Here is a 53,476-nt window from a genome sequence, read left to right as displayed (position 1 = left end):
TTCGGCGAGTTCGGCATCCATGCGCTGTCGCTCCGCAAGGGCATCATGGGTTGGCCCGACAAATACCCTGTGGTGGCCAAGCACGCCTTCACCTTCCTGTTCAACCAGACCGAATTCGGCATGGGCTGCCCGATCAACGTCACCGACGGGTGTGCAAAGCTGCTGGCAAATTTCGGCAGCGAGGCGCTGAAGGCGAAATATCTCGACGGCCTGACCCAGACCGACATGAGCAGACTGACGCAGGGCGGCCAGTTCATGACCGAGAAGGAGGGCGGCTCCGATGTCGGCACGCTGACCACGCGCGCCGTGCAGGAGGGCGATCACTGGCGGCTCTATGGCGAGAAGTGGTTCTGCTCCAACGCCGATGCCAAGGTGGTGATGCTGCTGGCGCGGCCGGAAGGCGCCGGTCCGGGCACCCGCGGCGTCGGCCTGTTCCTGATGCCGCGTTTCCTCGATGACGGCTCGCAGAACCACTACCGGATCGTGCGGTTGAAGGACAAGCTCGGCACTCGCTCGATGGCCTCGGGCGAGATCAAGCTCGACGGTGCGATCGCTTACGCCGTCGGCAAGCTCGACCGCGGCTTCGTGCAGATGGCCGAGATGGTGAATTCGTCGCGGCTCTCCAACGGCGTGAAGTCGACCGCGCTGATGCGCCGCGCCTGGCACGACGCGATGACCGTGGCGAAGGGCCGCGTGGTGTTCGGCCAGCGCATCATCGACCTGCCGCTGGCGCGGCGGCAGCTGATGAAGATCATGCTGCCGACCGAACAGGCGCTGTCGATGAGCTTTTTGACCGCCGACGCGCTCGACCGCGCCGAGGCCGGCAGCCAGGACGCCGCGGCGCTGCTCCGCATCCTGACGCCGACCTTGAAATTCCGCGCCACCCGCGACGCCCGAAAAGTCTGCGGCGATGCGATGGAGATGCGTGGCGGCATCGGCTACATCGAGGAATTCGTCACGCCGCGGCTGCTGCGCGACGCGCATCTCGGCTCGATCTGGGAGGGGACCGGCAACATCGTCGCGATCGATGCGCTGAAGCGCGCAGTCGGCCGCCATGGCGCCGACAATGCGCTCGCCGCCGATCTGCATGCGCGGCTCGACGACAGCGCGAATGTGCCGCAAGCCTGGCGCAACCGGCTGCGCGACCTCAGCGACCGCGCGGTCGCGTTTGCGCGCGAGGTGGCGAGCCGCGTCGACAATGAGGGCGACGCGCGGCGCGCCACCAGCCTGCTCTACCATGTCGCAAGCGCCGTCGCGCTGGCATGGGAGGGCGGACGCATCCACGAGATGCGCGGCGATGCGCGCCGGCTGTTGCTGTCGCGGATGGTGGTCGATCACCGCGTGCTGCCGGGCGATCCGTTCCGGCTAACGGAAAATACCGTTCAGCGCAGGATGACCGAGCACCTGCTCGGCGATCGCGCGGTCGGCATGGCCGAGGTTGGCGAATTGCTTGACGCAGCGTAGGCTGCCGCGCGAGCGAACTTTTCAAACAATCAAAAACGTCAAGGGAGACCCCGATGAAGGCCGCCGTTCTGCATGAAGTCAATCAGCCGCTGGTGATCGAGGATGTCAGCGTGCCCAATCCGGGGCCGCGCGAGGTCCTGATCCGCACCGCGGTCGCGGGCCTCTGCCATTCCGACCTGCACTTCATGGAAGGCCTGTATCCGCATCCGCTGCCGGCGGTGCTCGGCCACGAATCGGCCGGCGTGGTCGAGAAGGTCGGCTCCGACGTCAATTACGTGAAGCCCGGCGATCACGTCGTCACCTGCCTGTCGGTGTTCTGCGGCACCTGCGACAATTGCACCACCGGCCGCACCGTGCTGTGCACCGACACCACGGTGAAGATGCTGCCCGGCGCCTCCAACCGCCTGTCCTGGGGCAGGAAGGAGAAGCTGAATCAGTTTCTCAATCTGTCGTCGTTCGCCGAGCAGATGCTGGTGCACGAGAACGCCATCGTGAAGATCAAGAAGGAGATGCCGCTCGATCTCGCCGCGCTGATCGGCTGCGGCGTCATCACCGGTTATGGCGCCGTGGTGAACACCGCGAAGGTGACCGCCGGCGAGACCGTGGCTGTGATCGGCTGCGGCGGCGTCGGCATGGCCGCGATCAACGGCGCGCAGATCGCGGGCGCCGGCCGCATCATCGCGATCGACACCAATCCGGCCAAGCTGCAGCTTGCGACCAAATTAGGGGCCACCGATATCGTCGATCCGGCCCGCGGCGACGTGGTCCAGCAGGTGCGCGAGCTCACCGGCGGCGGCGTGCAGCATTCGTTCGAGGTGCTCGGCCGCAAGGACACCGCCGAGCAGGCCTTCGCCATGCTGGCGGCGGGCGGCACCGCGACCATCGTCGGCATGATCCCGTTCGGTCAGAAGATCGAGCTGCACGGCTTCGACTTCCTGCGCGAGCGCCGCATCCAGGGCTCGTCGATGGGCTCCAACCACTTCCGCGTCGACATGCCGCGCCTCGTCGACTTCTACATGCGCGGCAAGCTGCATCTGGAGGACTGGATCTCGGCCAAGCTGAAGCTTTCCGAGATCAACGAGGGCTTTGCCAACATGAAAGCCGGCAAGACGCTGCGCAGCGTGATCATGTTCGACAGTTGACGAACTTGTCGTCGCCCGGCTTGACCGGGCGACCCAGTACGCCGCGGCGGAAGTTGTGTGAAATCAACTGCGGCCGCGGAGTACTGGATGCCCCGCAGGAAGCGGGGCATGACAGCGGAGGGTGACGCTGCGAACGTTGCGCTCACCGCGCGACGTGCGCAGATACCGCGAGCCATTTTCCGTTCTGCCGCGCCCAGCAATCGGTGTAGCGGCCGCGCGCCGGCTCACCGTCCGCGTTGGTGTAGCTGGTCTGGGCGTGGATGATGGCGAAATCGCCGAGGATGCGGATTTTGACGTCTTCGGCCTTCAGCCCCTTGATCTTCACCGGGATCGCCGTCTGCTTCAGGAAGGCAGCGCGGTCGACCAGGCTCTTGTCGGGATTGGTGCAGTAGAAGTCCTGCGCCAGGATCTCATCGAAGCGCTTGACGTCGCAGTTCTGGACGGAGTCAACGTAGTCCTTGTTGAGCTTCGTGAGCTCCTCGAGATCGTTGCTCATTGTCTTCCTCCCGGTTTCCCCTCGTCATTGCGAGGAGCGAAGCGACGACGCAATCCACGCCTCCGCGCAGACGGATATATGGATTGCTTCGCTTCGCTCGCAATGACGATGGCAAGTATCAATCATCAAACATCTTCGGCGGCACGAAGCCGCCGAACTCGCGCTCGATCAGCTCGGCGAGTCTCAGCGGCGTGCGGTCCTCGAGCCATGGACCGACGATCTGCACGCCGACCGGCAATCCGTCGGGCGCAAAGCCGGTCGGGATCGCAGTCGAAGGCAGGCCGGGCAGGGTCGCGATGCCGGGCCAGGCGAGCTGGTCGGTGTAGACGTGCGGCACACCGTCGATCAAGATCCGCCGCTGCTCCTGGTCGGGCGCATGATCGTGCGGATAGGCCGGCGTTGGCATGATCGGGCAGATCACCGCGTCGAACGACTTGAACAGCTCGCGCCATTGCACGCGCAGCCGCGAGCGGGCGACCGTCGCCTGCACCCAGTCGCGGTGGCTGAGCGCGATGCCGCGCAGCCGCTCGGCCTGCAGGCTGTTGTTGCTGGCCGGCAGCGCGGCCGCCGCCGCGCAGGCGCCGGCATAGACCTCCGGCGGGAAGGTCGCGGCGAGAAACGACAGCAGCATCCGCATATAGAGCCGCGAGGACGCCGCGAAATCCGGCAGCAGCGGGCTCGAACGCGATATCTTCGCGCCTGATTTGTCGAGGTGGCTCGCGAGCTTGTCGATGCTGCCGCGAACCGCCTTGTCGGTCGGCAACACCGGATCGGTGTCGATCACGAGGATGCGGAAATCCTTCAGGCTGGCGTGACGCGCCGCCGGCAGGTCGAGGCGATAGGCCTTGCCGGCATCGAGCGGATCGGGTGCCGCCATCACGTCGAGCAGCAGCGACAGGTCGGCCGCGCCGCGCGCCATCGGGCCGGTCACCGCAAGGTCGCGCTCATAGATGATGGGCGGCGCCGGCGGCGCGGTGTGGCCGCGCGACGGCAGCAGCGCGAAGGTCGGCTTGTGCGCATAGATGCCGCAATGAAACGCCGGCACGCGGAGCGAGCCGCCGATGTCGGAGCCGAGCGACAGCGCGCCATAGCCCGCGGCGAGCGCCGCCGACGATCCGCCGGACGAGCCGCCCGGCGTGCGGCCGAGGTCGTAGGGGTTGTTGGTGGTGCCGTAGATCTCGTTGTAGCTCTGCCAGTCGGCAAGCCCGACCGGCACGTTGGTCTTGCCGAGGATGACGCCGCCGGCGTCCTTCACCCGCTGAATCGACAGCGCGTCCTCGGTCGGGACAAAGTCCTTGTGCGGCAGGAAGCCCCAGGTCGTCGGCAATCCCGCGACGTTGAAGGATTCCTTCACCGTCATGGGAATGCCGAGCAGCGGCCTGTGCTCGCCGCGCGCGATCGCGGCATCAGCGGCGCGGGCAGCGGCGAGACCGCGCTCGAAGTCGCGCACGCAGACCGCGTTGACCCTGCCGTCGTGGCGCTCGATGCGGCCGATCGCGTCCTGTGCGAGCTCGACCGCCGAGACCTCTTTGTTGCGCAGCGCTTCCGACAGGTCGACGGCGGTCTTGAAACTGTATAGCGATTTGGCCACGGCGTGCTCCCGGTTTGTTGTTGGCGCAATGATCGGCAGTTTGGCTGCCGCCCGCAAGCGCTGTAGCCGTGACGTCGTCGCCGTGTTTGATCGGAATTGCTATGCCGCGCCGATCAGGATGCCGACCGCGAGCACGATCGCGCCGCCGAGCACGATCTGGAACACCGCCTGCAGGAACGGCGTGTCCATGTAGCGCGCGCGGATGAAGGCGATCGCCCACAATTCGAAGAACACCACGATCCCGGCGATCGCGGTCGCGATCCAGAATGCGTTCGGCCAGGCGTCGGGCACCAGATAGGGAATGGTGTGGCCGAGCCCGCCGAGCGTCGTCATCAAGCCGCAGGTCAGGCCGCGCAGCCAGGGCGAGCCGCGCCCGGTCAGCGAGCCGTCGTCGGACAGCGCCTCGGCAAAGCCCATGCTGATACCGGCGCCGATCGAAGCGGCAAGTCCGACCAGGAATGTTTGCCAGTTATGATGCGTGGCGAAAGCGGCGGCGAACAGCGGCGCCAGGGTCGAGACCGAGCCGTCCATCAATCCGGCAAGGCCCGGCTGCACATATTGCAGCACGAACATCCGCCGACGCGTGCGGTCTTCCTCCGCGCGCACGTCGGGCTTGAGGATCTCGCCGGTCAGCTTCACCGCGAGCTTCTCGTGGCCCTTCTCCTCCTCGGCGAGATCGCCGAGCAGGCGGCGCACGCCGACATCCTCGGCCTTCTCGGCGGCTTTGGCATAGAAGCGCTCGGCCTCCAATTCCATGGTCTCGACTTCCTTGCGGATGGTGTCGAGCGGCAGATTCTTGGTGAGCCAGATCGGGCGCCGGCGCAAAAAGCCTTTGACGTCCTCGCGCCGGATCGGCGGCAGATGCGCCCCGAAGCGCTGCTCGTAGGTTTCCAGCAGCCGGTGGCGATGGCCGCGTTCCTCATCGGCCATCTCCTCGAAAATCTTGGCGGTGTCGGGATAGCGCTCGGCGAGATCCTCCGCGAACGTCATGTAGATGCGGCTGTCCTCCTCCTCGGAGGCGATCGCGACCGCCAGCACCTCGCGCTCGGTCAGATCGGCAAAGTTCTTCACGGCAACGCCTTCTTCACGGAGTTTAGAATTAGAATAGTTCTAAACTATAGAGTTGCATCGGTGCTGGGTCAAATCCGGGTCGGCCCGGATTCGCTGGCGCTGCACCGGCAAGCCGCGCGGGTTGAGCGAAGAAAACGCGTGAGATCAACGGGATGCGATGCGACGGCCGAACGGGCGTCTAACACTGCGCGCCGGCCTCTCGCAGGAATGTGAGCAGTAGCCGGCTCACCTCGTCCGACTGTTCCTGCTGCACCCAATGGCCGGCGCCGTCGACCAGATGGCAGCCGATCATGTTGGTGCAGGCTTTCGTCTGCATCGCCTCGAACACGCCGGGCCGCTGATGGGTGCCCCAATCCTGCTTGCCCGAGATGAAGGCGGATGGTTGGTCGATCGTGCGGCCGCTCCAGGTCTGCAATTCCGGGACGAACGCGCCCGAAGTGCCGCAGCGATACCATTGCAGCCCGCCCTGGAATCCCGTGCGCTGATACTCAGAGCTGTAATAGGCGAGCTCGCTATCCGGCAGCCACGTGTTGGCGGCGATCGCCTCGCGCGACGGCATCTCCTCGGCGACGGTGGCGGCCATGTCCTTGGCGAGATCCATCACATAATAAGTCGGCAGTTTTGCCAGTTCGCCCGCCGACCAGGACTGCAGCGGATACGGCTTGTTGTCTTTCCAGTCCGCGCTCTTGTGGTGGTAATAGGCGCGCAGGAAGTCGTGCACGCCTTGCGGCGCGCGATGCATGTCGTCATTGGCCGGACGCGTCGAATAGTACCATTGGTAATGCTTGCGCGGCCGCGGCGCCGCGGCGAGCTCGCGATGCACGGGGTCTTCGGTCGCGGGCTTCGCCGGCGCGCTCGCGGTGTTGAACGGCAGCGACGGCGGCCCCGAAAACGGCGCGCTCATCATCACGACCGCACGGAACACGTCGGGCCGGATCAGCGCGCACCACGCCGCGACCGACGAACCGAAATCATGCCCGATCACGGCATCGACGTGCTTGTACCCGAACGCCGCAACCAGCCCGAGCGCGTCGCGCACCAGATTGGGCAGGCGGAATGACGCGAGGTCGCCGTCATAATCCGCGCTCCAGCCTGACGTGCGGCCATAGCCGCGCTGGTCCGGTGCGATGACGTGATAGCCGGCATCGGCGAGCCTCGGCATCACCTTGCGCCAGGAAAACGCCAGCTCCGGAAAGCCGTGCAGCAGCAACAGGCAGGGCCGGCCGGATGTTTCAAAGCCCGCTTCCAGCACGTGCATGCGCAGGCCGTTGATCCCGTCGACATAACGCGAGCGGATGGTGGAGGGGAGCGGAACGTCGGGGAGGGCTTCCATTGTGCAGATCACCTGTTGGGCATCGCCGCAGAACCAGCGCATTTCACTGTATGCTGACGGTCATTGTTGAACGATAGCAATATTGCCCAGGGGATGCATACCGCATGCGCCACGCGAAGATTGCAGAGCAGCCCGGCTGGACGTCGCTCCTGGGTCTCATGATCGTGGCCGCAAGCCTGCTGCTGATCTCGGCGGTGCGTGCCGCCGATATCGAGCAGCTGACCGAGAAACTGCCGCACGCCTATATCGGCGAGTTCCTGTGGGACGGCGACAACACGGTGCAGAATATCGTCATCACCTTCGACAAGGTGAAGGCCTTGAACGAGCAGAACGCGGAAGCGCTCGGCTGCGGTTCATACGAGGTCGGCCGTCGCGTGACCAAGATCGGCGTGCAGATGTTCATCCGGCTGTCCGATCTCGAGGTCGAGATCTTCGAACGCTCGCCCGATGGCAACGGGACGTTCGAAACCGACGGCAGCCATCGCGGCAAGCTGTCGGAGGATTTTCAGCAGATCGATGCGCAGTGGACCACCACAGCGACAGGCAAGCACGGCCAGCTGCATCTGCGTGCCGTGGCGTCTGCTGCGTGTGAGCCAGCGGCGGAGTTGTAGGAGTGGGTCAGCAGCGCCGGCGGGCTGGGCTGCGTGCGCTCTTCATCCTCCCTGGAGGGGCCTCCAGGGGAGGGTGAAGCGCGGCTATGCCTTGACTGGAGCCTTCGGCCAATAGCGGTCGCGCAGATGCCGCTTCACCAGTTTTCCGGTCGGCGTACGCGGCAGCTCCTGCTCGAAGTCGATGCTCTTGGGGCATTTGATCGGCGACAGATGCTGGCGGCAGAAGGCGATCAACTCGGCCTCGAGCTCCTTGCCGGCCCTGGTGATGTCGTGCGGCTGCACCACGGCCTTGACCTCTTCGCCCATCTCCTCGTTCGGCACCCCGAACACCGCGACGTCGGAGACCGCGGGATGCGTAATCAGCACATCCTCTGTCTCCTGCGGGTAGATGTTCACGCCGCCGGAGATGATCATGTAGCTTTTGCGATCGGTGAGATAGAGGAAGCCCTCTTCGTCGAGGTAGCCGACATCGCCGAGCGTCGACCAGCCCTTGGCGTTGTAGGCCTTCTTCGTCTTTTCCGGATCGTTGTGATAGGAGAACGCCGGGGCGTCGGCAAAAAAGACCTGACCGATCTGACCGGTCGGCGCCTCCTCGTCGTTCTCGTCGAGGATTTTGACCTTGCCGACCACGGCGCGGCCGACCGTGCCGCGGTGGGTCAGCCATTGCTGCGAGGTCGAGACCGTGACGCCATTGCCTTCGGAGCCGGCGTAATACTCGATCAGGATCGGTCCCCACCATTCGATCATCTTGGCCTTGACGTCGACCGGGCAGGGCGCCGCGGCGTGGATCGCACCCTTCAGCGACGAGACCTTGTAGCGGCTCCGCACTTCGTCGGGCAGCTTCAGCATGCGCACGAACATGGTCGGCACCAGCTGCGACTGCGTCACCTTGTGCTTCTCGACCTGCTTCAGAAATTCCTCGGCGTCGAAATGCTCCATGATGACGGAAGTGCCGCCGAGCACGGTCGCCATCATGTTGAAGCGCAGCGGGGCCGCGTGATAGAGCGGCGCCGGCGACAGATAGATGCTGTCGGCATTCATGCCGCACATGTCGGCGGTGAGAATCCGCAGGAACGGGTTCGGCACGTCGATCCGGTTGCCCTCGAACTCCTTCTTGATGCCCTTGGGCCGGCCGGTGGTGCCGGAGGAGTACAGCATGTCATAGCCCGCGACCTCGTCGGCAACCGGCGTGGTCGGCTGCGCGGCGGCCTCCTTGTCATAGGAGCGGAAGCCCGGGGCGGGCTCGTCCATCATGTAGAACAGCGGCTCGCCCGCCTCGCCCTTGACCAGGCCCTTGACCTTGTCGGCGCATTGCGGGGTGGTGATGAACACCTTCGCGCCGCAATCCTTGATGATGTAGGCGATCTCTTCTTCCGTCAGGTAGCGGCTGATCGCCGTGTAATAGAGACCCGAGCGCTGCGCGGCCCAGCAGATCTCCATGAAGGCGAGGCGGTTTTCCATCAGCAGCGCGATGTGGTCGCCGGCCTTCAGACCGAGCGAGCGGAACAGATGCGCGCCCTGGTTCGAGAGCTCGTCGAGCTCGCGATAGGTGATGGCCTTGCCGCTACCCGCCATCTGGTAGGCGATCTTGTTCGGATGGGTACGCGCGTGGATCGACGGATGGGTCATTGTGTTTCCTCAGGGCATCAAAAGTGTTCGTCCCCGCGAACGCGGGGACCCATAACCACCAATTTTTCTTGTTGGACTGAGTTGTGGCCCCAGCCGCGCCTAACCACGGGCATTTGTGGTTATGGGTCCCTGCTTTCGCAGGGACGACGCCTATTGCGTGGAGGCTGCGTGCCTCGTTTCTCGCGACGTTACAATCGCTCGACAATCGTGACGTTGGCCATGCCGCCGCCTTCGCACATGGTCTGCAGGCCGTAGCGCTTGTTGCGCTGCTTGAGGGCATGCAGCAGCGTCGTCATCAGCTTGGTGCCGCTGCCGCCGAGCGGATGGCCGAGCGCGATCGCGCCACCATTGACGTTGAGCCGGGCCGGATCGGCGCCGGTGGTCTTCAGCCACGCGGTCGGCACCGAAGCGAAGGCCTCGTTGACCTCGAAGAGGTCAATGTCGTCGATCTTCATGCCGGCCTTCTGCAGCGCGCGCTGGGTTGCCGGCAGCGGCGCTTCCAGCATGATCACGGGATCGCCGCCCATCATCGTGAGGTGATGGATGCGCGCCATCGGCTTGACGCCGAGCGCCTTCAGGCCCTTCTCGTTGACGACCATGACGCCGGAGGCGCCGTCGCAGATCTGGCTGGCGCTCGCCGCGGTGAGCTTGCCGTTCTCGGCGATCAGCTTGACGCCCTTGATGCCGTCGAGGCTGGCGTCGAAGCGGATGCCTTCGTCGATGTGATGGGTGTCGGTCGAGCCGTCGGCGCGGGTGATTGTCACCGGCACGATCTCGTCCTTGAAATGGCCGGCCTGTGTTGCCGCGATCGCGCGCTGATGGCTGTTATAGGAGTATTCGTCGAGCTCATCCTTCGACAGGCCGTACTTCTCGGCCATCATCTCCGCGCCGGTGAACTGGCTGAAGACGATGTTGGGATACTTCGCCTCGATGCCCGGGCTCTTGTAGTGGCCGAAGCCGTTCTTGGCGGGCAGCGAGGAGGCGAGGCCCATCGGCACGCGGGTCATCGATTCCACGCCGGCGGCGATCACGCAGTCCATCGTGCCAGACATCACCGCCTGCGCCGCGAAGTGCAGCGCCTGCTGCGAGGAGCCGCACTGGCGGTCGATCGAGGTCGCGGGCACGCTCTCCGGCAGCTTCGAGGCCATCACCGCGTTGCGCGCGATGTTGGTGGACTGCTCGCCGGTCTGCATCACGCAGCCCATGATCACGTCCTCGACCTGCGCGGGGTCGGCACCTGATCGTTCGACCAGCGCATCGAGCACGGTCGCGGCCAGATCGGCCGGATGCCAGCCGGCGAGACGCCCTCCCTTGCGGCCGCCCGCGGTGCGAGCGGCGGCGACGATATATGCCTCGGCCATGTCTGATCTCCCTGATGTTTCCGGATTGGGCGGTCTGAAAGTTGGGCCGGATTTAAGGGGCGGCTCAGCATTTAGTCAATCAATCAATTAACTCTTGAGTGCGGCCCCGCCATGGGCTTATGTGCGGCCTCGATTTACCGTCGAACCCTGACACTGAGCGGGACCAGAGCGCAGTTGAATACCAGCGTACCGACGAAACTTCCGGCCGGCAAAAATGCCACCGCCGACAAGCTATTGGTCGCAGCCAGCGAGCTGATGATCGAACGCGCCTCCATCGAGGTCTCGCTGTCCGACATCGCGCAGAAGTCGGGCGTCAACGCCGCGCTGGTGAAATATCATTTCGGCAACAAGGACGGGCTGTTGCTGGCGCTGTTGGCGCGTGACGCCGCCACCGAGATATCGCAGCTCGAATATCTCATCAGCCAGCCGATCACGCCGTCCGCGAAACTGCGGCTGCATATCGGCGGCATCATCCGCGCCTATCACCAGTTCCCCTATATGAACCGGCTGATCCATTATCTCCTGCACGAAAGCTCGCCTGCCGCCGCGAACGAGGTGTCGAAATTCTTCGTCGCGCCGCTGTTGGATTTTCACCGCCGGCTGCTGGCCGAAGGCATCAAGGCCGGCGAATTCCGCAAGATCGATCCGGTGCTGTTCTACACCAGCCTGATCGGCGCCTGCGATCATCTGTTCTTCGGCCGCCACGCGATGTCGCGCGCGGTCGGCGTCGGTCCGGTCACCGACGAGGTCTGCCGCGATTACATCAAGCATATGGAAGCCTTGATCTTCGGCGGCGTGCTCAATCCCGACAAGGAAACGGCAGCGGTTGCCGCCGGATAACAAGTTCGAAGTCTAGAGAAGAAACGCCCAAGGAAAGGTTGTATCCATGCAGTTGAAAGACGTTGCCGTTCTCATCACCGGCGGTGGCTCCGGCCTTGGTGCCGCAACCGCGCGCGCCATGGCCGCGAAGGGCGCCAAGATCGGCGTGATCGACCAGAACAAGGAAAACGCCGAGAAGGTCGCCGCCGAGGTGAAGGGCGTTGCCCTGCATGCAGACGTCACCGACGAGGAAGCGATCAAGGCGGCGATCGCCAAGGCCGAGGCCGCGCACGGCATCGCGCGCGTGCTGATGAACTGCGCCGGCATCGGCGGCTCGCAGCGCATCGTCGGCAAGGACGGCGTCTATCCGCTGGCGAAGTTCGTTCGCATCATCAACGTCAATTTGATCGGCACTTTCAACGTGCTGCGGCTGTTCGCCGAGCGGCTGGCGACCGAAGCCCCGATCGGCGAGGAGCGCGGCGTCGCGATCAACACCGCATCGGTCGCGGCCTATGAAGGCCAGATCGGCCAGATCGCCTATTCCGCCTCGAAGGGCGGCGTCGTCGGCCTCACGCTGCCGGCCGCGCGCGACCTCGCCAGCCTGAAGATCCGCGTCAACACCATCGCGCCGGGCCTGTTCCTGACGCCGCTGCTGATGGGTCTCAACGAGGAAGCGCGCAAGAGTCTCGGCGCCCAGGTGCCGCATCCGGCCCGCCTCGGCGATGCCTCGGAATACGGCAACCTCGCCGTTCACATCGTCGAGAACCCGATGCTCAACGGCGAAACCATCCGCCTCGACGGCGCCATCCGCATGGCGCCGCGCTAACGCTGGCTCTGCCGTACTTCCCTTCTCCCCTTGTGGGAGAAGGTGGCGCGGACGCAGTCCGCGACGGATGAGGGGTTCTCTCCGCGGAGACAGACCCCTCACCCAACCGAATGCAAGGCAATAGCGAACATGCCCTCTCCCACAAGGGGAGAGGGCACAGCAACGAGCATCGCGTTCGCTGAACGGTCGGGAGGACCATGCGCGTGTCTCAGCCGCTGCTGATCGAACATCACGACGGGGTCGATTGGGTCACGCTCAATCGCCCCGAGAGCCTCAACGCGCTCGATCCTTCATTGATCGACGCGCTCAACGTCTACTTCCAGGGCTTGCAGCGCAATCGCGACACCCGCGTCGTGGTGCTGAAGGGCGCCGGTGCGAACTTTTGCGCCGGGCTCGACCTCAAGCACGCGATGGCCCGCCGCGGCGGGCAGGCCGAGCCGCCTGGCGTCACGGAGTCGCTGGACTCGCAGCGCCGCATTGCCGACATCGTGATGCTGATGCGGCGCGCTCCGCAGCCGATCATCGCGCTGGTGCAGGGCGCCGCTGCCGGCGGCGGCTTTGCCTTGGCGCTCGCGGCCGACATCCGCATCGCGGCGAAGAACGCGCGGATGAATTGCGCCTTCATCAAGCTCGGTCTCGGCGGTTGCGACATCGGCACCAGCTATTTCCTGCCGCGCCTCGTCGGCGTGTCGGTTGCTTCCGAATTGATCCTCACCGGGCGCTTCATCCGTGCCGACCGCGCGCTTGCGGTCGGCCTGGTATCCGAGGTGGTCGGGGCCGGCGATCTCGATGCTGCGGCCAATCCTTATGTCGAGGCGATGATGACGGCCTCGCCGGTCGGTCTCCGCCTCTCGAAGGAGTGCATCAATATGAGCGTCGATGCCGGCTCGATCGAGGCCGTGATCGCGATGGAAGATCGCAATCAGGTGCTGTGCAGCCGCTCGGAAGATTTCCAGGAAGGCATCAGGGCCTTTCTCGAGAAACGAAAGCCTGTCTATATCAGGCGCTGAGAACAGATCCTCTAAAGGACAAGAATTCCGGGAGACGCAAAATGGATGGAGACGCGGCGATGCTGACGAAACCTGCCTTTCGCAAGGTGGATTGGCTCGCACGTGACATCGCGGTCGAGCGACGCGGTGACGGCACCGTCGTCCTGAAGTCGCGGATTCCGCTCCAGGCCTACGAGACGCACATTCCGGCCTATCTCGCCAAATGGGCGGCGCAGGCGCCGGAGCGGATCTGGCTCGCGCAGCGCGGCGGTCCCGACCGGCAGTGGCGCAAGGTGTCCTATGGTGAAGCCAAGCGCACCGTCGATGCGCTGACGCAAGGCCTGCTCGATCTCGGCGTTGGCGACGGCCGGCCCGTCGCGATCCTGTCGGGCAATTCGATCGAGCACGCGCTGATGACGCAGGCTGCGATGCAGGCGCGGCTGCCGGCCGCGCCGGTGTCGCCGGCCTATTCGCTGATGAGCCAGGATCATCTCAAGCTCAAATACCTGTTTAACCTGATCAAGCCCGCCGTCGTGATGGTGCAGGACGGCCCGACCTTCGAGAAGGCGCTGAAGGCAATCGATCTCACCGGCATCACGGTCGTCCATGTCCTGCGTCCCTGCGAGGGCATCAGGAGCGCGGCCTTTGCCGACCTCGCGGCAACGCCGGTGACGGCTGACGTCGACGCGTCGATCGCGAAGATCACGCCTGACACCACGGGCAAGCTGCTGTTCACCTCGGGCTCGACCGGCATGCCCAAGGCCGTCATCAACACCCAGGAGATGATGTGCGCCAACGCGGCGATGATGATGCAGGTGCGCCCGCGTGAAACGGAGGGACCGATCCCGACGGTGCTCGACTGGATGCCGTGGAATCACACCATGGGCGGCAACGCTGCGTTCAATCCGGTGCTGGTCGACGGCGGCACGCTCTATATCGACGACGGCCGGCCGATGCCGGGCCAGCTCGAGGAGACCATCAGGAACCTGCGCGAGGTGTCGCCGACCTATTACGCCAACGTGCCGGCCGGCTATGCCGCGCTCGCCGCCGCGATGGAGAAGGACGAGGCGCTGTGCGCGAGCTTCTTCAAGAACCTCTCGATCATGGCCTATGGCGGCGCCCGGCTGCCCGACGATCTCTATGATCGCATGCAGGCACTGGCGGTGAAGACCACGGGCGAGCGCATCGTGTTCTACACCGGCTGGGGCTCGACCGAGACCGCGCCGACCTCGACCGGCACCTATTGGGACACCGAGCGCGTCGGCCTGATCGGCCTGCCGTTCCCCGGCGTCGAGCTGAAGATGGTGCCATGCGGCTCGAAATACGAATTGCGGCTGCGCGGCGTCAACGTCACGCCCGGCTATTTCGGCCAGCCGGACCTGACGGCAAAGATGTTCGACGAGGAAGGCTTCTACTGCATCGGCGATGCCGGCGTGTTCGTGGACCCCGAAGACCCGCTGCAGGGCATCATCTTTGCCGGCCGCGTGGTCGAGGATTTCAAGCTGACCACCGGCACGTTCGTGCATGTCGGCTCGCTACGCACCGATGCAATCGCCGCCGCGACGCCGGTCGTGCACGACGCGCTGGTCGCGGGGCAGGACCGGGAGTTCATCGGCCTGTTGTGCTGGCCGAACCTGCATGCCTGTCGCCAGCTCGTCGGCAATGCGGACGCGAGCTATGAGGACGTGATCCGGCATCCCGAGGTGGTCGCGTGCCTGAAGAAGGGTTTGCAGGCGCACAACGCGTCCACCACCGGCAGCAGCATGCGCATCGCACGTGCGATGCTGATGGTCGAGCCGCCGTCGATCGACGGCAACGAACTCACCGACAAGGGCTACATCAACCAGCGCGCCGGCCTCGAACGCCGCGCCGCACTGGTCGAGAAACTGTACGCCGGCAAGCCCGGCGACGACGTGATCATCTTGAACTGATCCTACGAAAGCAAACGCGTCATTCCGGGGCACGCGAAGCGTGAACCCGGAATCCAGAGGTTCCTTACGTCGAGATTCCGGGTTCGATGCTGCGCATCGCCCCGGAATGACAGCAAGAAAAAGGTAAGTGCCATGAATTTCGATTTCTCCGACGAACAGAAGCAGATGCGCGATGAGGCGCGGAAATTCCTCAGCGAACAGTGCCCGCCGAAAGCCGTGCGCGAGGTGCTCGACGGCAAGGCGGCTTACGACAAGGCGCTGTGGAAGGGCCTCGCCGAGATGGGCTTCCTCGGCGTTGCGATTCCGGAACAGTTCGGCGGCGCGGGTGTCGGCCATCTCGAGCTCTGCGTGATCGCGGAGGAAATGGGCCGCGCGCTGGCGCCGGTGCCGTTCTCCTCCACGGTCTATCTCGCCGCCGAAGCGATCCTGATCGCAGGCAGTGACGCGCAGAAGCAGAAGTGGCTGCCTAAGATCGCCGCGGGCGAAGCCATCGGCACGCTGGCGCTGTTCGAGGGCAAGGGCAACCCGTCGCCGAAGGCGATCAACGTGACGGCCAATGGCGGCGTGCTCAACGGCGTCAAGAAGCCTGTGCCGGATGGTGCGATCGCCGATTTCGTCGTGGTCGCCGCGCGCACCGGCTCGAGCGGACGCGAGTCCGACATCTCGTTGTTCATCGTTGACCTCAAGGGCAGCGATGTCGAGGTCAAGTCGCTGACCAACATCGACCTCACCCGCGGTCAGGCCGAGATCACCTTCAAGGACGCCAAGGCCGAGCCGCTCGGCGCCACCGGCGAAGGCTGGAGCGTGATCACCCAGGTGCTGGATCGCGCCGCCGTGCTGATGGCGTTCGAGCAGGTCGGCGGCGCCGACCGCGCGCTGGAGATGGGCCGCGACTATGCGCTCGACCGTATCGCGTTCGGCCGTCCGATCGGCTCGTTCCAGGCAGTCAAGCACATGCTGGCCGATATGTATGTGTCGGCGACCCTGGCGCGCTCGAATTGCTACTACGGCGCCTGGGCGCTCTCGACCAATGCCGGCGAATTGCCGGAAGCCGCCGCCGCCGCACGCATCAGCGCGACGCAGGCGTTCCAGCACTGCGCCAAGAACAATATCCAGGTCCATGGCGGCATGGGCTTCACCTGGGAGTTCGACTGCCACATGTACTATCGCCGCGCCAATGCGGTGGCGCTCGGCCTCGGCAGCCCGTCCTATTGGGAAGACGCGCTGATCGATCGCATGCGCAAGAAGAACGCGGCGTAACGCTACGATTCGTCATTCCGGGGCGCGCGTTGCGCGAACCCGGAATCCAGAGGTTGGGAATCGAGATTCCGGGTTCGATGCTCCGCATCGCCCCGGAATGACGGAAAGAAAGCCACCATGAATTTCGACGACACCCCGCAGGAGGCCGCATTCCGCGCCGAGGCGAAAGCCTGGATCGCGGCCAATGCGCCCAAGCAATATGAGGACGAGCTGCGCAAGGCCTCGCTCGGCCGCGTTGCGCTCAAGGGCGCCAACATCCTCGAGGTCGCAAAGGCCTGGCAGAAGAAGAAGGCCGACGCCGGCTGGGCCTGCCTGCACTGGCCGAAGGAGTATGGCGGCCGCGGCGCCACCCCGATCGAGCGCGTGATCTGGCAGCAGGAGGAGGGGCCGTTCGGCCGCCTCAGCTCGATGTTCATCATCGGCCACGGCATGTGCGGCCCGACCATGATGGCGTTCGCCGGCGAGGAGCAGAAGCGCAACTATCTGCCGCCGCTCGCCTCCGGCGAGAAAATCTGGTGCCAGCTGTTCTCCGAGCCGGCCGGCGGCTCCGACGTCGCCGGCCTGCGCACCCGCGCCGAGAAGCACGGCGACGAATGGGTGATCAACGGCCAGAAGATCTGGACCTCAGGCGCGCATTATTCCGACTACGGCATCTTGCTCACCCGCACCGATCCGACCGTGCCCAAGCACAAGGGCCTCACCATGTTCTTCCTGGACATGAAGAGCCCGGGCGTTGAGGTCCGGCCGATCAAGCAGGCGAGCGGCGCCTCCGACTTCAACGAGGTCTATTTCACCGACGTGCGCATTCCGGACTCGCAGCGGCTCGGCAATGTCAATGACGGCTGGAACGTGTCGCTGACGACGCTGATGAATGAGCGGATGTCGATCGGCGCCGGCGTCGCCACCGGCTTCCCCGAGCTGTTCGACTATTGCGGCAGCCTGATGCTGGAGGATGGCCCCGCGATCGAGAATCGCGCGGTGCGCTCCAAACTTGCGAACTGGGCGGTGAAGGCGAGCGGGCTGAAATACACCAGCATGCGCGCGGTCTCGGCGCTGTCGAAGGGCGAGCGTCCGGGACCGGAGAATTCGATCGGCAAGCTGGTCGCCGGTTCGATGATCCAGGACGTCGCGACCTACGCGCTCGACCTGCAGGGCGCCGCGGGTGCCTTGAGCGGACCCGAGGATGCCGAGGTCGCCGGCAAATTCCAGGCGATGCTGCTGCGTGCGCCGGGCACCCGCGTCGAGGGCGGCACCGACGAGATCATGCGCAACATCATCGCCGAGCGCGTGCTGGGCCTGCCCGGCGACATCAGGGTCGACAAGGACGTTCCCTTCAACAAGATCCCGACCAAGGGAAGAGCATAACCGTCGTTCCGGGGCGGCGCGAAGCGGCGAACCCGGAACCTCGAGCCGCACCACTCATCTCCAGATTCCGGGTTCGCGCTGTGCGCGCCCCGGAATGACAAGAAAAAGGAGCCGCCATGAATTTCGATGACACGCCGCAGGAAGCCGAGTTCCGCGCTATCGCCCGCAAGTGGATCGCGGCCAACGCGCCGAAGGAGTTCGAGGAGGAGCTCTCGAAGTCGTCGCTCGGCCGCATCCGGCTCGCCAGGCACGACATGGTCGAGGTCGGCAAGGCCTGGCAGAAGAAGAAGGCAGAGGGCGGCTGGGCCTGCCTGCATTGGCCGAAGGAATATGGCGGCCGCGGCGCCACCCCGATCGAGCGCGTGATCTGGCAGCAGGAAGAAGGCGTCTACGGCAAGCTGACCCAGCCGTTCCAGATCGGCGAGGGCATGTGCGGCCCGACCGTGATGGCGTGGGGCAGCGAAGACGCCAAGCGCCGCTATCTGCCCAAGCTCGCTTCGGGCGAGGAGATCTGGTGCCAGCTGTTCTCCGAGCCGTCGGCCGGCTCCGACGTCGCGGGGCTGCGTACCCGCGCCGAGAAGAAGGGCGACAATTGGGTCGTCAACGGCCAGAAGATCTGGACCTCAGGCGCGCATTACTCCGACTACGGTCTGTTGATCGCGCGCACCGATCCGAATGTGCCCAAGCACAAGGGCCTCACCATGTTCTTCCTCGACATGAAGAGCCCCGGCGTCGAGGTCAGGCCGATCAAGCAGGCCAACGGCATGCAGGAGTTCAACGAGGTCTATTTCACCGACGTCGTGATCCCGGACAGCCAGCGCTTAGGGGCGGTCGGCGAGGGCTGGAGCGTGTCGCTGACCACGCTGATGAACGAACGCATGTCGATCGGTGCGCGGCTAGCCACCGGCGTGCCCGAGATGTTCGAGTTCTGCTCCAATCTGATGCTGGAGGACGGTCTTGCGATCGACGACCCGGCGGTGCGCTCCAAACTTGCGAGCTGGGCGGTGAAGGCGAGCGGGCTGAAATACACCAGCTACCGCGCCATCTCGGCGCTGTCGAAGGGTGAGCGTCCGGGGCCGGAAAACTCCATCGGCAAGCTCGTCTCCGGCCTGATGCTGCAGGATATCGCGACCTATGCGATGGACCTCGAGGGTGCGGCGGGCAGCCTCACCGGCACCGATGAGGAGCAGGCCAACGGCCAGTTCCAGCAGATGCTGCTGTCGTCGCCCTCGATGCGCATCGCCGGCGGCACCGACGAGATCCTGCGCAACATCATCGCCGAGCGCGTGCTGGGCCTGCCCGGCGACATCCGCGTCGACAAGGACGTGCCCTACAACAAGATCCCGACCAAGGGGCGGGGTGGTTAGTCGTCATTCCGGGGCGATGCGAAGCATCGAACCCGGAATCTCGAGATTCCGGGTTCACGCTTCGCGTGCCCCGGAATGACGAAAAAAGAGGATATGTCATGGACGCGAAGACACCGAACCCGCGTTACGCGACCGAGGACCGCATCGGCGCGCTCGAGGAATTGCTCAACGAGCGCTACTCGGTGCGCGCGTTCCAGCCGCGCGAGGTGCCGCGCGAGGTCATCGAGCACATTCTGTCGACCGCGCAGCGCACCGCGTCCTGGTGCAACAGCCAGCCCTGGCAGGTGCTCATCGTCTCCGGCGAGGCCAAGGAGCGGTTTCGCAAGGCGATCTATGCCGAAGCCTCGCGCGGCCTCGCCGAGGATTACGACTTCACGCCGCCGCGCGAATATGTCGGGGTCTACCTGGAGCGCCGCCGCGAAAGCGGCTTCCAGCTCTACAACACGCTCGGCATCGCGCGCGGCGATAAGGCGGCCTACGCAAAACAGGCGCTGGAGAACTACAATTTTTTCGGTGCGCCGCACATTGCCGTGATCCACACCAATGAGCCGCTCGGCATCTATGGTGCGATCGACTGCGGCGGCTATGTCTCGAATTTCATGCTGGCGGCGCAGGCGCTCGGGCTCGGCACCATCCCGCAGGCGGCGATCGCGCGCCATTCCGGGCTGATCCGCCGTCATTTTAACCTGGCCGACGATCGCCGGGTTGTCTGCGGTATCTCGTTCGGCTATGCCGATCATGAGCAAAAGGTGAACAGCTACCGCACGTCGCGTGCAACCGTGGAAGACACTGTCACATTCGTCGATGTATAGTTTCCTGAAGGCGGGAAGGTCGGTTCACCCCCCGCCGAGGACAAGAAAAGCTACAAAGAAACGACAAGAACAAAAATGGCGAATAACGCCTCCCTGACGCCGGCTGAGATCAGCTGGCAGCTGCACCGTCTGCCTGCGCTTGAGCGTGACGCGTTCATCGCCGCGCATTATCTGGGCCAGCAGGTCGCCTGGAAGACCCGCTTCTTCGACGCGATCGACTGGGGCGCGGGCTCGGTGCTGCAATTCAGCTTCCTGCAGCGCGGCTGGCATCGCCATTCGCGGCTCGACAATCCGATCTATGCCTATCTCGACATCGAGCAACATCCGGAAACGCGCGGCCTGCGTCGCGGCTGCCGGATCGATCTTGAGGGCACGATCAAGGGTGTCGACTTCGTGACCGGGATTACGCTGACGCTGGACCGGTTCGATATCCTGCCGGTGAATTTTTTCGACCGCTTCGTCATCAGCTCCGACAGCCGCTACTAGCAAGCAGCGAACCGCAGACTCTGCTCCACCTCGCCCCGTAAGAACGGGGCGAGGGAGCGCTGCTCCTGCGGCTCCATTCAACCCAATCTCATCGCGCTTTAGCGCCCGCCACTGCGCGGCGTGGCGGCGCCTCGGCATAGCGGGCGGCCATCGCGCCGGTCAGCTCGGCCATCTTCTCGCGCAACTCCCCCGGCGCGATCACTTCGGCCTCGGCGCCGAGCCGTAGCAACTCGGTCGCCGCATGCCACACCGTCTTGCCGACCGGCATGGTGGCGAGCCGCCAGCCATCGGCGTCGGTGCCATCAGTGAGCTGCATCCGCGCCTTCACGTAAGGGTGCGCAAGCGCGTCGAACAGTTTCAGCCCGAGCGGCGACAGCCGCACCGTGGCCTCGTTCGGATGCAGCTCGGCCTCCAGCCGCTCGATCGAGGCGCCCCAATAGGTGGCGAGGTCGAACTCCGCGGGCCGCGCGAACGGCGTCTCCAGCGTCGCGCAGTCCAGCACGCGTGCGACGCGATAGGTGCGCACATTGCCGTCGACAAGGCCGGCGAGATACCAGCTGCCGCCCTTCAGCACGAGGCCGAGCGGTGCCACGCGCCGCCGCTTCTCGGCCTTCCAGCTCTGGTAGCGGATCTCGATCAAATGCTCGCGCAGCACGGCGCCGGCGATGGCGCGCAGATGCTTCGGCTCCTCGGTCTCGCCGAACCAGCCGGGCGCATCGAGATGGAAGCGCTGCTGCATCCCTCTCGCGTTGGGCCGCAGGTTCTCCGGCAGCGCCGCCATCAGCTTGGTCTGCGCCGCCGCCATCGCGGCATCGAGGCCGAGCGCGGCGGCGGGCCCCGGCAGTCCGGCCATGAATAGCGCCTCGGCCTCGCCCTGCGACAGGCCGTTGAGCCGCACGCGATAGCCGTCGAGCAGGCGATAGCCGCCCTCGGCGCCGCGGTCGGCATAGACGGGAACGCCGGCGGCGGCGAGCGCGTCGATGTCGCGATAGATCGTGCGCACCGAGACCTCGCAGGCTTCCGCCAGCTCAGGCGCGGTGACCTGCCCCCGCGCCTGCAGGGTGGTGAGGATGGAAAACAGCCGGCTCGCGCGCATGGCCAGATCATACCTGACACAAGATGTCAGGTATAGGCGGACATAAGGAGACCACGCCCCGACGGCGCAAGGAGACCCGCCATGACCACCACCACCGACCGCCTCACGCTGTATTATTCGCCGCAGAGCCGCGCCACCGGCACCCGCGTGCTGCTGGAGGAACTCGGCGCGCCCCATGATCTGCACGTTCTCAACATGAAGGCGGGCGAGCAGCGCAAGGACGCCTATCTCGCCATCAATCCGCTCGGCAAGGTGCCGGCGATCCGCCATGGCGACGCGCTGGTCACCGAGCAGGTCGCGATCTTCATCTATCTCGCCGATCTGTTTCCGCAGGCCGGCCTGACGCCGGCGCTGACCGACCCGCGCCGCGGCCCGTATCTGCGCTGGATCGCCTATTACGGCTCATCGTTCGAGCCGGCCGTGATCGACCATTTCATGAAGCGCGAGCCCGCACCGATCACGCAGTCGCCCTATGCCGATTACGACACCATGCTGGGCGCGCTGGAGGCGCAGCTGGCTAAGGGGCCCTATCTGCTCGGCGAACAGATCACGGCGGCCGACATCCTCTGGGGCATCGCGCTCTCTTGGACCATGATGTTCGGCATCGTGCCGAAAAGGGACGTGTTCGTCCGCCATGCCGAACGCATCGCCGCGCGCCCGGCCTTCCAGCGGATATCGAAGGCCGACGACGAGATGGCGGCGCAGCATGCGGCGGCCGCCGGAGTGTGATACGGATCGGCCCGATGGCGAAAGTCCTGCACAGCACCAACTGCTTCAACACCCTGATCCGCGTCGCGGAGGACTGCCCGGCGGAGCGCGGGGAGGAGCCGCAGCCGCGCGGCGGCCAGCCGACGGTTGCCGTGCTGCAATATCGGATGATCGCGGGCGCGCCATACAAGTACACCTCCGACGACGTCGTGTTCGCGACGTCGGCGGCCGGCCGCGCGCTCGATGCGAAAGCAGCGAAGAAGGCGCGCAGCCTCGCCCGCGAGACGTTCTTCTCGCGCGGCCAGGCCTGCATGCGCGCCTCGCCGCTCGGCAAGCGGTTCGGCTGGGGTGTCCATGCCGATGCCGAGGGCCGCATCGCGCTCCACGCCGTCGACAGCAAGCGCTACCAGGCACTCGCGGCGGACCCGGAGATCGCGCAGGTTCGCGCGATGCGAAGCAAGCGGGCATAGTGGGTCCCAACGAGGATCGCGACGACTATTGGACCGTCATCCCCGCGCAAAGGCTTCGCCTTTGTCGCTGGAGGTGCGAGCGGAGCGAGCCTCGAAGGATGAATCGGCCACCAGCCGGGCCGTCGACCCTTCGAGACGCGCGTTTCGCGCTCCTCAGGGTGAGGGACTGATAGTGTGATCCGTTCGGTCAAAACCGCGGCGCCCGCTTCTCGGCGAAGGCCTTGATGCCTTCCTTGATCTCGTCGCCGCGCATGCTCTCGCGGTGACGGGCGTCGGCGGCGGCCTCATCCAGCTCGCCGCGGGCGAATTCGTTGATCGCGCGCTTCATGCCGGCCATCGCCTTGGGCGCGTTGCCGGCCAGGATCGTCGCGAGCTTGTCGACCTCCTCGTCGAGCAGGTCGAGCGGCGCCATCGCGGTGAGGTAGCCGATCCGCAGCATCTCCGGCGCCGTGATCCTTTGCGCGGTCAGGAACAGCATCTTGGCGTTGTCGACGCCGAGCCGCGTGACGTAGCGCTGGGTGCCGCTCTTGTAATAGTGCAGCCCGAGCCGCGCCGCCGGCATGAACATCTCGGCGCTATCGACGCCGATGCGAAAGTCGCAGGCGAGCGCGAGGTCGGTCGAGCCGCCATAGACGCCGCCATTGAGCCGGCAGATCGTCGGCACGCTCAAATCCTCGAGGCGGTTGACCACGACCTCGAACGCTGAGCCCGCGCTCTGCTGCTCGCTCGCGCTCACCGCGCGCTCGGCCACCGAGTTGAGGTCGTAGCCGGCGGAAAACGCGCGGCCGGTTCCGGTCAGCACCAGCACGCGGATCGCAGGATCGGCCTCGATCCGGTCGAACAATGTCAGCAGCTCGCCGAGGTCCTCGGCCTGCAGGCGGTTGAGATGCTTCGGCCGGTTGAGGCGGATCGTTGCGCGCGCGCCCGCGATTTCGAGCACGGGTCCGCTGGCGGTGTCAGCCGCGTCAGCCATCTTGGTCTCCATCATTGATTCTCACGTTCGCGCCGCTTCGCCTCGGCATCGATGGTTTCGGCGAGATCGGGATGCCTTGCCATCAACAGGCGGAAATCGACCAGGTCAAGCACCAACAGCCTGGTCACCTTGCTGGTCGCGACGCTGGCGCCGCGCTTGGCGTTGCCGAGCAACGCCATCTCGCCGAAGAACTCGCCTTCGCCGAGCTTCACCTTGCGTCCGGGCAGGTCGACCTCGACCTCGCCGGCGGCGACGAAATACATGCAGTCGCCATTGGTGTCCTTGCGGATGATCATGGTGCGCGGCGGCAGGTCCATGGTCCGCAGCATTTGGGTGACGTCGGCGATCGCGGCCGGGCCGAGATGCGCGAAGAACGGCACCTTGCTGACGGTCTCCCAGGTTCGCAAGAAATTGTCGCGGCGGGTTTCGGCGGCAAAGCCGGTCGCCAGGATACCGGTCCACAGCCCGAACACGCCGAGGCCCGAGATCATCACCATGGCGGCGACCACGCGGCCGAGCGGGGTGATCGGCACCACGTCGCCATAGCCGGTCGTGGTCAGCGTCACCACCGCCCACCACAGCGCCGCCGGCACACTGCCGAAGGTCTGCGGCTGGACGTCCCGCTCCAGGAAATATTCCGCGACGGAGGCCAGGAACACCACCATCAGGAAGATCACGAGCACGCTGAGCAGCGGCCCGGACTCCACCACCAGCACGCGCCGGAGCTGGCGCAGGCCGGGAATGCCCGGCACCACCTTGAGCACCCAGAGCACGCCGAGCAGCCAGGCGGTTTTCGGCTCGACGCCGGACAGCAAGGCCACCGGCACGGCCAGCGCGCCGATCGCGTCGACCACGCCGGCGCTCGACAGCGCGTAGAACCAGAACTTGCCCTGCCGGCCCATGTGGCGCAGCCGCACCAGCCATTCGAACACGAAATAGGCAAGGCAGGCCCACAGCAGCGCATCGACCCAGCGCGGCGCCGCGTCATGGGCCGGCGCGACCGTCAGCAGCGTCATCGTGGCGACGCCGGCCGCGACCGCGACATAGGCCGCCGTGGTCATGTTGCGGCCGGCGGTGGCGGAAACGAAGCGCGTCAAAGCCGGAAGGACGAGCCGCTTGGACATCGGAACGGAGCTTGCCTGTCGGTGAACTGCTGGAATTGAGGCCCTGTGAACGTCGGAGCCGATGGCACAACGTGCCTCTCCCGGTTGAGGCCGTCAACGCGCAGGCCGTGGCGGCATGATCGCTGGGGAAGACGACCGCATCTGTTGGACGAAAGGCCTAACCATGTTGGCCCGATTTTGCGCCCGCGAATGTGAGAAATCGGACAAATCGTCGCTTTTTCCCCGTATATCAGGGATGCTGGTCGCTGATGCGACCCGGGCCGGAATGAAGCGACTAATAAGACGATCTTATTCACTTCTTGAGCATTGGCTGGTTTCCGATGGATACCTCACATCTCGCGCAGCACGCCGGCGCTGCCGGCAGTCTCTTCGCTTCGATCTTCGTGGTCGCCACGCTGTCAATGCGCACCATGATCCCGTTGCGCGTTTTCGCCATCCTGACCAACATCATCCTGATCGCGACCGCCGTCCCGACGCACAATTATGCGACGCTGATTCTGCATGCCGTGCTGCTGCCGGTGAACACCTATCGTCTGCACCAGATGCTGCAACTGGTCCGCAACGTGAAGAAATCGGTCAACAGCGATCTGTCGATGGAATGGCTGAAGCCGTTCACGACGGAACGCAAATGCACCGCGGGGGAAGTCCTGTTCTACAAGGACGAGAAGGCCGACAGCATGTTCTACATTGTCAGCGGCCGCTTCCGCCTGGTCGAATCGGGCATCGAGCTGCCGGTCGGCGCCCTCGTCGGCGAGTTCGGCATGCTGTCGCCGTCGAACACGCGAACCCAGACGCTGGAGTGCGTCGAGACCGGCATGGTGCTGTCAGTGACCTATGATCAGGTCGAACAGCTTTACGTCCAGAACCCGGCCTTCGGCTTCTACTTTCTGCGCCTCGCCAGCGCTCGTCTGTTCCAGAATATCTCGACGCTCGAGCAGCAACTTGCGCAGCACACGACCCCACAGGTTGCGGAGCCAAAAACCTGCATGAGCCCCGTGACGAGCTCTGGAGGCGCCGCAGTGCCGGATGACGATGGTCTCCTGGCTTCGCTCCGTTACCTCTTTGCCGACATCATCGGCGATGAGGACGAGGGGCCGCCGGTGCTGCCCGACGCCTGCCCGGACCATCTCGGGCCGGCCGTCACCAAGGCCATCGATCTGTTGATCGCCTATCAGAGTACGAGCTACGCCCAGCTCTATATCGACCGGCTCAAGCGCTTCGCCGGCCGCCGCGGCGTCGACGACGCCCTGCTTGCCGAGATAGCCCGCCTGATGGCGGAGCGCATGGCCTATGAGGACGCGATCCGCATCGCGCAGCTCAAGCTTGGCGAAGTCAATGCGGTGGGCGGCCTTGCGGCGCGCTCGGCCGACGACGTCAAGAAGTTCCGCCTTGACGAGTTGATCGACGCCTTGCCGGCGGTGGTCGCCGATCCGGTGCTCGGCGTGCTGGAACAATTCGGCTGGCGGCGTCGCCGGGTCTCGATTCGCTTCAGCGCCAACAACCGCTTCAGCGTTCGCCGGCTCAGGATCGAGGCGGGCCTGAAGCGCTGGCGGCTGTTCTCGGGACGCTATGCGAGGGAGCGCGTCTGGGTCGAGCGCTGGCTGCACATGATCGACCGCAGCCTGACCAAGCAGCCGAGCGCCGCCCCGGCGGTCGTGCAGACCGCGACCATGATCCAGGGCTACGGCGATCCCTACCGCCAGGGCATCGCGGACTGGCACGTGATCATCGACGGGCTCGCCAAGCCGACCTTCGACGGCGTGCTCGTGCTTCCCGATCTTGCCGACGCCATTGCGGAAGCGCGCGCCGCCATCCTGCCCGATCCGCGGCAGGCAGCGCTGAAGCGCAAGGTCGCGGAGATTCGCGCGCGGGCGCCGGCGGTGTCGTAAGAACCTTCGCCGTCATTGCGAGGAGCGAAGCGACGAAGCAATCCAGTTCTCCGCTTGCGGCGCTATGGATTGCTTCGCTTCGCTCGCAATGACGCGGGAAGCTATCACCGTCACCCTGAGCGCGCTCTAACGGGTCTGAAAGACTCCCCGCGGCTCTGCCGAAGCCGCCTACCGCTTGATGTGCGGCGGCTCGTCGTAGCCGCGGCGGCTGGAATAGAACAACAGCCCCATCAGGCCGATGCAGACCGCAGCCAGGACCGCAACGCCGATCGTGAACACCACGATGCCGTAGGTCGGCACCGGAGCGTCCACGGTCAGGCCTTCATAGGCGTAGGCGCCGACGGCGGCCAGAAAGGCCAGCAGGCCGATGCTGATTGCAATGCGCATGCGTAGCTGCCTCTGCTGAGGGCTGAGGGCTGAGGGCTGAGGGCTGAGGGCAACAGGGCAATTGCGCCGGTTATCCCGCCGCGGCGGTGGCCTTGGCCAGCGCCTGCTGTCCGGCTTCGGTTAGCTCGGAGAGCGTCGTCCTGCCGTTCTTGGCGCATTTGATGATGTATCTGGCAACGCGGCGGCGGGTGTCATGTTCCTCGCCGTGAGGTGCGTCTGCGCAAACGCGATCGAGCGCAGCGTTCATGGCGAAGAGCGTGCGTGAGTCAAACCGTTCCTCGATCATCGCAGCTCTCCTTTGCGACTCGCGGCTACTTGCGGAACGTCAGCCACTCGCTGACTTCCATCACAGTCTCGGTCTGTCTGGCCTTCTTCATCAGCATTTCGCGTTCCCGTCCCGGCGGCAGCTTGCGTGCCGCAATGCGCGAATCTTCGGCGAATTTTTGCAAGCGGTTTTCAAACGATCCGGGAGGCCGCGACCTGTTGCGCTTCTTCTTGATCATGCCGTCTCCGAGCTGGAACCAGCAATACTAGGCTTGTTCCCCGGATGCCGTCGTTAACCCATGACATCGGGCGAATTGAAAAAACACGCGCCCAAAGTCGCGACCAAAAATCGCGACCAAAAATCGCGACCAAGGATCGGGACCAAGGATCGCGCAGGACCGCAGGAACGATCTTCGGCGCTCTGCGTAACACCCGTGCGTTCGCTGCTTTGCTCCCCGAAAGGCGGTGGACCACTCCGGTGACGGGCCTCGGCGAATTTGATCGCCGAGGCCCGCATGTCTTCAAGCAAAGCGGCCAAGGAAACAAGAAGGACATAAGCCAAGAAGGACATCATCAATGGCACATTCCAATCAGGGTATCGTGAAGGACAACAAGGGGCAGGAACAGCCGGCCGACAAGCAGCGCGCGCAAACCGCGCACAAGACCGACCCGCGAAAGTCGAATGCGCGCGAAGCGACGCGTGATCCGAAATTGAACGATGCCGACAAGACGCCGGGATCCGGCATGACATCAGACGACCGCGGCGATCCTCCAACAGGCTGAACGGCGTTCCGCTCTGCAGCAATCGCGGCAATGCGGCAGGAACGATGACCCGGGTCGACGGTTGGCGTCGAGGGATCAATGGAGAACTGACATGGCGATGGACGAGAAGGAGGTCGGAAACCTGATCGGCAGCGACAAGGTCGAGGGCACCGCGGTCTATGGCTCCGACGAGCGCAAGATCGGCTCGATCGAACGGGTGATGATCGACAAGAAGAGCGGGCGGGTGTCTTACGCCGTGCTCGGCTTCGGCGGCATTCTTGGTCTCGGCAACGACCATTATCCGCTGCCCTGGCAGTCGCTCAAATACGACACGAGGCTGGGCGGCTATGTCACCGGCGTCACCGAGAGCCAGCTACGCGGCGCGCCGAAATACGGCAGCGAGCGGGATTGGAATTGGTCGGATATCGGCGCCATGCGCGCGGTGAACGAATACTACGGCGTGCCGCTCGTCTGAGCGGCGCCGGCCCGCACTTCACTGGCACCCCACCGGAGCTGACCTGTATGGCGGTTGACGACGTTACCGTCGCATCCTTGGGGCGTCTGTACACTAGTGAACATACGTCAAAAGCTGTGCAATGTAACATACGTAATTGAAGTCGGTCCTGCAGTTGCCCGATTGAACATGCGGGAGACCAATGTCGTTGGCGTCGCTAATCCGGAAATTGGAGCAGTTTGCACGGCTTTCGCCGGTAGACCACGTCCTTCTCAATCGCGCGTCCACCGAGCGCGTCCGGCATTTCGGTCCGCGGGTCGACATCGTCCGCGAAGGCGAGAAGCCGAAGGACGTCCATCTGATCCTGTCCGGCTGGGCCTATCGCTACAAGCAGCTCGAGGACGGCCGGCGTCAGATCGTGGCTTTCTTCCTGCCCGGCGACATTTGCGATGTGAACGTCTTCATCCTGCGCGAGATGGATCATTCGATCGGTACCGTCACCGCAGTGTCGATCGCCGACCTCTCCCGCGAATTCTTCGACAAGGTCGCAGCCGGGCATCCGCGCATCGTGACCGCGTTCTGGTGGGAAACCCTGGTCAACGCGGCGATCCAGCGCGAATGGACCATGAGCCTCGGCCAGCGAACGGCGCTGGAGCGGATGGCCCATCTGCTGTGCGAGATCTGGCTCCGGCTGCGTGCCGCTGGCCTGACCCAGGGCGACAGCTGTGATTTCCCGCTGACCCAGGGCGATCTCGCCGATGCCACCGGGCTCTCCAAGGTTCACGTCAACCGAACGCTGCAGGAATTGCGCGCCGGCGGCCTGATCGTACTGAAGGGAAAGACCCTGGTCGTCCCCAATCTCGAGCGGCTGATGCAGGCCGGCCTGTTCAACCCGAACTACCTGCACATGGATCACGAGGGACGGCAGCTCGATGCCGCCGCGACGCCGACGGACGCGGCGGCCGGGTAGTAGCGCTGTAGTCCGCTGCATGTCGAGAGCGCGCGGATGTATGGTTCACCGGCCGTTCAACATACGCGGTGTCGTCCTGGCGAAAGCCAGGACCCATTACCCCAAGTCTCAATTGTTGCGCGATGCTGGGGCAGCGATCCCGTTCATCAGCGAAAGCGGTGGTAATGGGTCCTGGCTTTCGCCAGGACGACAGTGGTGCATGTGGCGCGACCGTAGGGACGACAGTTGTATCTGTGGCGTAACCAACGGCTTGGCTTCACCCATTCGCCGCCTTCACCACCACGAGGTTCTCGTCCGGCGTCGCCGGGTGGCGCTTGAGGTGATCGCGGCGCAGCGCGATCTCGTCGCGGACCAATTCGTAGCCGAGCTTGAACGTGTCCATTCCGTCGCCGGAAACGGTGCCGTCGCGCAGGCCGGTCACCGCGCCGCGCAGGATCGCCTCGAGCTCGTCCTGCAATTCATCGAGATGCTCGGCGCAGGTGGCGTGCGCGACGCGCTCGCCGATGTCGAGGATCCTGCCCGCCAGCTCGCTGGCCTTCTCCGGTGCGACGCGGGTGATCTTGGTGTAGATCGCGGCGAAGATCGAGCCGATGATGCTGAGCGCGGCGGCAGCGAGATACATCACGTCGCTGTAGCGATCCATGAACGACTTGGTGTCGTCGTTGATGTATTCGGCGGCGCCCTGATGGGCGACGATGAAGGCGTCCTTGTCGGTCGCCGCCGGCTCGATCTTGGAGGCGAAGCCGTCGTCGAGCGCCAGTTCCGACTTGTTCTCATAGATGATGCGCGCGAGCTCGGCGGCTGTCGTCGTGGACATCGAGGATTGCGCGACCAGCAGCCATTCCAGCCCGATGGTGTCGACCTCGTCATCGGGGATCGCCGGCGAGGACGACAGCATGCCGGTCGAGACCGTCTCCTCCGAAATCGCCGGGTATTTGCGCGCCAGCGCCTTGGCCGCGTCGATCGCATTCAGTGTGAAGCCGCCGGCGCGCTTGGCATATTGCTCGTAGGTCTTGTCCTTCACGATCTTCGAGGCATGTTCGATCGCGAGCACGGCGGCAAAGCCGGAGGCGAACAGCTTGTCGAAAGGTGTGTTCGGCGGCGCCTGCTGTACCCGCTGCGCCGCGTCGGGGCTGTCGGCGATCTCGAGCGCGCCGCGGACGAAATTGACGTTGCTCTCGCCGTCGCCGACGACCGCGATCCGCTTCTTCTTGAGCTCGCTCAGCGATTTGATCTTCTTGCCGCCGGGGCTGAGCACCAGCACCACGTCATGCTCGAGGATCGCGATGGCGCGGGCACGCGGCGGCACCCTTGCGTCGGTGCGCAGGATGGCCAGCGAGGCGTCGCGGCGATCGAATTGCGCCAGCGCCTTGGCGTTGTCGGGGTTCGGCGCGATCTTCAGCCGCAGCCGCGACGAATTGTTCTTCAGCACGGTGGCGAGCTTGGCGGCGAATTTCGCCTCCGGGCCGTTGGCATCGCCGACTGCGAACACCAGCGTTTCGGAATTGCGCAGCCAGAGGCGGCCGCCGATCACGGTGACCGCGCTCAGGAGCAGCGTCAGCAGGGTGAAGACGATGATCTGTGCGCGGTTGGTCTTGACGACCGGTTTGGCGACCGGAGGGCGCGGCGGCGTCGGCGCAGGCGAGGGGGCTTCGGCACTCATGGCTGATCACCTGGCTCATCACCCGTCCGGGACGGCCCGCTGCCGCAACAACCCGATCGGCGCGGCGCTGCCCGGTGAATCCGTAAATGACTATAAAAGAAAGAAAATTTCCTATGTTGCCGACGATATACTTCCCCGGGGGGAATGCAAACGGCCGCCGGCCGTAACCTTAATCCCGGCCGACCTGCGCCGCGATGCCACATGACCATTGCCACTATCGACGCCCGGACCGAGATGTGATTTTCGAGCAGGCGCAGGTGCATTCCGGCGCCGGAGATGTCATAAATGAGACACGCTTCGGTTTGCGGAATTGTGCTGACGGCCTGACCCGGATTTCTTGCAATCACATTCATCGAAGTAAAAGGGCGTCAGCTTGTTGTTTCCCTCCATGTCATCGTCGGTGTCGGTTGGTGCCCTGGTGGGATGGATGTTGCTTCTCACCGCAAAGCACATCATCGCCGACTTCATGCTGCAGAACGCCTGGATGGCGATCGGCAAGGACCAGAAGACCGGCTGGGCCATGCCGCTGTTGGCGCATTGCCTGGTCCATCTCGCGGTCGCGCTGGCGCTGATCCTGGTGGTGGCGCCGCGGTTCTGGTATGTCGCCTTCATTGACTTCGTGATCCACATCATCGTCGACCGTTGCAAGGGAATCTGCGCCTCGCATTTCGGCGTGACGCTGGAATCCGGCCATCCCTGGTTCTGGACCCTGATCGGGGTCGACCAGGCGCTGCACCACCTCACCGGCTTCGCGCTGTCGATCTACATGGCCGCGAACTGAGCGGTTCGCGCGCACCTTTCCTCACATCCTGGACCAGGAAGCCAGCCGGGCCGCGGCGGGCGGATGTGATTCGCGCGCAACGGGCAAGACCCTCCGGAAGCGACCGGAGGCCGTGGTTAACCTTTCGTTAGAGGATTACGCGGCATCTTCCCGATCGAGGGGGATTTGCAAATGTTTTCAAGCCGCGACGCCTTCGAGAACGATGCCTGCCCGGTTGCCGACGACCTGCTCGGCCAGATGTATCGCGCCAATCCGAACGGGCTCTCGTTGCTGGTTGCCAATGTCGCGCCCGATGTCAGGGCGCAGCTCGCGCTGTTCTGCTATCGCCGCAGCCACCTGCACGCACTCGCGGTGGCGATCGCGTCGAGCTGCAGCGAGTGGGAGCTGGTGAATTCCGGCGGTCGCGTCGGCTCGACGCTCTACGCGCTGTCGCGCGAGCCGGTCCGCGCCGCGACCGTTTCGCATGGCGGCCGCAAGCCGATCACGCTGTCGACCAAGCCGCTGTCGACCTTCGCGCCTGTCGTCGATGACGACCTCGACGACGAGGACGTCAGCGAGACGGTGACCGTGACGGCTTAAGCATGATCCGGAAAAGTGGAAACCGGTTTTCCCTCGCGACAAACGCGGAACGCGTTTGCGCGGAGATCATCCGCAAATAAAAGAGCCGTGCTCAACCCGGCTGCACGCTCGGGACGAGCGGCAGCCCGTGCCGGCGCCGCGCCATCGCGCATTCCGCGTCGCCCGGCTGGCAGGTCCGGCATACCTCCGGCCGCACCGCATAGACCTCGCAGCGCGTTGCTTCTCCGACCCGGCCCGATAGCGCCGAGCAGCGGTCGCCCTCGCAGCGCATGCCTGATTGTCGCGCGTTGACGAATCGCGCCGGGATCAGATCGAGCTGCGCGTCGTCCTCGATGGTGAAGCGCGGCCAGTTCTCCGAATAGCTGCAGCAGGCACCGCAGGACTGGCAGGGACTTGCGTCGGGCGCGTCGATCGCGTTGTCGGCCATCAGGTGTCCCTCGGCGCTTCCCAGACCAGGCTGCGCCGCCAGCGCGCCCTGAGCAGGTCGCGCCGCTCCGGATATTTCTCGTCGTGATAGACCGCCGTGACCACGCGGTCGGTGCGGAAGCTGCGGAAATCCCTGCGCAGCTCGCACCAGGCGGCGAGCAGCCGCACCGCCTCGTGATAGCCGACCGCAATCGGCCAGATCGTGCGCTCGCTATCGCGGCCATGCTCGTCGCGATAGTTCAGCGTGATCTTCTTGCCCTCATGGATCTGGCTGCGGGTCCTGACCATGTCGATGCGGTCGGGCTCCCGGTTCCAGGCCGAGCGGGCCCGGCTTGCCGGCTCCAGCACGAACGGCCGCAGCCGGTCGGGCACGGTCTCGGCGATCTTGGCCATCAGGTCCTCGGCCGCGCGCGCCAGCGCCGGATCGGCGTGGCCGACCACCCATTGCGCGCCGAGCACGCAGGCCTCGATCTCGTCGGGTGTCAGCATCAAGGGCGGCAGGTCGAATCCCTTCTCCAGGATGTAGCCCATGCCGGCCTCGCCGCGGATCGGCACCCGTTGTTCGATCAGGCTGGCGATGTCGCGATAGATCGTCCGCTTCGATGTCTCGAGCTCGGCGGCGATTGCATCGGCGGTCAACGGCTTACGGGTGCGGCGGAGCACCTGGATGATCTGAAACAGCCGGTCGGCGCGTCTCATGGCAACTCTCTCGATCGCTCTCTTGGCACGTGTCTTGTCGAGTGTCTTGTCAGCTCTCTTGGCAGCTGTCTTGACGGGGCTCGTGGTCTCTCGGTGTGCAGACTTTTCTGGGTCCCGTCCGGCTGCTGCTGACAGCATGTTGGCAGCAGGTGGGGGCTATATCAGGACAACACCTCAAGTGAAGGGAATTTGTCCATGACGAATCTTGACGAACTCGGTTTCCGGCAGGCGCAAGGCTTTGCGCTGGAACAGCTGGTCACGGTCTACTCCACCTCCGGCGACCTGCGCTGGGCCCTGGTCGCGCTGATCGCACAGTCGATCAGCACGGTTTGGTCCTACGGGCGGGCACGGCTGGTCAAGCGCGTTCGCGAGGCGGTTCGCCGCCTCGCACCCGTCGGCCCGTTCGACAGTGAATGCCACTACTGCTGACACCATGCTGGCAGCAGGGGACGGCTAGCTTCAATTCACGACCACAGGCGATCGGGAGCTTCATATGATTACGCTTTTTGGCTTTGGCACGGGCTTCGGCTTGCCGGAAATCAGCCCCTTCGTGACCAAAACCGAGGTCCAGCTCAAGATGGCCGGGCTCGACTATCGCAAGGAGAAGGCGATGCCGCCGGCCTCTCCCAAGGGCCAGCTGCCGTTCATCGCCGACGACGGCGAGACGATCGCCGATTCGACCTTCATCCGCGCCCATATCGAGGGCAAATACGGCTTCGATTTCGATGCGCCGCTCAGCTTGCAGGCGCGCGCCCAGGCCTGGGCCTTCGAGCGCATGATCGAGCATCACGTCTACTGGGCGCTGGTCGGCGCGCGCTGGGTCGACGACACCAATTTCGCCAAGGGGCCCGCGCATTTCTTCGACGGTGCGCCCGACCATATGCGCGACAAGATGCGCGAGGACGCCCAGTTCCGGGTTGCCGAGAATTATCTGCTGAGCGGGCTTGGCCGCCACGGACCGGACGAAGATGTCGATCTCGCGATCCGCTCGCTGTTCGCGCTGTCGGTGCAACTCGGCGACAAGCCGTATCTGATGGGCGATGCGCCGTGCGGCACCGATGCCACCGCGTTCGGCGCGCTGGCGGGAATCCTCACCCCGTTCTTCGATTCGCCGCTGCGCGAGCGCACCGAGAAGTTCGACAATCTCACCGCCTATGTCGGCCGGATGATGCGGCAATATTATCCGGAATTTAGCTGGGCGCCGCTGCAGCAGCAGGCGGCCTAAGCCGGCGCGGCAGGAGCGGGCTGGCCCTTCAACGCGGCGAGCTCCGCCTCGAGCTCGGCGATGCGCTGGTCGCGCGAGGCCAGGGCTGCCGCCACATCGGCCGCGTCGAACTTCTGCGGAATGTGCTGCGGGCAGTTGGTGTCCCACGCCACAACCTTGAACAAGATCACCTGCTCGGGGCGCGCCCGGTACCCCTGCGGCATCAGCGCGCGCGTCAACGCCGGATCGTCCTCCACCACCTTCGCCTCGCCCCACAGCTTGACGCGGCGGCGGTGCGCATAATCCATCACGAAGATATACGCCTTGGCATTCTCCGACAGGTTGCCCTGGGTGATGAACTGGCGGTTGCCGCTGTAATCGGCGAACGCGATGGTGTGCTTGTCGAGCACCTTGATAAAGCCCTTCGGCCCGCCGCGATGCTGGATGTAGGGCTGGCCGTCGGCCGACGCGGTCGCGAGATAGAAGCTGTTCACCTCGCCGAGGAAGCCGGCGAGGTTCTCGTCGATCTCGCTGCGCCAGCCGCCATGTGCCTCGACCTCGGCGTAGGTGGCGCGCGAGCCCTTGCGGGTCTGGATCGCTTTCACCGCCGGACTGAATGCGACATCGCTGGGATAGGTGTGAACGTCTGACATTTGAGCCTCGCGTTGCGGGCGCCAAAACGGTTGTCCTTGCCGATTAAAATGGACATTCCCGGATCGTAAGCAATCTTGTGGATTGACACTTCACTGTTGCCGATTATGCAATAGTGCTCATGGACCGGATCGACGCCATGCAGGCCTTCGTCGCGGTGGCGGACCTTGAGGGTTTCGCCCCCGCCGCCCGCAAGCTCGGCCTGTCGCCGTCCGCCATCACGCGGTTGATCGCGGCGCTGGAGGAGCGGCTCGGCGCGCGGCTGCTGCAGCGGACCACGCGGCAGGTGACGCTGACCGACGCCGGCTCGCGCTATCTGGAGCGGGCGCGCCGGATCCTCGCCGATGTCGAGGAAGCCGAGGACGCGGTCGAGAGCGAGCGCACCCGCCCCGAGGGGCGCCTCGTGATCTCGGCGCCGTTCGGCTTCGGGCGGCTGCATGTCAGCCCGGTGGTGAGCGCCTATCTGAAGCGCTATCCCGATGTCGGCGTCGACCTGCGGCTGTCGGATCGCAGAATCAACCTCGTCGAGGACGGCGTCGACCTCGCGGTCAGGATCGGGCACCTGCCGGATTCGACGCTGGTGGCGCGGCATGTCGGCCGGATGCGCCGCATCGTGGTGGCGTCGGCCGGCTATCTCAAGCTTCGCGGCAGGCCGAAGCGGCCGGCAGACCTCACCGCCCATGACACGATCCAGTTCGGCGCCATGACCGCGACGCCGGATTGGCGCTTCATGGAGGATGGCCGCGAGGTTCGCATTACCCCTACGCCGCGCTTCACCAGCAACAGTTCGGACGCCGCCATCCAGTACGCCGAGCAGGACGGCGGACTGACCCGCGTGATGGCCTATCAGGCGGCCGAATCGCTGAAGGCGCGGCGGCTCCAAATCGTGCTCGCCGAGTTCGAGCAGCCGGCGGTGCCGATCCACGTCGTCTATCCGACGACGCGGCTGTTGTCGGCCAAGGTGCGGACCTTCATCGATCTCGTGACCGAGATCACCGACTGGTATTTCGACTAGCTCACCGGCGGCTTCTTCGGCACCACGCGGAAGGTGCCGTTGGCGCGCGCGATGGTCACCCCGTCGGCCTTGATCAGGCTCTGCGCGAAGCAGATCGTGCTGCCGGTCTTGATCACGTCGCTCTCGATCGCGAGCCATTGTCCGACATTGGCGGAGCCTATGAAATCGACCGCGAGCGAGATCGTGACGAACGAGGTGGTCCAGCCGGTCGCCTGGCCGCAGCTATAGCCCATCGCGTTGTCGGCAAGCGCGGCGATCAGGCCGCCATGAATCAGGCCGCGGCCGTTGGTGTGCGGCCTCGCCAGCCGCAGGCCGATGATGACGGCTCGCTCGGTCTTCTTCTGGTAAAGCGGCTCCCAGGGCTCGGTGAGCGGGCTCTTGCGGAACAGCGGCTCGAAGCCTTGAGGGACGTCCTGGGGAGTATCGGGGACGATTTGCGTATCGGTGCTCATCTGAAAGCTCGCATATGGCGTTGGGTTGACGCCATTGAACGCGATGTCGATGACGGTTTCACCGCCTACAAAGTTTTAAACGGGATTTGCGCAGGTGTTTGAATGTAGCGCGGGCCTGTCGCCACATCTCCTGCTGTCATCGCACGGCTTGACCGGGCGATCCAGTATTCCAGAGACCGCACGGCATGAATCGAGAAGCCGCGGCGTGCTGGATACCCCGCATGCGCGGGGTATGACGGCTGAGTGTGTAACGGAGAGGTTGCTCGACGAAAGAAACAGCGAGCTCGCCTAGAACGGCAGCCCCACATAGTTCTCCGACAGCGAGGTCGAGGCCGCCTTCGAGCTGACGAGGTAGTCGAGCTCGGCGATCTGGATGCGCGCGGCGAATTCGCCCTCGTCGGGGAATTTGTGCAGTATCGAGGTCATCCACCAGGAGAAGCGCACCGCCTTCCAGACCCGCGCCAGCGCGCGTCCCGAATAGCCATCGATGCCGGCGGAGGATTTCTCGTCGTAATATTCGCGCAGCGCCTGCGACAGATAATGCACGTCGCTGGCGGCAAGGTTGAGGCCCTTGGCGCCGGTCGGCGGCACGATGTGCGAGGCGTCGCCGGCCAGGAACATGCGACCGAACCGCATCGGCTCGGCGACGAAGCTGCGCAGCGGCGCGATGCTCTTTTCGATCGAGGGGCCGGTGACGATCTCGTCGGCGGCCTTCTGGTCGAGGCGCCGCTTCAATTCGTCCCAGAACCGATCGTCCGACCATTGGTCGACATGATCGTCGAGCGGGCACTGCACGTAATAGCGGCTGCGGTGGGACGAGCGCATCGTGCACAGCGCAAAGCCGCGCTCGTGGTTGTTGTAGATCAGCTCCGGCGAGACCGGCGGCGTCTCCGAGAGGATGCCGAGCCAGCCGAACGGATACACCCGCTCGTAGCTGGTGATCGCCGAAGCCGGCACGCTGGCGCGGCTGATGCCGTGGAAGCCGTCGCAGCCGGCGATGAAATCGCAGGCGATTTCGTGGGTGACGCCGTCCTTGACGTAGCTGACGCGCGGATGATCGGTGTCGAAATCGAGCGGCTTGACGTCGGCCGCCGAGTAGATCGAGGCCAGGCCGGCGGCCTTGCGGGCATTCATCAGGTCGAGCGTGACCTCGGTCTGGCCGTAGATGGTCACGGTCTTGCCGGTCGAGCCATGCAGGTCGATGCGGTGCCGCGCGCCTCCGAACGCCAGCTCAAGCCCGTGATGGACCAGGCCCTCCTGGTGCAGCCGGGCAGCGGCGCCGACGCTCTCGAGCAGCGACACGGTGCCTTCCTCGAGCAGCCCGGCGCGAATCCGCCCCAGCACATAGTCGGGGGTCTGCCGCTCAAGAATGATGTTGTCTACGCCGAAAGTATGAAGTAGTTGCCCAAGCAACAGTCCGGCCGGACCTGCGCCAATGATTGCTACTTTTGTCCGCAATACCTTGTCCTCCCGATCGGATAGGCTTTTAGCCGGTGCCCGCGCCGCGGCGCGCGCCGTCAACTTGCCAAGGCAACTATATCATATAACGGTTTTGGCAAGGCGGATTTGCGCGGGACGCTCGTTCACCGCAGCGCAAGATGCGGCGGGGCGGGACCGGCGGAGGGTGCGACGAGGCGTCCGCCCGGCGGATTTCGTCTTGAATATCCGCGCGAATTAGATAACATGTTAAGTAATGAGACCGGGCAGCAAGCCCGTCCTGGAGAGGAGGAGACGTGATGAGGAAGACAATGTTGGCGGTGTTGATGGCCGCCGCCATCGTGCCGGCCGCGGGACCTGCTGTCGCGCAGGACAAGACCGTCAATCTCAAAGTGTCGCTATGGGTGCCGCCGGCGCATCCGCTGGTGCCGGCGACGCAGGCCTGGGCCGCCGATATCGAGAAGGCATCGGGCGGCACCATCAAGGTCACCGTGTTTCCGTCCGAGCAGCTCGGCAAGGCGTTCGACCATTACGACATGGCGCGCGACGGCATCGCCGACGTCACCTATGTCAATCCAGGCTATCAGCCCGGCCGTTTCCCGATCGCGGCCGCCGGCCAGCTTCCGTTCACCTTCTCCGACGGCAAGAAAGGCACGCTGGCGCTGAACGAGTGGTACCACAAATATGCGCCGACCGAGATGAAGGACACTAAGCTATGCTTCGCCTTCATCCACGATCCGGGCGCGCTGCACGGCAAGAAGAAGATCGTGCTGCCGAGCGATCTCTCCGGCGTCAAGGTGCGTCCCGCGCAGAGCACCATCGGCGAGATGGTCAAGATGTTCGGCGGCACCAATGTGCAGGCCTCCGCGCCGGAATCGCGCGACGCGATCGAGCGCGGCGTGGCCGACGAGATCACCTTTCCCTGGGGCTCGATCTTCCTGTTCGGCATCGACAAGGTGGTGAAGTACCACATGGACGTGCCGCTCTATTCGACGGTGTTCACCTACAACATGAACCTCGCCAAATATAATTCGATGTCGGCTGCCCAGAAGAAGGTGATCGACGACCATTGCACGCCGGAATGGGCCTCCAAGGTCACCGACCCCTGGACCGATTTCGAAGCCAATGGCCGCACCAAGATGAAGGCGCTGGAAGGCCACGAGGTCTACCCGCTGACATCGGATCAACTCGCCGAGTGGAAGAAGGCGGTCAAGCCGCTGCGCGACAGCTGGGCCGAGGCGGTGAAGAAGGCCGGCGGCGATGCGGCAAAGATCGACGCCGATCTGCAGGCCACGCTGAAGAAGTACGAGGCGGGGATCTAGCCGACTTCGTCATTCCGGGGCGCGCGTCAGCGCGAACCCGGAATCTCGCGCCACAATCCCCGGATTCCGGGTTCGCTCGCGTGGCGAGCGCCCCGGAATGACGGTTCCTGACAGCGATAGTCCGACATCATGGCTGCCAACTCCGAAGTTTCCCCAGACGGCGCGATCACCGGCCCACCCGAACCGGCGCGCAAGAATTTCATGGACCGCTTCATCGATTCGATCGAATGGGTGGCGGCCTTCTTCGTCGGCGTCGTCGCGCTCAACACCTTCACCGCGGTGTTCATGCGAAAATTCTTCGCGGTGACCATCCCCGACTACTACAATTTCGGCCAGTTCCTGCTCGGCATCCTGATCTTCTGGGGCATTGCGGCGACCAGCTATCGCGGCACCCACATCACCGTGGATCTGGTCTGGGCCAACGCCTCGCCGCGCCACCAGCGCTGGATCGACATCTTCGCGACGCTGGTGCTGCTGTTCGTGGTGAGCGTGCAGACCTACACGCTGGTCGACAAGGTGATCGACACCAGGAACAGCCATATCGTCACCATGGATCTCGGCGTTCCGGTCTGGCCGTTCTTCCTGGTGTCGTGGATCGGCGATGTCTCCGCGGTGCTGCTGATCGCGATCCGCACCTACCGCCTGATCTTCCATCCGGAAGATATCCATGATGCCAAGATCAAGACCGCGGAGTAGACGGCCATGAGTCTCGACCTCAGTCCCGAGACCGTCGCCGTCATCGGCTTTGTCAGCCTGTTCGTGCTGATGCTGCTCCGTGTCCCCGTCGGCATGGCGATGGGCCTCGTCGGCATCACCGGCTTTGGCTACCTCACCGGCTTCGCGCCGGCGCTCAAGCTGGTCGGCCAGACCACGATGCGCACGGTGACGGATTATTCCTTCGGCGTGATCCCGATGTTCCTGTTGATGGGCGCCTTCGTGTCCGTCTCGGGCATCAGCCGCGAGCTGTTCCGCGCCGCCAACACCTTTGTCGGTCATTGGAAAGGCGGGCTCGGCATTGCGACGATCGCGGCCTGCGGCGGCTTCGCCGCGATCTCGGGCTCTTCGGTCGCGACCGCCGCGACTTTCTCGGCCGTCGCCTATCCCGAGATGCGCCGCTTCGGCTATCCGCAATCATTCGCCGCCGGCGTGATCGCGGTCGGCGGCACGCTCGGGGCGATGCTGCCGCCGTCCACCGTGCTCGCGGTCTACGGCATCATCACCCAGCAGGATATCGGCAAGCTGTTTATCGCGGGCGTGGTGCCGGGCCTGCTCGCGATCCTGATGCACATGATCACGATCGGCATCATCGGCGTGACGCGGCCCGGCTTCCTGCCGGCGGGAAAGAAAGCGTCATGGCACGAACGCTTTGTCGCGCTGCGCGACGTCTGGTCGCCGCTGCTGCTGTTCCTGTTCGTGATCGGCGGGCTCTATGGCGGCTTCTTTGTCCCGACCGAAGCCGGCGCGGTCGGCGCGGTGGGCGCCTTCATCATCGGTATTCTCCGCGGCAAGTTGACCAGGGAAGGCATCCTGCAATCGCTGCTGCAGGCGACGCGCACCGCGGCCGCCGTGTTCACGGTGCTGATCGGCGCGCTCTGCTTCGGCTATTTCCTTACCATCACCCAGACGCCGCAGCACGTCACCGAATTCCTCACCGGGCTCGGCATCGGCCCCTATGGCGTGCTGGCGCTCATCCTCCTGATGTACCTTGTGCTCGGCTGCCTGATGGACGCGATGGCGATGGTGATCCTCACCGTGCCGATCGTGTTTCCGGTGGTGACGGCGCTCGGCTTCGATCCGATCTGGTTCGGCATCATCATCGTCATGACGGTCGAGCTCGGCCTGATCCATCCGCCGGTCGGCATGAACGTGTTTGTGATCAAGAGCGTGATCAAGGACGTCAACATGTCGACGATCTTTGTCGGCGTGCTGCCGTTCGTCATCACCGATTTGATCCGGCTGGTGATCCTGATCCTGTTCCCGCTGCTTGCGACCTGGCTGCCGCAGCGTATGATTGGTTAGGCTTATGAATCCCGAGCTCGAGACCAGATACGTCTTCACCATCACTGCCCGGATCGCGGAGGTGACCTCCGCCGGCGACATCGGCACCGGCGTCCGCCGCATCATTCCGATCATCGGCGGCGAGGTGAGGGGCGAGAAGGTCAACGGCAAGGTGCTGCCGTTCGGCGCGGACTTCCAGATCGTCCGGCCCAATGAGCTGATCGAGCTGGAGGCGAAATACGCGTTCGAGACCGACGACGGCGCCGTCGTCTATGTCGAGAACAAGGGCATCCGCTTCGGGCCGGTCGAGTTGTTGCAGAAACTGAAGCGCGGCGAGCCGGTCGACCCCAGGCTGATCTATTTCCGCACCGTGCCGAAATTCGAAACCGGCGCCGAAAACTACCGCTGGCTGATGCAGCACATCTTCATAGGCTCCGCCGCCCGCCACGCCGACCGCGTCGCGATCGACGTGCACCAGGTGCTTTAGCTTCGCACACATGCCGTCTCACCCGCCGGGATCCGCCAACATTCGGTGTCGTCCCTGCGAAAGCAGGACCCATACTCCGCGGCCTGTGTCGTGAACGGGACTCGTCGTTCCGTCGTCGCGCAGCAATAATCATTGGTGGTTATGGGTCCCTGCTTTCGCAGGGACGACGGGTGGAGGGGGCGCGCGTATCAACTCCATCACCGTCACCCTGAGGAGGCCGCGCAGCGGCCGTCTCGAAGGGTCGACGACCACCAGCCGGGCCGTGCATCCTTCGAGGCCCGCTTGCGCGTGCACCTCAGGATGACGGAATCGACAGCCGTGCGCGCCCATATTGACTCTCCTGCCAATCGTTATAAAACATAACTATTCTGAACAGGAAACAATAACGCCATGGGAAACGCTGCCGGCGGGGGAGACGCCTCGCTGCTCAGGATCGAGACGCGAGGGGCGGTGCTGACGGTCGGGCTGAACCGTCCCGCCAAGCGCAATGCGCTGAATGACGGCATCATCCTGGCGCTGCGGGACTGCTTCTCCGCGATACCGGATGCGGTCGGTGCCGTCGTCATCCATGGTATCGGCGATCACTTCTCGTCCGGGCTCGACCTCTCCGAACTGACCGAGCGCGACGCCACCGAGGGTCTGGTACATTCCCAGATGTGGCACCGCGTGTTCGACCGCATCCAGTATTGCCGCGTGCCTGTCATCGCCGCGCTGAAGGGCGCCGTGATCGGCGGGGGGCTTGAGCTGGCCTGCGCCGCGCATATCCGGGTCGCCGAGCCGTCGGCCTATTTCGCGTTGCCCGAGGGCCAGCGCGGCATCTTCGTCGGCGGCGGCGGATCGGTGCGGCTGCCGCGCCTGATCGGTGTGCCGCGGATGGCCGACATGATGTTGACCGGGCGGGTCTATTCGGCGACCGAGGGCGCCGCCTACGGCTTCTCGCAATACCTCACCGAGGCAGACGGCGCGCTGCCGAAGGCGCTGGAGCTTGCCGCGCGCGTCGCCGCCAATGCGCCGCTGACCAACTTCGCCGTGCTGCAGGCGCTGCCGATGATCGCCGAGGCCAATCCGCAGACCGGCCTCTTGATGGAATCGCTGATGGCGACGGTGGCGCAGAGCGACAAGGAAGCCAAGAAACGGATCCGTGCCTTCCTGGATCGCAAGACCGCCAAGGTGAAGCCGACATGAGCGCCGCGCCGTCTGCAACCGCCAGCCCCGCGCATCCGCTGCGCCCGATCTCGTTTGGCAATCCCGACGTCACCGTCGAGCGCCGCGACGACGGCACGATCTATCTCCGTCCGAAGCTCAGCCTCGCGGATTTTCCGGTTCGCCTCACCGACCGCCTGCATCACTGGGCAAAGGCCGAGCCGAACCGCGTGTTCATGGCCGAACGTGCCGCCGGCGGCGGCTGGCGGCAGATCACCTACGCGCAATTGCTCGAGGCTATCAGGCGCATCGCCTCCGCGTTGATCGCGCGCGGGCTGTCGGCCGAGCGGCCGATCGTGATCCTGTCGGGCAATTCAATCGATCATGCCTTGATGGCACTCGGCGCGCTCTATGCCGGCGTTCCGTTCTGCCCGGTGTCGCCGGCCTATTCGCTGGTATCGCGCGACTACGGCAAGCTCAGCTTCGTCATCAAGCTTCTGACGCCCGGCCTCATCTTCGTCGACGATGCCGACAAGTTTGCCGACGCGCTGCGCGCCAATGTCGGATCCGATGTCGAGATCGCCGCGAGCCGCGGCACTGTGCCCGGCCGTGAGGTGACGCGCCTCGCCGGTCTCTTGGCGACGCCGGAAGACCCGCGCCTCGATGCGACCCATGCGGCTATCGGTCCGGACACGATCGCGAAATTCCTGCTGACGTCGGGGTCGACCGGCAATCCCAAGGCCGTCATCAACACCCAGCGCATGATCTGCGCCAACCAGGTGATGCTGCGCGAGACGCTGGCGTTCCTCAAGGACGAGCCGCCTGTGATCGTCGACTGGTTGCCATGGAATCACACTTTTGGTGGCAACCACAATGTCGGGCTGACGCTCTATAATGGCGGCTCGATGTATCTCGATGAGGGCAAGCCGATGCCCGGCGGCATCGAGGAGACCGTGCGAAACCTGCGCGAGATCTCGCCGACGGTCTATTTCAACGTGCCAAAAGGCTATGAATCGCTGCTGCCCTATCTGCGCGACGACGCCGGTCTGCGGGCAAAATTCTTCGACCGGCTGCATGCGATGTTCTTCTCGGGCGCCGCGCTGTCGCCGTTCATCTGGAACAGCCTCGATGCGCTCGCCGTGCAGGAGAAGGGCTATCGCGTGCCCATGCTGACCGGCCTCGGCGCCACCGAGACCTCGCCGTTCTTCATGTCGGTGCGCCCCGATACCAGCCGCTCCGGCCATGTCGGGCTTCCGGTGTCGGGCAATGATGCGAAGCTCGTTCCGAACAACGGCAAACTCGAGGTCCGCGCCAAAGGCCCGAACGTGACCCCCGGCTACTGGCGGCAGCCCGAGCTGACCGCCGAGGCGTTCGACGAGGAAGGCTTTTACAAATTTGGCGACGCGCTGAAGCCCGCTAACGCGAGCGATCTCGATGCCGGTTTCGATTTCGACGGCCGCATCGCCGAGGATTTCAAGTTGGCGAGCGGCACCTGGGTCAGCGTCGGCCCGTTGCGGGCGCGCTTCGTTGACACCTGCGCGCCGCTGGTGCGCGACGTCGTGATCGCGGGGCTCAATCGCGACGAGCTTGCCGCAATCGTGATCCTCGATCTCGACGGCTGTCGCCTGATCAATCCGGCGCTGGTCGCCAATGACATCGCGGCCGCGGCCAATGATCCGCTGGTGCGCGCTGCCTTTCGCGAGCGCCTCGCGCGCGTCCTTGCCGGCGCCACCGGCTCGTCGAACCGGATCGCGCGCGCGATCCTGCTCGACACGCCGCTGTCGATCGATCGCGGCGAGGTCACCGACAAGGGCTCGATCAACCAGCGCGCGGTGCTGGAGCATCGCACGGACATCATCGAAGCGCTCTATGCGCCGGTGCCGCCGGCATCGGTGATCACACTCGTCTAGTTCTCGAACAGGAGAAAGCCATGCAGTTGAAGGACCAGGCCGCCATCGTCACCGGCGGCGCATCGGGATTGGGCGCTGCGACCGCGCGCCGTCTCGCCGCGCAGGGCGCCAAGGTCGCGGTCTGCGACCTCAACGCCAAGCTCGCCGAGAGCGTCGCGGCCGAGATCGGCGGTATTCCTGTGGTCTGCGATGTCGCCGATGCTGCGGCGGCCGAAGCCGCCGTCGCGACCGCCGCCAAGGCGCATGGCCTGGCCCGCGTGCTGGTGAACTGCGCCGGCATCGGGGTGGCAAAACGCGTGATCGGCCGTGAGGGGCCGATGGCCCTGGCCGACTTCGACAAGGTGATCAAGGTCAATCTGATCGGCTCGTTCAACATGCTGCGGCTTGCGACCGCTGACATGGCCAAGCTCGAGCCGCTCGCAACCGGCGAGCGCGGCGTCGTGATCTCGACGGCCTCGGTCGCCGCTTATGACGGCCAGATCGGGCAGGCGGCCTATTCGGCATCGAAGGGCGGCATTGTCGCGATGACGCTGCCGATCGCGCGCGAGCTCGCGCAATTCGGCATCCGCGTTCTGACCATCGCGCCCGGCCTGTTCATGACGCCCCTGCTGGCCGGCCTGCCGCAGGAAGCGCAGGATTCGCTCGCCGCTGCGATCCCGTTCCCGCGCCGGCTCGGCCAGGCCGACGAGTTCGCCTCGTTGGCACTGCACATGATCGACAATCCCTATCTGAACGGCGAAGTGGTGCGGCTCGATGCCGCGCTTCGGATGGCGCCGCGCTGAAGCATGATCCGGAAGAGCACGAACGCCCTTCCGGATCGCTCATGCTCAATCGAGGATAAACCATGTTCGTCAATCGGCGCGACGTGCAGATCCAGTGGGGCGATTGCGACCCCGCCAACATCGTCTACTACCCGCGCTATTTCGCGATGTTCGACGACTCGACCTCGATCATGTTCGAAGCCGCCGGTTGCTCGAAGCAGGACCTCGTCCACAAATACGGTCTGGTCGGCATTCCCATGGTCGACACGCGGGCGAAATTCCACATCCCGTCGACCCATGGCGACTGGATTACCATCGAGAGCCGGATCGAGAGCATCAAGCGCTCGAGCTTCGAGGTGGTGCACCGCGTCTTCAAGGGCGAGGCGTTGGCGATCGAGGCGTTCGAGACCAGGGTGCTGGTCGGCCGCCATCCGGACGATCCCGCCAAGCTGAAATCGGCGCCGTTTCCGCAGGAGATCGTCGATCGCTTCATGAACGGCTGACGTGTGCATGAAGGGCTGACTCGCAGCCCCTCATGACTCGACTTTCGGAGCATGATCCTCTCGGAAAACCGGTTTCCACTTTTCCGGATCATGCTCTAAAGAAGGGGCTGAATTGGCCCGCAAAACTGGTTTAAACCCAAAAAACTTATCCGCAGGGAGGAATGAATGAGGAAGGCCACTCTCGCCGCAGCAGCGCTCGCAGCAGCCATCGCGCTGCCGGGCGCGCCCGCACTGGCGCAGACCAATGAAATCACCATCGGCATCTCGATCTCGACCACGGGGCCGGCCGCGGCGCTCGGCATCCCGGAGCGCAACGCGCTCGATTTCGTGCCGAAGGAGATCGGCGGCGTGCCGCTGAAGCTGATCGTGCTCGACGACGGCGGCGATCCGACGGCTGCGACCACCAATGCGCGGCGCTTCGTCACGGAGTCGAAGGCCGACATCATCATGGGCTCCTGCACCACGCCACCCTCGATCGCGGTGTCGACGGTCGCCAACGAGGCCGGCATCCCGCATCTCGGCCTCGCGCCGTTCCCGATCAACGACGCGCGCATGAAGTGGTCGGTCGACCTGCCGCAGTCGATCCCGATCATGGGCAAGGTGCTCTACGAGCACATGAAGGCGCACAACATCAAGACCGTCGGCTATATCGGCTATTCGGATTCCTACGGCGACCTCTGGGTCAACGACTTCAAGGCGCAGGCCGTGCCGATGGGCCTGACCATGACCGACGAGGAACGCTTCGCGCGTCCGGATACGTCGGTCGCGGGCCAGGTGCTGAAGCTCGTCGCCGCCAATCCCGACGCCATCCTGGTCGGTGCTTCCGGCACCGCCGCGGCGCTGCCGCAGACCGCGCTGCGCGAGCGCGGCTACAAGGGCCTGATCTACCAGACCCACGGCGCCGCCAGCATGGACTTCATCCGCATCGCGGGTGCGGCCGCAGAAGGCGTCATCATGTCGGCGGGCCCGGTGATGTCGCCGGAAACGCAAGCCGACAGCGCGCTGACCAAGAAGCCTGGGCTTGCGCTCAACACCGCCTATGAAGCAAAGTACGGCGCCAACAGCCGCAGCCAGTTCGCCGGCCATTCCTACGATGCCTTCGAGGTATTGAAGCGTGTCATCCCGGTGGCGCTGAAGGCCGGCAAGCCCGGCACGCCGGAGTTCCGCGAAGGCATCCGCAAGGCGTTCATCTCCGAGAAGGAGATCGTCGCCACCCAGGGCGTCTACAACTGGACCGAAAAGGACCGCTACGGCCTCGACGACCGCTCGCGCATCCTGCTGACGGTCAAGGACGGCAAATACGTCCCGGCGATGTGAGCCGGTCGCGATCCGCGAAACGAAGAAGCCGGCCCCGATGAGGCCGGCTTTTTCATCAGTGAAGTGGGGCGATGGCGCCTAGATCGCACTCTCGCCTTCGTGCTGGAAGCCGAGATAGCTTGCGGCGACGCCCTTGTTGGCGGCGATGTCCTTGGCGGTGCCCGACAGCACGAACTCGCCGAGCTCCATGACATAGGCGCGGTCGGCGATCTGCAATGCGGCCTGCGCATTCTGCTCGACCAGCAGCACCGAGACGCCGGCGGCGCGGAGCTCGCCGACAATGCGGAAGATGTCGGCGACGATGATCGGGGCGAGGCCGAGGCTCGGCTCGTCCAGCATCAAGAGTTTCGGCGCGCCCATCAGCGCGCGGCCCATCGCCAGCATCTGCTGCTCGCCGCCGGACAGCGTGCCGGCAAGCTGCTTGCGCCGCTCCTTGAGCCGCGGAAACAGCGTGTAGACCCGCTCCAGCGAGGCCGCCGCGACAGCCTTCGCAATCCGGAAGGCGCCGAGCTCGAGATTGTCCTCGACATTCATGGTGCCGAACAATTCGCGATGCTCGGGCACTAGGCTGAGGCCGATGGCGACGCGGTCCTCGATGTCGAGCGGCGCCATGTCGACGCCCGCGAACGTCGTGCGCCCCTTCAGCGGCAGCACGCCCATGATGGCGTTGAGCAGCGTGGTCTTGCCGGCGCCGTTGGCGCCGATGATGGTGACGATCTCGTTGTCGGCGACGTCGAGCGAAACGCCGCGCACCGCCTCGACCTTGCCGTAGGAGATGTGGACGTCGGTCACCGATAGCAGCGCACTCATGCGGCGGCTCCGAGATAGGCCTTGATCACGTCGGGGTTGCGCTTGATCGCGGCCGGCGTGCCCTCGGCGATCTTGGTGCCGAAATCCAGCACCACGATGCGGTCGGCGAGATCCATCACGAACCCCATGTCGTGCTCGACCAAGAGCACCGACATGCCGCCGTCGCGCAATTGCCGGAGCAGCGTGGCCAGCCGCTGCTTCTCCATGTGGCGCAGGCCGGCGGCCGGCTCATCGAGCAGCAGCAGCATCGGATCGACGCACAGCGCGCGGGCGATCTCGACGATGCGTTGCTGTCCGAGCGACAGCGAGCCCGCGAGCTGGTCGATCTGGTCGGACAGGCCGACGCGCGCGATCTGCCGCGCGGCTTCCGCCAGCAGCTTCGCTTCGTCGGCGCGGTCGAGCCGCAGCATGCTGGAGATCGCGCCGGAATTGCCGCGCAGATGCGCGCCGATCGCGACGTTCTCCAGCACGGTCATGTCGGGCACCAGCTTGACGTGCTGGAAAGTCCTGGAAACGCCGAGCTTGACCACCTCCTGCGGCGGAGCGTTCGCGACCTCGTTGCCGAGCACGGAGATCTTGCCGCTGGTTGCGGTCAGGACGCCGGTGATCAAATTGAAGGTCGTGCTCTTGCCGGCGCCGTTCGGGCCGATCAGCGCGACGATCTCGCGGGCGTTGACGTCGAACGAGACGTCGTTGACCGCGAGCACGCCGCCGAACTGCTTGCGCGCCTTGTCGATGTGCAGAAGAACCGGAGACGTTCCGGGCGCCCGTTCGCGGTGCTCCAGCTTCACGGACGTGTCCAGGGTCTTGCGGGCGGGTTTGAACGGCAGCCGCGACATCAGCCAGGGCCAGACGCCTTGAGGCGCGAGCTGCAGCAGGAGCACCAGCATGATGCCGAACACGATGGTCTCGAGCTGGCTCTGGCCGCCGAAGATGTAGGGCAGGTAGCTCTGCAGCACCTCCTTGAGGATCACGACGATGCCGGCGCCGAGCACGCCGCCCCAGACGTAACCGGCGCCGCCGACCACGGCGATGAACAGATACTCGATGCCGGCCTGCGCGCCGAACGGCGTCGGGTTGGCGGCGCGCTGGAAATGCGCATAGAGCCAGCCGGACAGGCCGGCCAGCACCGCGGCATAGATGAACACCAAGAGCTTGGCGCGCGGCGTCTGCACGCCGAACGCTTCGGCCGCGACATGGCCGCGCCGCAAGGCGCGGATCGCGCGCCCGGTGCGGGAGTCCAAGAGGTTCATGGTCAGCAGCGCGGAGAGTAGCACCGCGACCCAGATCGCATAATAGATCGCATCCGGGCTCAGCATCTTGAACGAGCCGATCGACAGTGGCGGAATGCCGGAGATGCCGTCGTTGCGGCCGAGGAATTCGAGCTTGCTGAACAGATAGAACAGCCCGATGCCCCAGGCGATGGTGCCGAGCGGCAGATAATGGCCGGATAGCCGCACCGTGACGATGCCGAGCAGCACGGCCGCGATGCCGCTGACCAAGAGCGAAGCCGGCAGCGTCAGCCAGGGCGAGACGCCGTAGGCGGTGGTCAGCACCGCCGTGGTGTAGGCGCCGAAGCCGCAGAACGCGGCCTGGCCGAACGAGGTCAGGCCGCCGACGCCGGTGAGCAGCACGAGGCCCATCGCGACCAGCGCGGCGAGGCCGATATTGTCGAGCAGCACGATCCAGAACGGCGGGATGCCCGGGACAAGCGGAATCACCGCCATCACGAGCGCGAAGATGATGAGGGGAAGGCGCTGCGTCATCGCGCTCAATCCTTCTCTTCTTCGACCTCGGGCGCCGCGAGCGAGCGCAACACGAGCACGGGGAGGATCAGCGTGAACACGATGACTTCCTTGAAATTGCTGGCGTAGAACGACGAGAAGGCTTCGACGATGCCGACCACGATGGCGGCGACTGCGGTCAGGGGGTAGCTGACCAGGCCGCCGATGATGGCGGCGATGAAGCCTTTCAAGCCGATCAGGAAGCCGGTGTCGTAATAGAGCGTCGTGATCGGCACGATCAGGATGCCGGAGATCGCGCCGATGACGGAGGCGAGCAGGAACGCGATCTGGCCGGACAGTGTGGTGCGGATGCCGACCAGGCGGGCGCCGAGGCGGTTGATCGCGGTGGCGCGCAGCGCCTTGCCGGTCTTGGTGTAGCCGAAGAACAGCCATAGGGCGACGATGAAGCCGATCGTCAGGCCGTAGACCGCAAGGCTCTGGCCGGTGAAGCGCAGCGGGCCGGCGGTCACTGCGGCATTCGACAGCGCAGGCGCGCGCAGGCCTTCGGCGCCGAAGAACACCAGGCCGAGGCCCTGCAGCGCCAGATGGCAGCCGACCGAGGCGATCAGCAGCACCAGCACGGAGGTGTGCGCGATCGGCTGGAACGCGATGCGGTAGAGGAACAAACCGATCGCCGCCACGATCAGGAGCGCGAGCGCGATGTTGACGGCGATCGGCGTGCCGGGACCGACCAGCGCGTAGATCAGACCGAGCAGCGCGACGGGAAAGGCGATGTTGAGCGCGACCGAGCGGATCACCAGCCGCGCATGCAGCGCGTTGCGGGCGAAGAACAGGTCGAGGGCGAAGGCGACGAGGCCCATCGCGACGGCAAGCCGTGCGGTGCCGGGCACCTGGCCGGTCGCCAGCATGGCGTAGCTCAGCGCACCGTAGGTGACGAATTCGCCCTGCGGGATCAGGATCACCCGCGTGACCGCGAACACCAGCACCAGGGCCAGCCCGAGTAGTGCGTAGATCGCGCCATTGGTGATGCCGTCCTGCAGCAGGAACAGCATGATCGTTGTGTTCAAGGCCGAGCGCTCCCCCTCAAGCGTCGGACCGCCGCAACCGGCTGTGCCGGTCAGGTCGGCCGATATCGGCTGTTGAAAGCTGCCGATATTTGATATAGTCCATAACAATTATTGGATATAATCTCAAGGTCCCCGAGTGTCGTGCGGGATTCTTGTACCGGGATTGCGAGCCTGGAGCGATGACTGTTTCCAAGACCGCCACCGATGCCCTCCGCTCGTCGCGGGCCCTGCGCAGGGAACCGGCCGATTCTGCCGGGGACGACAGCATGCTGCAACTGGGCGAACTGTCCGGATTGCTCGGCTATTCGTTGAAGCGCGCGCAGCTCAGGGTATTCGAGGACTTCCTGCGCTGCGTCGCGCCGCTGCAGCTGACGCCGGCGCAGTTCTCGGTGCTGCTTCTGCTCGACAAGAATCCGGGCCGCAACCAGACCGAGATCGCCAACACGCTCGGCATCCTCAGGCCGAATTTCGTCGCGATGCTCGACGCGCTGGAGAGCCGCGACCTTTGCGCGCGGATGCGCTCCACCAACGACCGCCGGTCCCACATCCTCGTCCTGACCGACAAGGGCCGCGCCGTGCTGGCGCGCGCCAAGAAGCTGGTCGCCAACAAGCACGAGGCGCGGCTGATCGAGGTGCTCGGTCCGGCCAACCACGCCGCGCTGCTGGAGATGCTGGCGAAGCTCGCGCAGGAGTTTTGAGGGGGCGCGACGGCCCGTCCGCTCGCAATGACGCGTTGGGTTGATACATATCCGGCATGCGGGCGCCGCCAGGCGGCGAACCATCGCGGTCTAAAGCTTGTAGCCGATGTTCCGCAGCAGATCCTTCCGCCACGCAATGTCGGCGTCGGTTTCGACACCCAGCGGCGAGGCGCCATCCACCACGCCGAGCACGCCGCGCCCGAGCTCCGTCTGCGCGACGATCACCTGTGTTGGATTGGCCGTCGAGCAATAGATGCGGCAGACCTCCGGCACTGCGCGCACCGCCGGCAGCACGTTGACGGGAAAGAACCCGTCGCCGAGGAAAATCAGGAAGGTGTGACCGGCGCCGATCGCCAATGCGTTGTCGCGTGCCAGGGCGAGCGAGGCGTCGTCGTTACCGGAGCAGCGCACCAACCGCTTGCCGGAGGCCTCGCAGAAAGCCAACCCGAAGCGGATGCGCGGAACCGCGCCCACCAGCGCTTCGTGAAGGTCTTCCACGGTCTTGATGAAATGCGACTGGCCGAAGATGAAGTTGGTCTCATCCGGCTTGACGATGGGCACCACGGTGAGTTCCATGGCTTCGCTCCTGCACGCGAACTCCCCAATCCATGGTAGGCCGTTGGAGGGCGTTTGCAAGCGGCCACAGGCGCTCAAATGTGCCGGCTGTCTGCTTCGGCTCACGCCGACCAGCGTCCGTACTCACGACGGCTCTCAAGGGGGGGACCGGAAATCGCCGGGAGGTTGCGCGCCGAAGGGCGGCAATTGTGGTATCCTCCGTCAAGCGCGATGGCCCGTATGTTGCCCGGCCCCTCGCAAAAGGCCGCGAAGCGTACCGAGCGTTGCTAACGGATCTGAAGGGAGCGCTTCCGGGGGCTCGAGGAGGATCAACGCCGTGAAGCGGGACTTCGACCTCATCGTCTATGGCGCGACGGGTTACACCGGGGGTCTCATCGCCGAATATCTGGCGACATCCTATCGCGGCGACGATGCTCCGTCCTGGGCAATCGCGGGACGCTCGACCGACAAACTCCAGAAAGTGCGTGCCGACATCGGCGCACCGGACGATTTGCCGTTGGTAAAGGCGGATGCCGCCGAGCCGGCCAGCCTGCGTTCGATGTGCGAGCGCGCGGCCGTGGTCGTCACCACGGTCGGGCCCTA

57 protein-coding genes and 1 pseudogene (2 of these 58 only partly in view) are annotated in these 53,476 nt (G+C 65.0%); 36 read left to right on the top strand and 22 right to left on the bottom strand.

Annotation, left to right across the window (positions count from 1 at the left end; translation table 11 throughout):
• Positions 1-1,464 carry the 3' portion of an acyl-CoA dehydrogenase family protein gene (locus ACVWYP_RS02205; protein ID WP_304500417.1) on the top strand. Its footprint begins 318 nt before the window's first position, so only the last 1,464 of its 1,782 coding nucleotides appear in the window; the start codon falls outside the window, past its left edge; it ends in the stop codon at positions 1,462-1,464.
• Positions 1,465-1,517: 53 nt separating this feature from the next.
• Positions 1,518-2,606 (top strand): Zn-dependent alcohol dehydrogenase, encoded by a 1,089-nt coding sequence (locus ACVWYP_RS02200; protein ID WP_018269116.1) that lies wholly within the window; start codon positions 1,518-1,520, stop codon positions 2,604-2,606.
• A 142-nt stretch (positions 2,607-2,748) separates the two neighbouring features.
• Here the strand turns inward: ACVWYP_RS02200 and ACVWYP_RS02195 are convergent, their stop codons facing one another.
• The 4 genes from ACVWYP_RS02195 to ACVWYP_RS02180 all read right to left on the bottom strand — a co-directional run bounded on the left by ACVWYP_RS02195 (position 2,749) and on the right by ACVWYP_RS02180 (position 7,097).
• On the bottom strand, positions 2,749-3,102 hold the full coding sequence (locus ACVWYP_RS02195) for a nuclear transport factor 2 family protein (RefSeq protein ID WP_304497567.1): 354 nt from the start codon (positions 3,100-3,102) through the stop codon (positions 2,749-2,751).
• A gap of 118 nt (positions 3,103-3,220) precedes the next feature.
• Positions 3,221-4,693 (bottom strand): amidase, encoded by a 1,473-nt coding sequence (locus tag ACVWYP_RS02190; protein WP_456683979.1) that lies wholly within the window; start codon positions 4,691-4,693, stop codon positions 3,221-3,223.
• Between the two features lie 99 nt (positions 4,694-4,792).
• Positions 4,793-5,764 carry an iron exporter MbfA gene (gene mbfA / locus ACVWYP_RS02185; RefSeq protein WP_028339122.1) on the bottom strand — a complete coding sequence of 324 codons (972 nt, stop codon included), beginning with the start codon at positions 5,762-5,764 and terminating at the stop codon, positions 4,793-4,795.
• A gap of 178 nt (positions 5,765-5,942) precedes the next feature.
• Positions 5,943-7,097: an alpha/beta fold hydrolase gene (locus ACVWYP_RS02180; protein WP_304497565.1), complete on the bottom strand. Its 1,155-nt coding sequence runs from the start codon at positions 7,095-7,097 to the stop codon at positions 5,943-5,945.
• A gap of 104 nt (positions 7,098-7,201) precedes the next feature.
• On the opposite strand from ACVWYP_RS02180, the gene ACVWYP_RS02175 reads away from it, so the two are divergent.
• Positions 7,202-7,708: a hypothetical protein gene (locus tag ACVWYP_RS02175; RefSeq protein WP_304497564.1), complete on the top strand. Its 507-nt coding sequence runs from the start codon at positions 7,202-7,204 to the stop codon at positions 7,706-7,708.
• Between the two features lie 84 nt (positions 7,709-7,792).
• Here the strand turns inward: ACVWYP_RS02175 and ACVWYP_RS02170 are convergent, their stop codons facing one another.
• Together ACVWYP_RS02170 and ACVWYP_RS02165 are read right to left on the bottom strand one after the other, a co-directional pair.
• Positions 7,793-9,337, bottom strand: coding sequence for an acyl-CoA synthetase (locus tag ACVWYP_RS02170; RefSeq protein WP_304497563.1), 1,545 nt, complete (start codon positions 9,335-9,337; stop codon positions 7,793-7,795).
• Between the two features lie 188 nt (positions 9,338-9,525).
• Positions 9,526-10,698 (bottom strand): acetyl-CoA C-acetyltransferase, encoded by a 1,173-nt coding sequence (locus ACVWYP_RS02165; RefSeq protein ID WP_304497562.1) that lies wholly within the window; start codon positions 10,696-10,698, stop codon positions 9,526-9,528.
• 111 nt (positions 10,699-10,809) lie between these two features.
• Between ACVWYP_RS02165 and ACVWYP_RS02160 the strand changes: the two genes are divergently transcribed.
• The 9 genes from ACVWYP_RS02160 to ACVWYP_RS02120 all read left to right on the top strand — a co-directional run bounded on the left by ACVWYP_RS02160 (position 10,810) and on the right by ACVWYP_RS02120 (position 20,553).
• Positions 10,810-11,538 (top strand): TetR family transcriptional regulator, encoded by a 729-nt coding sequence (locus tag ACVWYP_RS02160; RefSeq protein ID WP_439711123.1) that lies wholly within the window; start codon positions 10,810-10,812, stop codon positions 11,536-11,538.
• Positions 11,539-11,584: 46 nt separating this feature from the next.
• Positions 11,585-12,343, top strand: coding sequence for an SDR family NAD(P)-dependent oxidoreductase (locus ACVWYP_RS02155; RefSeq protein WP_066513200.1), 759 nt, complete (start codon positions 11,585-11,587; stop codon positions 12,341-12,343).
• Positions 12,344-12,546: 203 nt separating this feature from the next.
• Positions 12,547-13,353 (top strand): enoyl-CoA hydratase/isomerase family protein, encoded by an 807-nt coding sequence (locus tag ACVWYP_RS02150; RefSeq protein ID WP_304500416.1) that lies wholly within the window; start codon positions 12,547-12,549, stop codon positions 13,351-13,353.
• A gap of 41 nt (positions 13,354-13,394) precedes the next feature.
• Positions 13,395-15,263 (top strand): AMP-binding protein, encoded by a 1,869-nt coding sequence (locus ACVWYP_RS02145; protein ID WP_304497561.1) that lies wholly within the window; start codon positions 13,395-13,397, stop codon positions 15,261-15,263.
• 132 nt (positions 15,264-15,395) lie between these two features.
• Complete coding sequence (locus tag ACVWYP_RS02140) at positions 15,396-16,523, top strand: acyl-CoA dehydrogenase family protein (RefSeq protein WP_304497560.1); 1,128 nt, start codon at positions 15,396-15,398, stop codon at positions 16,521-16,523.
• Between the two features lie 117 nt (positions 16,524-16,640).
• Positions 16,641-17,888 (top strand): acyl-CoA dehydrogenase, encoded by a 1,248-nt coding sequence (locus tag ACVWYP_RS02135; protein ID WP_304497559.1) that lies wholly within the window; start codon positions 16,641-16,643, stop codon positions 17,886-17,888.
• 116 nt (positions 17,889-18,004) lie between these two features.
• A complete protein-coding gene (locus ACVWYP_RS02130) occupies positions 18,005-19,255 on the top strand; it encodes an acyl-CoA dehydrogenase (protein ID WP_028339113.1) in 1,251 nt (416 codons plus the stop codon).
• A gap of 98 nt (positions 19,256-19,353) precedes the next feature.
• Positions 19,354-20,067: a nitroreductase gene (locus ACVWYP_RS02125; RefSeq protein WP_051447730.1), complete on the top strand. Its 714-nt coding sequence runs from the start codon at positions 19,354-19,356 to the stop codon at positions 20,065-20,067.
• Between the two features lie 75 nt (positions 20,068-20,142).
• Positions 20,143-20,553: a hypothetical protein gene (locus tag ACVWYP_RS02120; RefSeq protein ID WP_304497558.1), complete on the top strand. Its 411-nt coding sequence runs from the start codon at positions 20,143-20,145 to the stop codon at positions 20,551-20,553.
• 88 nt (positions 20,554-20,641) lie between these two features.
• Here the strand turns inward: ACVWYP_RS02120 and ACVWYP_RS02115 are convergent, their stop codons facing one another.
• Entirely contained in the window at positions 20,642-21,649 is a 1,008-nt protein-coding gene (locus ACVWYP_RS02115; RefSeq protein ID WP_304497557.1) for a helix-turn-helix transcriptional regulator, read from the bottom strand.
• Between the two features lie 81 nt (positions 21,650-21,730).
• Here ACVWYP_RS02115 and ACVWYP_RS02110 point away from each other — a divergent pair, with 81 nt between their 5' ends.
• Both ACVWYP_RS02110 and ACVWYP_RS02105 read left to right on the top strand, forming a co-directional pair.
• Positions 21,731-22,378, top strand: a complete 648-nt coding sequence (locus ACVWYP_RS02110) for a glutathione S-transferase family protein (RefSeq protein WP_304497556.1) — start codon at positions 21,731-21,733, stop codon at positions 22,376-22,378.
• A 14-nt stretch (positions 22,379-22,392) separates the two neighbouring features.
• Entirely contained in the window at positions 22,393-22,827 is a 435-nt protein-coding gene (locus ACVWYP_RS02105) for a DUF6157 family protein (protein ID WP_028339108.1), read from the top strand.
• Positions 22,828-23,014: 187 nt separating this feature from the next.
• On the opposite strand, the gene ACVWYP_RS02100 is transcribed toward ACVWYP_RS02105, so the two are convergent.
• Positions 23,015-23,800: an enoyl-CoA hydratase/isomerase family protein gene (locus ACVWYP_RS02100; RefSeq protein WP_304497555.1), complete on the bottom strand. Its 786-nt coding sequence runs from the start codon at positions 23,798-23,800 to the stop codon at positions 23,015-23,017.
• 11 nt (positions 23,801-23,811) lie between these two features.
• Positions 23,812-24,924 (bottom strand): cyclic nucleotide-gated ion channel, encoded by a 1,113-nt coding sequence (locus ACVWYP_RS02095; protein WP_304497554.1) that lies wholly within the window; start codon positions 24,922-24,924, stop codon positions 23,812-23,814.
• Positions 24,925-25,244: 320 nt separating this feature from the next.
• On the opposite strand from ACVWYP_RS02095, the pseudogene ACVWYP_RS02090 reads away from it, so the two are divergent.
• Positions 25,245-25,904, top strand: a pseudogene (locus ACVWYP_RS02090) (Crp/Fnr family transcriptional regulator); the annotation flags it as partial.
• 6 nt (positions 25,905-25,910) lie between these two features.
• Complete coding sequence (locus tag ACVWYP_RS02085) at positions 25,911-26,813, top strand: DUF6537 domain-containing protein (RefSeq protein WP_051447729.1); 903 nt, start codon at positions 25,911-25,913, stop codon at positions 26,811-26,813.
• A gap of 168 nt (positions 26,814-26,981) precedes the next feature.
• On the opposite strand, the gene ACVWYP_RS02080 is transcribed toward ACVWYP_RS02085, so the two are convergent.
• The 3 genes from ACVWYP_RS02080 to ACVWYP_RS02070 all read right to left on the bottom strand — a co-directional run bounded on the left by ACVWYP_RS02080 (position 26,982) and on the right by ACVWYP_RS02070 (position 27,703).
• Positions 26,982-27,200 carry a hypothetical protein gene (locus tag ACVWYP_RS02080; RefSeq protein ID WP_028339103.1) on the bottom strand — a complete coding sequence of 73 codons (219 nt, stop codon included), beginning with the start codon at positions 27,198-27,200 and terminating at the stop codon, positions 26,982-26,984.
• Positions 27,201-27,270: 70 nt separating this feature from the next.
• Complete coding sequence (locus tag ACVWYP_RS02075) at positions 27,271-27,486, bottom strand: hypothetical protein (protein WP_028339102.1); 216 nt, start codon at positions 27,484-27,486, stop codon at positions 27,271-27,273.
• A 25-nt stretch (positions 27,487-27,511) separates the two neighbouring features.
• Positions 27,512-27,703: a hypothetical protein gene (locus tag ACVWYP_RS02070; protein ID WP_016847464.1), complete on the bottom strand. Its 192-nt coding sequence runs from the start codon at positions 27,701-27,703 to the stop codon at positions 27,512-27,514.
• A 337-nt stretch (positions 27,704-28,040) separates the two neighbouring features.
• Between ACVWYP_RS02070 and ACVWYP_RS02065 the strand changes: the two genes are divergently transcribed.
• From ACVWYP_RS02065 to ACVWYP_RS02055, 3 genes are all read left to right on the top strand, one after another.
• A complete protein-coding gene (locus ACVWYP_RS02065) occupies positions 28,041-28,247 on the top strand; it encodes a hypothetical protein (RefSeq protein WP_028339101.1) in 207 nt (68 codons plus the stop codon).
• A gap of 91 nt (positions 28,248-28,338) precedes the next feature.
• Positions 28,339-28,701, top strand: a complete 363-nt coding sequence (locus ACVWYP_RS02060; RefSeq protein WP_304497552.1) for a PRC-barrel domain-containing protein — start codon at positions 28,339-28,341, stop codon at positions 28,699-28,701.
• A gap of 187 nt (positions 28,702-28,888) precedes the next feature.
• Positions 28,889-29,650 carry a Crp/Fnr family transcriptional regulator gene (locus tag ACVWYP_RS02055; protein WP_304497551.1) on the top strand — a complete coding sequence of 254 codons (762 nt, stop codon included), beginning with the start codon at positions 28,889-28,891 and terminating at the stop codon, positions 29,648-29,650.
• A 256-nt stretch (positions 29,651-29,906) separates the two neighbouring features.
• Here ACVWYP_RS02055 and ACVWYP_RS02050 read toward each other — a convergent pair whose 3' ends face one another.
• Positions 29,907-31,313 carry a TAXI family TRAP transporter solute-binding subunit gene (locus tag ACVWYP_RS02050; RefSeq protein WP_028339098.1) on the bottom strand — a complete coding sequence of 469 codons (1,407 nt, stop codon included), beginning with the start codon at positions 31,311-31,313 and terminating at the stop codon, positions 29,907-29,909.
• Here ACVWYP_RS02050 and ACVWYP_RS02045 point away from each other — a divergent pair.
• The 3 genes from ACVWYP_RS02045 (at position 31,312) to ACVWYP_RS02035 (ending at position 32,673) form a co-directional block, all read left to right on the top strand.
• Positions 31,312-31,518 carry a hypothetical protein gene (locus ACVWYP_RS02045; protein ID WP_304497550.1) on the top strand — a complete coding sequence of 69 codons (207 nt, stop codon included), beginning with the start codon at positions 31,312-31,314 and terminating at the stop codon, positions 31,516-31,518. The genes ACVWYP_RS02050 and ACVWYP_RS02045 overlap by 2 nt on opposite strands.
• A 222-nt stretch (positions 31,519-31,740) precedes the next feature.
• Positions 31,741-32,094 carry a DUF3307 domain-containing protein gene (locus ACVWYP_RS02040; protein ID WP_080686645.1) on the top strand — a complete coding sequence of 118 codons (354 nt, stop codon included), beginning with the start codon at positions 31,741-31,743 and terminating at the stop codon, positions 32,092-32,094.
• A 171-nt stretch (positions 32,095-32,265) separates the two neighbouring features.
• A complete protein-coding gene (locus tag ACVWYP_RS02035) occupies positions 32,266-32,673 on the top strand; it encodes a hypothetical protein (protein WP_028339096.1) in 408 nt (135 codons plus the stop codon).
• A gap of 91 nt (positions 32,674-32,764) precedes the next feature.
• On the opposite strand, the gene ACVWYP_RS02030 is transcribed toward ACVWYP_RS02035, so the two are convergent.
• Positions 32,765-33,100: a YkgJ family cysteine cluster protein gene (locus tag ACVWYP_RS02030; RefSeq protein WP_028339095.1), complete on the bottom strand. Its 336-nt coding sequence runs from the start codon at positions 33,098-33,100 to the stop codon at positions 32,765-32,767.
• The gene (locus ACVWYP_RS02025) at positions 33,100-33,798 is read right to left on the bottom strand and encodes a helix-turn-helix transcriptional regulator (protein WP_016847472.1); all 699 of its coding nucleotides are present in this window, start codon (positions 33,796-33,798) and stop codon (positions 33,100-33,102) included. The genes ACVWYP_RS02030 and ACVWYP_RS02025 overlap by 1 nt, the downstream gene beginning before the upstream one ends.
• A gap of 195 nt (positions 33,799-33,993) precedes the next feature.
• Here ACVWYP_RS02025 and ACVWYP_RS02020 point away from each other — a divergent pair, with 195 nt between their 5' ends.
• Complete coding sequence (locus tag ACVWYP_RS02020; RefSeq protein ID WP_028336548.1) at positions 33,994-34,227, top strand: hypothetical protein; 234 nt, start codon at positions 33,994-33,996, stop codon at positions 34,225-34,227.
• 64 nt (positions 34,228-34,291) lie between these two features.
• Entirely contained in the window at positions 34,292-35,023 is a 732-nt protein-coding gene (locus tag ACVWYP_RS02015; protein ID WP_304497549.1) for a glutathione S-transferase family protein, read from the top strand.
• Here ACVWYP_RS02015 and ACVWYP_RS02010 read toward each other — a convergent pair.
• Positions 35,020-35,655 carry a pyridoxamine 5'-phosphate oxidase family protein gene (locus ACVWYP_RS02010; protein ID WP_304497548.1) on the bottom strand — a complete coding sequence of 212 codons (636 nt, stop codon included), beginning with the start codon at positions 35,653-35,655 and terminating at the stop codon, positions 35,020-35,022. The genes ACVWYP_RS02015 and ACVWYP_RS02010 overlap by 4 nt on opposite strands.
• 119 nt (positions 35,656-35,774) lie before the next feature.
• Between ACVWYP_RS02010 and ACVWYP_RS02005 the strand changes: the two genes are divergently transcribed.
• Positions 35,775-36,668, top strand: coding sequence for a LysR family transcriptional regulator (locus tag ACVWYP_RS02005; protein ID WP_304497547.1), 894 nt, complete (start codon positions 35,775-35,777; stop codon positions 36,666-36,668).
• Here the strand turns inward: ACVWYP_RS02005 and ACVWYP_RS02000 are convergent.
• Complete coding sequence (locus ACVWYP_RS02000; protein WP_304497546.1) at positions 36,665-37,120, bottom strand: PaaI family thioesterase; 456 nt, start codon at positions 37,118-37,120, stop codon at positions 36,665-36,667. The genes ACVWYP_RS02005 and ACVWYP_RS02000 overlap by 4 nt on opposite strands.
• A 288-nt stretch (positions 37,121-37,408) precedes the next feature.
• Positions 37,409-38,578 carry a 4-hydroxybenzoate 3-monooxygenase gene (pobA, locus tag ACVWYP_RS01995; RefSeq protein WP_304497545.1) on the bottom strand — a complete coding sequence of 390 codons (1,170 nt, stop codon included), beginning with the start codon at positions 38,576-38,578 and terminating at the stop codon, positions 37,409-37,411.
• Positions 38,579-38,856: 278 nt separating this feature from the next.
• On the opposite strand from pobA, the gene ACVWYP_RS01990 reads away from it, so the two are divergent.
• The 9 genes from ACVWYP_RS01990 to ACVWYP_RS01950 all read left to right on the top strand — a co-directional run bounded on the left by ACVWYP_RS01990 (position 38,857) and on the right by ACVWYP_RS01950 (position 47,998).
• Positions 38,857-39,879, top strand: coding sequence for a TRAP transporter substrate-binding protein (locus ACVWYP_RS01990; protein WP_028339089.1), 1,023 nt, complete (start codon positions 38,857-38,859; stop codon positions 39,877-39,879).
• Positions 39,880-40,008: 129 nt separating this feature from the next.
• A complete protein-coding gene (locus ACVWYP_RS01985) occupies positions 40,009-40,575 on the top strand; it encodes a TRAP transporter small permease (protein ID WP_051447727.1) in 567 nt (188 codons plus the stop codon).
• Positions 40,576-40,581: 6 nt separating this feature from the next.
• Positions 40,582-41,898 (top strand): TRAP transporter large permease, encoded by a 1,317-nt coding sequence (locus tag ACVWYP_RS01980; RefSeq protein ID WP_028336540.1) that lies wholly within the window; start codon positions 40,582-40,584, stop codon positions 41,896-41,898.
• A 4-nt stretch (positions 41,899-41,902) separates the two neighbouring features.
• Positions 41,903-42,364, top strand: a complete 462-nt coding sequence (locus tag ACVWYP_RS01975) for a DUF3237 domain-containing protein (RefSeq protein ID WP_028339087.1) — start codon at positions 41,903-41,905, stop codon at positions 42,362-42,364.
• Positions 42,365-42,754: 390 nt separating this feature from the next.
• Positions 42,755-43,549 (top strand): crotonase/enoyl-CoA hydratase family protein, encoded by a 795-nt coding sequence (locus ACVWYP_RS01970; protein ID WP_304497544.1) that lies wholly within the window; start codon positions 42,755-42,757, stop codon positions 43,547-43,549.
• Entirely contained in the window at positions 43,546-45,417 is a 1,872-nt protein-coding gene (locus tag ACVWYP_RS01965; protein ID WP_304497543.1) for a feruloyl-CoA synthase, read from the top strand. The genes ACVWYP_RS01970 and ACVWYP_RS01965 overlap by 4 nt, the downstream gene beginning before the upstream one ends.
• A 20-nt stretch (positions 45,418-45,437) precedes the next feature.
• Positions 45,438-46,199 carry an SDR family NAD(P)-dependent oxidoreductase gene (locus ACVWYP_RS01960; protein ID WP_304497542.1) on the top strand — a complete coding sequence of 254 codons (762 nt, stop codon included), beginning with the start codon at positions 45,438-45,440 and terminating at the stop codon, positions 46,197-46,199.
• 62 nt (positions 46,200-46,261) lie between these two features.
• Positions 46,262-46,681, top strand: a complete 420-nt coding sequence (locus ACVWYP_RS01955) for an acyl-CoA thioesterase (RefSeq protein WP_304497541.1) — start codon at positions 46,262-46,264, stop codon at positions 46,679-46,681.
• A gap of 165 nt (positions 46,682-46,846) precedes the next feature.
• Positions 46,847-47,998 (top strand): ABC transporter substrate-binding protein, encoded by a 1,152-nt coding sequence (locus ACVWYP_RS01950; RefSeq protein ID WP_028339083.1) that lies wholly within the window; start codon positions 46,847-46,849, stop codon positions 47,996-47,998.
• 78 nt (positions 47,999-48,076) lie between these two features.
• On the opposite strand, the gene ACVWYP_RS01945 is transcribed toward ACVWYP_RS01950, so the two are convergent.
• Genes ACVWYP_RS01945 through ACVWYP_RS01935 form a run of 3 tightly spaced genes read right to left on the bottom strand, consistent with a single transcriptional unit; the run spans position 48,077 to position 51,620 of the window.
• Positions 48,077-48,808: an ABC transporter ATP-binding protein gene (locus tag ACVWYP_RS01945; protein ID WP_304497540.1), complete on the bottom strand. Its 732-nt coding sequence runs from the start codon at positions 48,806-48,808 to the stop codon at positions 48,077-48,079.
• Positions 48,805-50,574, bottom strand: coding sequence for a branched-chain amino acid ABC transporter ATP-binding protein/permease (locus ACVWYP_RS01940; protein ID WP_304497539.1), 1,770 nt, complete (start codon positions 50,572-50,574; stop codon positions 48,805-48,807). The genes ACVWYP_RS01945 and ACVWYP_RS01940 overlap by 4 nt, the downstream gene beginning before the upstream one ends.
• Positions 50,575-50,579: 5 nt before the next feature.
• On the bottom strand, positions 50,580-51,620 hold the full coding sequence (locus tag ACVWYP_RS01935; RefSeq protein WP_283088750.1) for a branched-chain amino acid ABC transporter permease: 1,041 nt from the start codon (positions 51,618-51,620) through the stop codon (positions 50,580-50,582).
• A 179-nt stretch (positions 51,621-51,799) separates the two neighbouring features.
• Between ACVWYP_RS01935 and ACVWYP_RS01930 the strand changes: the two genes are divergently transcribed.
• Complete coding sequence (locus ACVWYP_RS01930) at positions 51,800-52,318, top strand: MarR family winged helix-turn-helix transcriptional regulator (protein WP_028336531.1); 519 nt, start codon at positions 51,800-51,802, stop codon at positions 52,316-52,318.
• A gap of 90 nt (positions 52,319-52,408) precedes the next feature.
• On the opposite strand, the gene ACVWYP_RS01925 is transcribed toward ACVWYP_RS01930, so the two are convergent.
• Positions 52,409-52,894: an adenosine-specific kinase gene (locus ACVWYP_RS01925; RefSeq protein ID WP_028339081.1), complete on the bottom strand. Its 486-nt coding sequence runs from the start codon at positions 52,892-52,894 to the stop codon at positions 52,409-52,411.
• A 316-nt stretch (positions 52,895-53,210) separates the two neighbouring features.
• On the opposite strand from ACVWYP_RS01925, the gene ACVWYP_RS01920 reads away from it, so the two are divergent.
• A protein-coding gene (locus tag ACVWYP_RS01920; protein WP_304497538.1) for a saccharopine dehydrogenase family protein crosses the window boundary here: on the top strand, positions 53,211-53,476 show its beginning. The gene runs 904 nt beyond the window's last position; 266 of the gene's 1,170 nt are visible here — the first part of the coding sequence; the start codon lies at positions 53,211-53,213; the stop codon falls past the right edge of the window.

It is taken from the genome of Bradyrhizobium sp. USDA 3262, assembly GCF_054060035.1.
This window is presented reverse-complemented; position numbering and strand designations above follow the sequence as displayed.

Excerpts from the sequence above, each read along its gene's own strand:
- ACVWYP_RS02020 (WP_028336548.1), top strand. The coding sequence starts at position 33,994 with ATGACGAATCTTGACGAACTCGGTTTCCGGCAGGCGCAAGGCTTTGCG.
- ACVWYP_RS02025 (WP_016847472.1), bottom strand. The coding sequence starts at position 33,798 with ATGAGACGCGCCGACCGGCTGTTTCAGATCATCCAGGTGCTCCGCCGC.
- ACVWYP_RS02105 (WP_028339108.1), top strand. The coding sequence starts at position 22,393 with ATGGCGAAAGTCCTGCACAGCACCAACTGCTTCAACACCCTGATCCGC.
- ACVWYP_RS02165 (WP_304497562.1), bottom strand. The coding sequence starts at position 10,698 with ATGGCCGAGGCATATATCGTCGCCGCCGCTCGCACCGCGGGCGGCCGC.
- ACVWYP_RS01960 (WP_304497542.1), top strand. The coding sequence starts at position 45,438 with ATGCAGTTGAAGGACCAGGCCGCCATCGTCACCGGCGGCGCATCGGGA.
- ACVWYP_RS02050 (WP_028339098.1), bottom strand. The coding sequence starts at position 31,313 with ATGAGTGCCGAAGCCCCCTCGCCTGCGCCGACGCCGCCGCGCCCTCCG.
- ACVWYP_RS01990 (WP_028339089.1), top strand. The coding sequence starts at position 38,857 with ATGAGGAAGACAATGTTGGCGGTGTTGATGGCCGCCGCCATCGTGCCG.
- ACVWYP_RS02195 (WP_304497567.1), bottom strand. The coding sequence starts at position 3,102 with ATGAGCAACGATCTCGAGGAGCTCACGAAGCTCAACAAGGACTACGTT.
- ACVWYP_RS02065 (WP_028339101.1), top strand. The coding sequence starts at position 28,041 with ATGGCACATTCCAATCAGGGTATCGTGAAGGACAACAAGGGGCAGGAA.
- ACVWYP_RS02100 (WP_304497555.1), bottom strand. The coding sequence starts at position 23,800 with ATGGCTGACGCGGCTGACACCGCCAGCGGACCCGTGCTCGAAATCGCG.
- ACVWYP_RS01965 (WP_304497543.1), top strand. The coding sequence starts at position 43,546 with ATGAGCGCCGCGCCGTCTGCAACCGCCAGCCCCGCGCATCCGCTGCGC.
- ACVWYP_RS02200 (WP_018269116.1), top strand. The coding sequence starts at position 1,518 with ATGAAGGCCGCCGTTCTGCATGAAGTCAATCAGCCGCTGGTGATCGAG.
- ACVWYP_RS02135 (WP_304497559.1), top strand. The coding sequence starts at position 16,641 with ATGAATTTCGACGACACCCCGCAGGAGGCCGCATTCCGCGCCGAGGCG.
- ACVWYP_RS02115 (WP_304497557.1), bottom strand. The coding sequence starts at position 21,649 with ATGCGCGCGAGCCGGCTGTTTTCCATCCTCACCACCCTGCAGGCGCGG.
- ACVWYP_RS02060 (WP_304497552.1), top strand. The coding sequence starts at position 28,339 with ATGGCGATGGACGAGAAGGAGGTCGGAAACCTGATCGGCAGCGACAAG.
- ACVWYP_RS01945 (WP_304497540.1), bottom strand. The coding sequence starts at position 48,808 with ATGAGTGCGCTGCTATCGGTGACCGACGTCCACATCTCCTACGGCAAG.
- ACVWYP_RS01985 (WP_051447727.1), top strand. The coding sequence starts at position 40,009 with ATGGCTGCCAACTCCGAAGTTTCCCCAGACGGCGCGATCACCGGCCCA.
- ACVWYP_RS01975 (WP_028339087.1), top strand. The coding sequence starts at position 41,903 with ATGAATCCCGAGCTCGAGACCAGATACGTCTTCACCATCACTGCCCGG.
- ACVWYP_RS02160 (WP_439711123.1), top strand. The coding sequence starts at position 10,810 with ATGGGCTTATGTGCGGCCTCGATTTACCGTCGAACCCTGACACTGAGC.
- ACVWYP_RS02010 (WP_304497548.1), bottom strand. The coding sequence starts at position 35,655 with ATGTCAGACGTTCACACCTATCCCAGCGATGTCGCATTCAGTCCGGCG.
- ACVWYP_RS02110 (WP_304497556.1), top strand. The coding sequence starts at position 21,731 with ATGACCACCACCACCGACCGCCTCACGCTGTATTATTCGCCGCAGAGC.
- ACVWYP_RS02125 (WP_051447730.1), top strand. The coding sequence starts at position 19,354 with ATGGACGCGAAGACACCGAACCCGCGTTACGCGACCGAGGACCGCATC.
- ACVWYP_RS02085 (WP_051447729.1), top strand. The coding sequence starts at position 25,911 with ATGAGCCCCGTGACGAGCTCTGGAGGCGCCGCAGTGCCGGATGACGAT.
- ACVWYP_RS02170 (WP_304497563.1), bottom strand. The coding sequence starts at position 9,337 with ATGACCCATCCGTCGATCCACGCGCGTACCCATCCGAACAAGATCGCC.
- ACVWYP_RS01955 (WP_304497541.1), top strand. The coding sequence starts at position 46,262 with ATGTTCGTCAATCGGCGCGACGTGCAGATCCAGTGGGGCGATTGCGAC.
- ACVWYP_RS02155 (WP_066513200.1), top strand. The coding sequence starts at position 11,585 with ATGCAGTTGAAAGACGTTGCCGTTCTCATCACCGGCGGTGGCTCCGGC.
- ACVWYP_RS01950 (WP_028339083.1), top strand. The coding sequence starts at position 46,847 with ATGAGGAAGGCCACTCTCGCCGCAGCAGCGCTCGCAGCAGCCATCGCG.
- ACVWYP_RS02000 (WP_304497546.1), bottom strand. The coding sequence starts at position 37,120 with ATGAGCACCGATACGCAAATCGTCCCCGATACTCCCCAGGACGTCCCT.
- ACVWYP_RS02040 (WP_080686645.1), top strand. The coding sequence starts at position 31,741 with ATGTTGCTTCTCACCGCAAAGCACATCATCGCCGACTTCATGCTGCAG.
- ACVWYP_RS02070 (WP_016847464.1), bottom strand. The coding sequence starts at position 27,703 with ATGATCAAGAAGAAGCGCAACAGGTCGCGGCCTCCCGGATCGTTTGAA.
- ACVWYP_RS01940 (WP_304497539.1), bottom strand. The coding sequence starts at position 50,574 with ATGACGCAGCGCCTTCCCCTCATCATCTTCGCGCTCGTGATGGCGGTG.
- ACVWYP_RS02005 (WP_304497547.1), top strand. The coding sequence starts at position 35,775 with ATGGACCGGATCGACGCCATGCAGGCCTTCGTCGCGGTGGCGGACCTT.
- ACVWYP_RS02175 (WP_304497564.1), top strand. The coding sequence starts at position 7,202 with ATGCGCCACGCGAAGATTGCAGAGCAGCCCGGCTGGACGTCGCTCCTG.
- ACVWYP_RS02130 (WP_028339113.1), top strand. The coding sequence starts at position 18,005 with ATGAATTTCGATGACACGCCGCAGGAAGCCGAGTTCCGCGCTATCGCC.
- ACVWYP_RS01930 (WP_028336531.1), top strand. The coding sequence starts at position 51,800 with ATGACTGTTTCCAAGACCGCCACCGATGCCCTCCGCTCGTCGCGGGCC.
- ACVWYP_RS02035 (WP_028339096.1), top strand. The coding sequence starts at position 32,266 with ATGTTTTCAAGCCGCGACGCCTTCGAGAACGATGCCTGCCCGGTTGCC.
- ACVWYP_RS02075 (WP_028339102.1), bottom strand. The coding sequence starts at position 27,486 with ATGATCGAGGAACGGTTTGACTCACGCACGCTCTTCGCCATGAACGCT.
- ACVWYP_RS02095 (WP_304497554.1), bottom strand. The coding sequence starts at position 24,924 with ATGTCCAAGCGGCTCGTCCTTCCGGCTTTGACGCGCTTCGTTTCCGCC.
- ACVWYP_RS02140 (WP_304497560.1), top strand. The coding sequence starts at position 15,396 with ATGAATTTCGATTTCTCCGACGAACAGAAGCAGATGCGCGATGAGGCG.
- ACVWYP_RS02180 (WP_304497565.1), bottom strand. The coding sequence starts at position 7,097 with ATGGAAGCCCTCCCCGACGTTCCGCTCCCCTCCACCATCCGCTCGCGT.
- ACVWYP_RS01980 (WP_028336540.1), top strand. The coding sequence starts at position 40,582 with ATGAGTCTCGACCTCAGTCCCGAGACCGTCGCCGTCATCGGCTTTGTC.
- ACVWYP_RS02120 (WP_304497558.1), top strand. The coding sequence starts at position 20,143 with ATGGCGAATAACGCCTCCCTGACGCCGGCTGAGATCAGCTGGCAGCTG.
- ACVWYP_RS02045 (WP_304497550.1), top strand. The coding sequence starts at position 31,312 with ATGGCTGATCACCTGGCTCATCACCCGTCCGGGACGGCCCGCTGCCGC.
- ACVWYP_RS02015 (WP_304497549.1), top strand. The coding sequence starts at position 34,292 with ATGATTACGCTTTTTGGCTTTGGCACGGGCTTCGGCTTGCCGGAAATC.
- ACVWYP_RS01970 (WP_304497544.1), top strand. The coding sequence starts at position 42,755 with ATGGGAAACGCTGCCGGCGGGGGAGACGCCTCGCTGCTCAGGATCGAG.
- ACVWYP_RS02145 (WP_304497561.1), top strand. The coding sequence starts at position 13,395 with ATGGATGGAGACGCGGCGATGCTGACGAAACCTGCCTTTCGCAAGGTG.
- ACVWYP_RS01925 (WP_028339081.1), bottom strand. The coding sequence starts at position 52,894 with ATGGAACTCACCGTGGTGCCCATCGTCAAGCCGGATGAGACCAACTTC.
- ACVWYP_RS02080 (WP_028339103.1), bottom strand. The coding sequence starts at position 27,200 with ATGCGCATTGCAATCAGCATCGGCCTGCTGGCCTTTCTGGCCGCCGTC.
- ACVWYP_RS02030 (WP_028339095.1), bottom strand. The coding sequence starts at position 33,100 with ATGGCCGACAACGCGATCGACGCGCCCGACGCAAGTCCCTGCCAGTCC.